Consider the following 54,974-nt stretch of genomic DNA (forward strand, 5'->3'; position numbering starts at 1 on the left):
CGCTGCTCACCCCGAAGGGCACCCGCTACCTCGACGAGCCGGACTTCCCCGACGAGTACCGCGACGCCGCGCTGGGCCAGGCCGACGCCCTGGGCCCGCGGGTCAGCCGACCGGCGGGGCGGTGGGCGGCTTCGGGGCGGCGGCCGGCTCGGCCTGGCCGCTCGGGGTGTCCTGCTCGCCGAAGGACTCCCGGACCAGGCGGTTCGCCTCCTCCTGGCTGATCCCGGAGGCCACTAGCAGGTCGCTGGCCGTGGTGCGTACCTGCGCGATCACCACGCTGCCGGAGAAGCCCACCCCCTCGCCGTACGCCCGGCCGGCCTCGCTGACCGCGCGCAGCGCCCGCTCCCGTGCCTTCTCCGGCTCCTCGCCGACGGCGAACTCGTGCTTGAGCAGGCGTACCGACTCGGCGAGGTGGGCCGCCGCATCCGGCATCGGCTCCGGCACGGGCTCCTCGTCCTCGATCATGGTGACCGCGCGCCGGATCAGCGTGCCGGCGTTGCGCATCGCCCGGTCGATCGGGTCGGCGGCCTCGGCGTAGTGGGTGAGTTCGTCCCGCCGGTGCCACCGGGCCGGCGAGAGGACGGCGGTCTCCTTCGCCCCCTCGATCGCTTCCGTGAAGGTGGACAGCTCCTCCTGGTTGTTGCGCAGCCGGTCCAGGGCCCGTTGGGCCTTGTCCCGGTCCCGTTCGCGGAGGGCGTCGGCGGTGTCGTCGAGCTGGGCGGCGAGCAGGTCCAGCGCCGGCCGGGCGGCCCGGTTGATCACCCGGAGCGGATTGAGCGGCAGCAGGACCGAGGTGACCAGCAACGCGATCCCGCCGCCGACGAACGCGTCGACGAACCGGGGGATCTCCAGGTTCGCGGTCTTCGGGCTCAGCGTGACGATCAGCACGGCCGTGGCCGCCGCCTGGATGACGATGGACACGCTGGCGCCGGCGAAGATGGTCAGCACGATCGACCCGGTCACCACGAGGCCGAGCTGCCACGCCCCGGTGCCGACCAGGTAGATGAGGAAGTCGCCCACGGCGACCCCGATCGCCACCCCTAGGATCAGCTCCACCGTGCGGCGGAGCCGCTGGCCGACCGAGGCGGCGAGGGTGCCGACCGCGGAGATCGGCGCGAACACCGGCTCCGGGTTGCCCAGCAGATTGTGCGCCGCCCACCAGGACAGGCCGGCGGCGAGGCCGGCCTGCACGGCCAGGCCCCACGCCATCCGCACCCGGTGCAGCCGGTCGTGCAGGGTCGCCCTGCCGCGGTGCCGCAGCTTCTCCATCGCGTCGGCGATGCGGGCCGCGTCGATGTCCGTTCCGCCGTCGCGGCGGATGGCGCGCCGCACCAGCGAGAGTCGACGGTCCCGGGCCACGGCCATGGCGGGGACTACCCGTACCGGGGCGGGTGAATCCTCCGTGTCGGCGGCGGTGCGGCAGACTCGGCCGCATGGCCGACCTTCTCGACCGGTGGCGGGCGGCGGCCCGGGACGCCGGGGCGACCGACGCGGCGGAGCGGGACCGGGCCGGGGCGGAGCTGCTGGCGCGCTGGCGGGAACCGCACCGGCATTACCACACGGTCGCCCACCTGACCGTCGTCCTCGACGTGGTCGACGCGCACGCGCCGTCCGCCGCGCGGCCGGACCTGGTGCGCCTCGCGGCCTGGTGCCACGACGCGATCTACGATCCGCGCGCCGAGGGCGACGCCAACGAGCGGGACAGCGCGGCGCTCGCCGACGCCCTGCTCACCCGGTCGGGGCTGCCGGCCGACGCCGTGGCCGAGGTCCGCCGGCTGGTCCTGCTCACCGCCGGGCACGCCGTCGACCCGGGCGACGCCGACGGCGCGCTGCTCTGCGACGCCGACCTCGCCGTCCTGGCCGCGTCACCCGCGGCGTACGACCACTACGCCGCCGCGATCCGCCGGGAGTACGCGCACGTGCCCGACCCGGCCTTCCGGGCCGGCCGCGCCCGGGTGCTCGCCGGGCTGCTCGCCCTGCCGGCCCTGTTCCGGCTGCCGCCGCTGGCCACCCGCTGGGAAGCCCGGGCCCGCGCCAACCTCACCCGCGAACTGGCCACCCTCCACTGACTCCCGGCCCCCACCCGCTGTCCCTGCCCTCGGCTTCCGCGATCCTGCAGTTTCGGCCCTGTCGAAAGCCGTGGGTCACCGCGTGGGGAGGGCCGGAACCGCAAGATCGCCGGAGGGGCGGGCGGCGGGGGTGCGGGGGCCGGTCAGGTGCTTCGGTCGGCGCAGGCCGGCCTGCCGGAGCAGGCGCACGAGTTCCCGGCTCGGCACCACCCGGGCGCCCAGCCAGACCGCCGCGGCGAACCGCTCGGCGGGAATGTCGTAGTGGTCCCGGTCGAAACCCCGGCGGGGCACCCCCAGCGCCTCGGCGAAGGCGTGCACCTCGGCGTGGGAGACGTCGCTGATCAGGTGGGACCAGAGCCGCCCCCGCGACGGCCAGGCGGGCCGGTCCAGGTAGAGCATGCCGGCCAAGGTACCCGGTGCGCGGGCCGGTTGTCGGTCGCGCGCGGCCGACCGTAGCCTCGGCGGCATGGCCGGACCCCCTCTCCTCGACGACCTGCGGGCGGCGCTCGGCGACGACGCCGTGCTGACCGACCCGGACCTGCTCCGGATGCACGAACGGGACGAGGCGGACCTCTGCGCCGCCGGCACGCCCCTGGTGGTCGTCCGTCCCCGCGACACCGCCCAGGTCTCCGCCGTGCTGCGGGCGGCCGCCCGGCACGGCGTGCCGGTGGTGCCGCAGGGGGCGCGGACCGGGCTGGCCGGCGCGGCCAACGCGGTCGACGGCGCGGTGGTCCTCAGCACGGTCGCGATGGACGCCATCCTGGAGATCGACCCGGTGAGCCGGATCGCCGTGGTGCAGCCCGGCGTGGTCAACGCGACGCTCGCCGCCGCGGTGGCGAAGCAGGGGCTGTGGTACCCGCCCGACCCCGGCTCGTGGGAGTCCTCCACCATCGGCGGCAACGTCGCCACCAACGCGGGCGGAATGTGCTGCGTCAAGTACGGCGTCACCACCGAGTACGTCCTCGGCCTGGAGGTGGTGCTCGCCTCCGGCGAGGTGCTGCGCACCGGCCGCCGCACGGCCAAGGGTGTCGCCGGGTACGACCTCACCCGGCTCTTCGTCGGCTCCGAGGGCACCCTGGGGGTGATCACCGAGGTGACCGTCTCGCTGCGTCCCGCCCCGGCGGAGTCGCTGACCATGGTGGCGGTCTTCCCGTCCACCGCCGCGGCCGGCGCGGCCGTCGCCGAGATCGCCGCCCGGGGCCTCTCCCCCAGCCTGCTGGAGCTGCTGGACCAGACCCACCTGCGGGCGATCGAGGCGTACCGGCCGATGGGCCTGCGGACGGACGCGCAGGCGCTGCTGCTGGCCGCCGCCGACACCGGCGCCCGGGCGGCCGACGACCTGGCCGGGCTGGCCGCGGTCTGCGAGGCGGCCGGCGCCGACGAGGTCTACGCGGCCACCGACGCCGTGGAGGCGGCCGCCCTGTTGCAGGCCCGCCGGCTCGCGCACCCGGCCATGGAGAAGTTCGCCGCGGACGCCTACCCGGGCGGCAACGGCGGTCTGGTCATCGACGACGTGGCGGTGCCCCGGGGCGCGCTGGCGGCGCTGCTGGACGGGGTGGCCCGGATCGCGGCGGAGTGCGACGTGCCGATCGGCGTCGTCGGTCACGCCGGCGACGGCAACATGCACCCGAACATCGTGGTGGACCGGGCCGACCCGGCGAGCCTGGAACGCGGCCGGCGCGCCTTCGACGAGATCATGCGACTCGGCCTGGAGCTGGGCGGCACCTGCACCGGCGAGCACGGCGTGGGTCTGCTCAAGCGGGACTGGCTGGCCCGCGAGATCGGCCCGGTGGGCGTCGCCGTGCACCAGGCGATCAAGGCCGCGCTCGACCCGACCGGCCTGCTCAACCCCGGCAAGGTCCTCTGACCGGCCCCGGCCGGGGGCGCCGGCGGGGCGACGCGCGGCGGGAGCCGCGGGGGCGGCGGGGCGACGCGCGGCGGGAGCCGCGGGGGCGGCGGGGCGACGCGCGGCGGGAGCCGCAGGGGCGGCGGGGCGCCGCGGTCGGCCGCCGAAAGGTAGGGGCTGGAGGGATCAGTCAGCGGGACGACGACGGCAGTTCGACGGGATCGTCGTCCGAGCCGCGGTCGGCCGCGAAGCCCCGGACGTCGGGCGCGCCGAGCCGGGCGGCGTCCGCCGTGGCGTCGTCGGGCATCAGCTGGGACTGGCGTTCCGCCTCCACCCTGGCCCGGTAGTGCTCCACCTCGCGGGCCCGGGTGGCCTCGTCCCAACCGAGCACCGCGCCCATCAGCTCGGCGGCGTGCCCGGCCGACTCCAGGCCGCGGTGCGCGGTCTCGAAGGAGATCCGGGTCCGCCGGGTGAGCACGTCCTCCAGGTGCAGCGCCCCCTCCGCCCGGGCCGCGTACGTCACCTCGGCCGCGAGGTATTCCGGGGCACCGGCCAGCGGGGAGGCGAGCAGCGGGTCGGCGTAGACCAGCGCGAGCAGGTCCAGGCTGAGGGTGCCGTAGCGCTCCAGCAGGTGCTCGACCACCCCGACCGGCATCCCGTGCCGGCGGGCCAGGTCCGCCCGGCCCCGCCACATCGCCGGGTAGCCGTCCGCGCCCAGCAGCGGCAGGTCGGCGGTACGCGAGGGGCGTACGGCGCCGAGCCGGTGGGCGGCCCGGTCGACCACGTCCGAGGCCATCACCCGGTACGTCGTGTACTTGCCGCCGGCGACCAGCAGCAGCCCGAGCATCGGCTCGAAGACGGCGTGCTCGCGGGACAGTTTCGAGGTGGAGTCGGCCTCGCCGGCCAGCAGCGGCCGCAGCCCGGCGTAGACGCCCTCGATGTCGGCCGTGGTGAGCGGCCGGTCCAGCACGGTGTTGACCTGCTCCAGCAAATATTCGATGTCCCGGGCGGAGGCGGCCGGGTGGGACCGGTCGAGCCGCCAGTCGGTGTCGGTGGTGCCGATGATCCAGTGCCCGCCCCACGGGATGACGAAGAGCACGCTGGTCGCCGTACGCAGGATCAGCCCCGCCTCGCCGGTGATCGCCGAGCGGGGCACCACCAGGTGCACGCCCTTGGAGGCCCGGACGCGGATGCCGGGGCGCAGCCCGACGTCGTTCAGCATCCGGGACATGTCGTCGCTCCACACGCCGGTGGCGGCGATGACGGTGCGGGCGCGCACCTCGAACTCGGCGTCCGGGGAGCCGGCCGGCGCCTCCAGGTCGCGGACCCGGACGCCGGTGACCTCGCGGGCCTGCCGGATCAGCCCGACCGCCCGGGCGCTGGGCACCACGGTCGCGCCGAGGCTGGCCGCGGTGCGGGCCAGGGTCACCACCAGCCGGGCGTCGTCGACCTGCCCGTCGTAGTAGCGGATCGCGCCGGCCAGCGCGTCGGGTCGCAGGCTGGGGAAGACCCGGCGGGCGCCCTCGCGGGTCAGGTGGCGGTGCAGCGGCATGCCCCGGCCGCCGCCGAAGATCCCGGCGAAGGCGTCGTACGCCGCCACTCCGGCGCCGTAGTAGGAGCGGCGGAACAGCCGGCCGGGCAGGTCGCGCGCGCCGCGCCCGCCGGGCAGCGGGACCAGGATGGGCACCGGCCGCACCAGGTGCGGGGCGAGCCGGGTGGCGAGCAGGCCGCGCTCGGTGAGCGCCTCGTGCACCAGGTGGAACTCGAGCTGCTCCAGGTAGCGCAGGCCGCCGTGGATCAGCTTGCTGGAGCGGCTGGAGGTGCCGGCGGCGTAGTCGCGCGCCTCCACCAGGGCCACCTTCAGCCCCCGCGAGGCCGCGTCGAGGGCGGCGCCCGCCCCGGTCACCCCACCGCCGATGACCAGCACGTCGAAGCGTTCGGCCCGCAGGCGGCGCAGGTCGGTGGCCCGGCGCTCAGGGGAGAGCTGGCTGGCCTCGGTTCGGGACACGTTGGGGTCGCGCACCCGTCCACGGTAACCGTCACGGCCACACCGGCGGCACACACCGTCCGCGCCGTACTGTCTGAGGAATGGAGATCGGCCCCCCGTTCCCCGCTGGTCAGCCCGCCCCGCTCCCGCCGGCCGCGCCGGCCCGGTCGAGTCCGTGGCCCGTGGTGGCGGCGGTGGTCGCCGGCTGCTGGACGGTCGGGGTCGTGGTGGTCAGCCAGCTCGGCGGGTGGCTGGCCGACCAGATCGTGCTGGCCTCCGGGCTGCACCGCGTGGTGTGGCTCTGGCCGGCGACGGTGCTGTTCACCGTGCTGCTGGTCGGCGCGCCCGCGCTTCCGCTCGCCCTGCTGCCCCGCTCGGCGGCGGTCCGCGCCACCGGCCGGGCCTGGCTGGCCGCGGCACTCGTGTTCGGCGCGCTGGGGCTGCTCCGGGCGCTCCCGCCGGTGCACCACGAGGCGTACCTCGCGGCGCTCGCCGCCACGGCCGCCCTGGCCACCCTCGTCCTGCGGGCGCTCGCCCGCCGCGCCGCCGCCCCGCGCCGGCCCTCCGCCCCGACCGCCACCCTGCTCGGGGTGGCCGGCGGGCTGGCGCTGCTGCTGCCGTGGGTCTGGCTGGGGGCGCTCGGCGGGCTGCTGGAGACGGTGCTCGCCGGGCTCGCCGCCGCCGCCCTGGGCGTGCTGGCCGGGGCGCTGCTGGACGACGCCTTCTGGTCCCGCTTCGCCGTCGGCGAGCCGCCCCGGCCGGCCCGGCTGGTGCTGGTCGGCGGGCTGGTCGCCGGAGTCGCGCTGCTCGTCCTCGCCGCCGGGGTCGGGCAGTCCGGGGCCCAACTGCCCCTGCTGCTGACCCTGCCGCCGGCCGGCTTCGCGCTGGCCGCCCTGCACGCGGCGGCCCGCCGCCCGGCCGCCGCCACCCCGGCCGCGCCGCCGGGCACGGTGCCGGCCGCCCCGTCGGGCACCGCCCCGGCTGGCCCGTCGGACACCAGCGGAAGTGAGCCGGGCGGAAGTGAGCCGGGCGGGCGGGCCGGGGTCCGCGCCGCCACCCGCTGGCTGGTCGGGCTCGCCGTCTTCGGCCCGCTGGCCTTCACCGATCCCGAGGAGATCACCCTCGTCCTGGCCAACACCCGCGACGTGCCGTTCTGGGTGGCGGCCGCCGCCGGCGCCGGACTCGCCGTCGCGGCCGTGCTCGCCGTGGCGTACGGCGTGCTGCTGGCCCGGCCCCGCGGCCGGCGGCCGAGCCGGCGGGTGGCCGGGGTGACCGCCGCGGCGTTGCTGGTCGCGGTCGGCGCGGTGGCCGTCGGCGCGGGCCAGCCCGGCCTGCACGGCGAGCGGCTGTTCGTGGTGCTGCGCGAGCAGGCCGACCTGGGCGGGGTGCCGGCGACGGCCGGGCGGGCCGGCCGGGACGCGCGGGCCGGCGAGGTCTACCGGCGGCTGGTCGACACCGCCGAGCGGACCCAGGCCGACCTGCGCCGGGACCTGCGCCGGCTGCGGCTGGACCACACCTCCTACTACCTGATCAACGCCGTCGAGGTGGACGGCGGGCCGGCGGTGCGGGCCTGGCTGTCCCGCCGGCCGGAGGTGGCCCGGGTGCTGGTCAGCCAGCGGGTGCGGCCGCTGCCCGCGCCGGCCGGCCGCAGTCGGGGCACCGCGCCCGCGCCGGCCGGCCCGGAGTGGAACGTCCGGATGCTCGGCGCGGACCGCGTGTGGTCGCAGCTCGGGGTGGACGGCTCCGGGATCGTGGTGGGCAGCTCCGACTCCGGGGTGGACGGCGGGCACCCGGCGCTGGCCGCCGGCTTCCGGGGCGGCGACGACTCCTGGTACGACCCGTGGGACGGCACCCGCTCCCCGACCGACCAGGGCGGGCACGGCACGCACACCGTGGGCAGCGCGGTGGGCCGAGGGGGGATCGGGGTGGCCCCGGGCGCGCAGTGGGTGGGCTGCGTCAACCTGGACCGCAACCTGGGCAATCCCGGGTACTACCTGGACTGCCTCCAGTTCATGCTGGCGCCCTTCCCGCCCGGCGGGAACCCGTTCACGGACGGGCGCCCGGCGCGCGCCCCGGAGATCCTCACCAACTCGTGGGGCTGCCCGCCGATCGAGGGCTGCGACCCGCGCGCACTCCGGCCGGCCACCGCCGCCCTGGAGGCCGCCGGCATCCTGGTCGTCGCCGCCGCCGGCAACACCGGCCCGTACTGCGGCTCGATCGACGACCCGCCCGCGCCGTACGCGGACGTGCTGACCGTCGGCGCGGTGGACCAGCGGCGCCAGGTCACCGACTTCTCGTCCCGCGGACCGGTGCCGGGGGCGGCGAAGCCGGACCTGGTCGCCCCCGGCGAGGAGGTGCTGTCGGCGATGCCCGGCGGCGGGTACGCCACCATGAGCGGCACCTCGATGGCGACCCCGCAGGTGGCCGGCGTCGTGGCGCTGATGTGGTCGGCCAACCCGGCGCTGGTGGGCGACCTGCCGCGCACCCGGCAGATCCTGCGGGACACGGCGACCCCGGCCGAGGCGACGTACGCCTCCCGGACGGAGACCTGCGGCGGCGACGCGAACATCACCGGCGCCGGCCTGGTCGACGCGTACGCGGCGGTGCGGGCGGCCCGCGGGTGAGCGGCCCTTGCCCTCCCCCGCACCCCGTGCTCTAGGGTCGGCGACCATGGATGCGGAGATCGTCGAGCTGACCGCCGACCGGGCGCCCGTGGTGGAGCTGTGCCGCCGGGCACTGGACCTGCCCGAGGACGCCGCCGAGGCGCCGGCCCTCGTGGCCGCGCTCTGGGCCCGGGCGGCCGCCGACCGGCCGGTCGTCGCGCTGGGCGCGTACCGGGGGGCGGAGCTGGTCGGGGTGCTGGTCTGCTCCCTGTCGGGGCGGGACGCCGGGCTCGGGCACGTGGACCTCGTGGCGGTGCACCCCGACCACCGGCGCCGGGGCGTCGGGCGGGCGCTGCTGTCGTCCGCCGAGCGGACCCTGGCCGGTCTCGGCGCGGCCGAGGTGCTGCTGGCGGGGAACCCGCCGTACTACGCCTGGCCCGGGATCGACGTGCGCTACACCCCGGCGGTCTGCGCCGCGCTGGCGCTCGGCTACCGGCAGGACCGGACGGCGTGGAACATGACCGCCGACCTGTCGTACGACGACTCCCCCGCGTTGCGCTCCACGGAGGCGGCGGAGGCACGGCTGGCCGGCCGGGGTGTCTCGGTCCGCCGCGCCGAGCCGGCCGACCTGCCGGCGCTGGCGGAGTTCGCCCGCGCCACGTTCGGCGGCGCCTGGGACGCGGAGCTGGCCGGCTCGGTGGGCCGGGAAGGGGCGGGCTGCCACCTGGCCGAGCGCGACGGCGAGGTGCTCGGCTTCGCCGCGTACGGGTCGTCCCGGCCGAGCTGGTTCGGGCCGATGGGCACCGCCCCGGCGGCGGAGGGCTCGGGGATCGGCGGGGTGCTGCTGCGCCGCTGCCTGCGCGACCAGCGGGCGGCGGGCGTGACGGCGGCGCAGATCGGCTGGGTGGGGCCGGTGCCGTTCTACTCGGGCAGCGCGGGCGCCCGGATCGAGCGGGTCTTCTTCCTGTACCGCAGGACGCTCGGGGAGTGACGGAAGGGGGCGAAGGGGATATAGACGTCGATAACCCCATTCGCCCCCATCTTTGATCGACGCCCCCTACCGTTTCGGTAGAGGAGGCAGCCATGACCACGGACGACGAACGCCCCGGCCCGTTGCCGTTCGACCGGCTCGACTACGGCGACGCCGAGCAGCAGGCGGAGATGAGCGGTGCCGACGAGCCGACCGACGAGCCGGTGACGCTGGTCGACGAGCCGGTCCAGATCCCGCAGCCGTACGGCCGGGCGCAGAAGAGACGCAACCAACGACCACTGCCGACCTGACGGCGGAAGGGGCGGACCGCTGACGCGGCCCGCCCCTTCCGGCGTACGTGGAACTGGACTCAGAAGTCCATGTCCCCGCCACCCGGACCAGCCGGCGCGGCCGGGGTCTTCTCCGGCTTGTCCGCCACGACGGCCTCGGTGGTGAGGAAGAGCGCCGCGATCGACGAGGCGTTCTGCAGCGCCGAACGGGTCACCTTGGCCGGGTCGATGATGCCCGCGGCCAGCAGGTCGACGTACTCGCCGTTGGCGGCGTTGAGGCCGTGACCCGGCTCGATGTTGCGGACGTGCTCGACGACCACGCCGCCCTCGAGGCCGGCGTTGACGGCGATCTGCCGCAGCGGGGCGTCCAGCGCGATCTTGACGATCTGCGCGCCGGTCGCCTCGTCGCCGGTCAGGTCCAGCTTGTCGAAGGCGGTCTTGCCGGCCTGCACCAGCGCGACGCCACCACCCGGGACGATGCCCTCCTCGACGGCGGCCTTCGCGTTGCGGACGGCGTCCTCGATGCGGTGCTTGCGCTCCTTCAGCTCGACCTCGGTGGCCGCGCCGACCTTGATCACCGCGACGCCGCCGGCCAGCTTGGCCAGCCGCTCCTGCAGCTTCTCGCGGTCGTAGTCGGAGTCGCTCTTGTCGATCTCGGCCCGGATCTGGTTGACCCGGCCCTGGATCTGCTCGGCGTCGCCGGCACCGTCGACGATGGTGGTCTCGTCCTTGGTCACCACGACCTTGCGGGCGCGGCCCAGCATGTCGAGGCCGACGGCGTCCAGCTTGAGGCCGACCTCCTCGCTGATGACCTGGCCACCGGTGAGGATGGCGATGTCGGCCAGCATGGCCTTGCGGCGGTCACCGAAGCCCGGCGCCTTGACGGCGACCGACTTGAAGGTGCCCCGGACCTTGTTGACGACCAGGGTGGCCAGGGCCTCGCCCTCGATGTCCTCGGCGATGATCAGCAGCGGCTTGCCCGACTGCATGACCTTCTCGAGGATCGGGAGCAGGTCCTTGACCGACGAGATCTTGCTGTTGACGATCAGGAGGTAGGGGTCGTCGAAGACGGCCTCCATGCGCTCCGGGTCGGTCATGAAGTAGGCCGAGATGTAGCCCTTGTCGAAGCGCATACCCTCGGTGAGCTCCAGCTCCAGGCCGAAGGTGTTGCTCTCCTCGACGGTGATGACGCCTTCCTTGCCGACCTTGTCCATCGCCTCGGCGATGATCTCGCCGACGGTGCTGTCACCGGCGGAGATGGAGGCGGTGGAGGCGATCTGCTCCTTGGTCTCGACGTCCTTGGCGAGCTTGGACAGCTCCTCCGAGACGCTGGCCACGGCGGCCTCGATGCCCCGCTTCAGGGCCATCGGGTTGGCACCGGCGGCCACGTTGCGCAGACCCTCGCGGACGAGGGCCTGGGCCAGGACGGTCGCCGTCGTCGTGCCGTCACCGGCGACGTCGTCGGTCTTCTTGGCGACCTCCTTGACCAGCTCGGCGCCGATCTTCTCGTAGGGGTCCTCGAGCTCGATCTCCTTGGCGATGCTCACACCATCGTTGGTGATGGTGGGGGCACCCCACTTCTTTTCGAGCACGACGTTGCGGCCCTTGGGGCCGAGGGTCACCTTCACGGCGTCGGCGAGCTGGTTCATGCCCCGCTCGAGGCCCCGGCGCGCCTCTTCGTCGAACGCGATCATCTTGGCCATACGGCGTTGTCCTCCTGGACACTCACGGGCCACCCGGAGGTTGTGTCCCGGATGGGCCGCCTGGTGTACGCACCTTGGGGACGTCGCCACCTGGCGACGACGACGTCTCCTCGGCCGGGCCGGATAGCCCGCGACGACCGGCCATGTGCCGCACCGGCGTGTGGACGCCCGTGCGGCCGTGGCCCTACCGCCCCGACCATTGGCACTCACGGTATGCGAGTGCCAATGACTTGTTTAGCACTCTCCCCTGCCGAGTGCAAGCACGCCCGCCCCGCTCAGCCGAGTTCACCGGCCAGCCGCGCGCTGTCCACCGGCCCCTCGTGGGCGCGCTGCTCGGCGTACGTGACGACCAGGCCGACCAGCTGGGCGAGGTGGGTGGGCAGGCCCAGCACGCCGCCGAGCACCGCCACCGCGATCGCGCCCACCGCCGTGCCGGGCGACTCCAGCGGGGTGACGCCGAACGGCAGCGAGCCGATGCCCTCCACCAGGCCGGCCGCCCCGCCCCCGACGATCACCGCCGCCGCGACGAGCGCCACCCGGCCGAGCAGCAGGCCCAGCCGGTCGTGGAACATCCGGTACGAGCGGCCGATCGGGTGCTGCCGCTCGAAGAGGTAGACCGGGCCGGCCATGCCCAGCGCGAAGGCGAAGTAGATGCCGGGGATGACGCAGAAGCAGACCCCGAGCCCGATGATCACGCTCATCAACAGGGTCCAGCCCCAGAGGCCCGGCGCCCGGCGCAGGCCGTAGCCCAGCGCGGCGCCGACGGTCACCGGCTGGCCGGCCGCCTGCCGGGCGACCACCCAGGTGCCGGCGGCCCAGCCGAGACTCTGCACCAGGCCGAAGACCAGGGCGCCGCCGATCAGCACGGCCATCATGGTGCCGAGGTCGGCCAGGAAGGTGTCGGGCAGCGCGGCCGGGTCGTCGGCCATCGACTCGTCCCACCGGGCCGACGGGTCGACCACCAGCGCGAGCACCGACAGCACCACGGCCGGCAGCACCTGGGTGAGCAGCAGGATCGGCAGCAGCGGCTTCCAGCCCCGGCGCACCGCGCCGACGCACCGGGCGAACCAGCCGTTCACGCCTCCGCCGGGCGGGGTGACCAGCGGGTCGGCGGGGTCGAGGCCGTGGCCGGGCGGGTACCACCCGTGGACCGGCTGCCCCGGGTACGCGACCGGCGCGCCCGGATACCACGGCTGCCCGCCGTACGGGCCGGAGCCGGCCGGGAACCCGCCGGTGGGCGGGAAGACCCACCCCTGCGGCTGCGGCGCGCTCGCGTCGCCGGCCGTGGCGGGGTCGGGATCCCCCGGCGGGGGCGTGGCCTGGGGCGGCTGGTCGGACATGAACCCTCCTCAGCGACGGCTGAACCGGTTCACGATCTTCCCTGCCTGGCGCCCGCACCGCAGTCCGGGGTGCCACGCCACGGACCAGATGGGGCACGCCATGCCTCGCAGGCGGCCGAGCCGGATGCGAGGCATGGTCCTACAGAGGCGGGGTGGCCCTACGGACGGGGCAGCTCGACAGCGCCCACCACACGCCACCACCCCACCCGCCGAACCCACGTGTTCGAAGCGGGTCACCCGCCCGGTCCGTGGCGGACGGGGGTCAGGCGATGACGCGTACGCGCTCGGCCTGGGGCCCCTTCTGGCCCTGGGCGATCTCGAACTCCACCCGCTGGCCGTCGTCCAGCGCCTTGTAGCCGTCCATCTCGATCGCGGAGAAGTGGACGAAGACGTCCTGCCCGCCGTCGACGGCGATGAAGCCGTAGCCCTTTTCGGCGTTGAACCACTTAACGGTGCCCTGTGCCACGGTCCACTTCCTCACTCTGCACGGCGTTCCACAACCCCGGAGACCGGCGGACCGGCACCGGAGGACCACCGAACCGGCGGTCGGGGGAGGCCGCTGCATTCGGTGACCGAAATCGCACGCTACACGAGGCGTGACGACGGCGCACGACCCCAAATCGGGCATATTCCGATCGAGGGGCATCGTCATCCGTCGCTGTGGTAGGCATTCGGCATGACGAGGACGCCGGACGGGCCGGGGCGGGGGTCGGCGGGCACCCGGCACGCGGAGATCCGGCGGGTCCGGCCCCGGGACGCCGCCCGGATGCGGGCGCTGCGGCTGGAGATGCTCGCCGACGCGCCGCTGGCCTTCCTGGAGACCCTCGCCAACGCGGCGGCCCGGCCGCACGCCGACTACGCGGCCCGGATCGCGTACGTGTCGGCCGGCGCGGACACCGCGCAGTTCGTCGCGGACCCGGGCGGCCGGCTGGTCGGGCACGCCGGGGGCACGGTGACCCCGGAGGAGCCCGGGCTGACCGTCGTCTACGCCGTCTACGTCACCCCGTCCTGGCGCGGCACCGGCCTGCTCGGCGAGCTGGTCGAGGCGGTGGCCGCCTGGTCCCGGCAGTGCGGCCGGCCCGAGCTGATGCTGGAGGTGGTGGTCGGCAACGACCGGGCCTACCGCGCCTACCGGCGGCTGGGTTTCGTCGACACCGGCGTGCGCGTGCCGCACCCCACCGTGCCGGCGCTCACCGAACTCCAGATGCGCCGCGCCGCCTGACACGGCTGGGTTTCCGGGGCGGGCCGCCCCGGAAACCCCGACCGCGACTCAGGCGTGCCGACGGGACTGCACGATGCGGAACCGGTTGGCCACGTAGGCGCCGTCGGTGAGCGCGGAGTTGGCCGCCGCGTTCGCGCCGCTGCCGTGGAAGTCGGAAAAGGCCGCCGACTGGTTCACGAAGACCCCGCCGGTCAGGTTGCAGGACAGGTGCACCCCGACCTCGATCGCCGCCGCCTCAGCCGCGTCGAGGACCGCCTCGTCGGTGGAGTAGACCGCCGCGGTGAGCGCGCCCTTCTCGCCGACCGTCGACCGCAGGATCTCCAGGCTGTGCGCCGTCGAGTCCGTCGCGACGGCGAACGAGATCGGCCCGAACCACTCCTTCGAGTAGGTCGCCGTGTCGCCGGCCGCCAGCTTGACCAGCGTCGGGGTGCGGACCACCGCGCCGGGGAAGGCCGGGTGCTCGACCGTACGCGACTCCAGCACCGTCTCGCCGACCTTGGTGACCTCGTCGAGGCGCTCCAGCACCCCGTCGTTGACGATCGCGCCGGTGAGCTCCACCCCGCGCGCCGGGTCGGCGGTGAGCTTGCCGATCGCGGCGGCGATCCCGCCGGCCACCTCGTCGAAGCTCTTGTGCCCCTGGTCGGTGGCGATCCCCTCGGCGGGGATGAGGATGTTCTGCGAGGTGGTGCACATCTGGCCGCTGTAGAGGGTCAGCGTGAAGCCGAGGTTGCGGCACATCCCGGCGAAGTCGTCGGTGGAGTCGACCACCACCGTGTTCAGGCCGGCCTTCTCGGTGTAGACCGCCGCCTGCCGGGCGTTGGCCTCCAGCCAGTCGCCGTACTCGGTGGAACCCGTGAAGTCGACGATCTTCACGGCCGGGTGCAGGGCCAGCGTGGAGGCGAGCTTCTCGCCGGGGGCCTCGGGGGCGAGCAGCACCAGGTTCGGGTCGAAGCCGGCCTCGGCGAGCACCTCCCGGGCGTACCGGACGGTGATGGCCAGCGGCAGCACGGCGCGCGGGTGCGGCTTGACCACCACCGGGTTGCCGGTGACCAGCGAGGCGAACAGCCCCGGGTACGAGTTCCAGGTCGGGAAGGTGTTGCAGCCGATCACCAGCGCCACACCGCGGGGCACCACATGGAAGGTCTTGGTCATCCGCAGCGGGTCGCCCTTGCCGGCGGCCTTCTCCCAGCCCGCCGTCCCCGGGTGCCGGGTCATCTCCGCGTACGCGTAGGCGACCGCCTCCAGCGCGCGGTCCAGCGCGTGCGCGCCGCCGGCCTGGAAGGCCATCACGAACGCCTGGCCGCTGGTGAACTGCACCGCGTTGGCCAGCTCGAAGATGTGCTTGTGCAGCCGGTCGAGGATCTCCAGGCAGACGCCCACCCGGGTCTGCGGGCCGGCGTCGCGCCAGCTCGGCAGGGCGGTGGAGGCGGCGGCGACCAGCTCGTCGGCCCCGGCGTGCGGGTAGCGGACGCCCAGCTCGACGCCGAACGGGCTGGTCTCGGTGGCGACCCGGTCGCCGGTGCCCGGCTGGTCGAGGGGGAAGTCGCCGCCGAGGTACGCCTCGAAGGCGGCCTTGCCGTCGGCGGCGGCGGTCTCGCCGTAGACCCGTGGGCTGGGCGACTCGGGGTAGGCGGACCAGTACCCGCGCTCCGTGATCGCGGTCAGCGCACGGGTCAGGGTGTCGGCGTGCCTGTCGTACAGGGGGTGCGGGGTCTCCGTCATGCCCGCCATCATGCAACAGGAAGCCCCAGGATCAGTAGGGCCGTGTCACAACTCAGATCGTGAGCTGCCAGTCGGTCCAGCCGTCGACCCGGCGGAAGCCGAGCTGCTCGTTGATCGTGATCATGTAGCTGTTCTCGGCCGCGTTGAAGGTGTCGATCGCGCGCACCGCCGGCTCGTGGGCGAGCAGGTGCCGCAGATTCTCGATCTTGACGAGCAGACCGAGCCGGTGCCCCCGGTGAGCGGGGTCGACGATGGTGATCTGCTGGAACGCGTGCCAGTCGGCGGAGGGGCCCACGTCGAGCAGGGTCCAGGCGGCCACCCGGCCGGACGCCTCGTGGCGCACCGCCGTGTGGTAGCGCCGCCGCCCCCGCGCCTCCAGCGCCCGCTCGATGCCGCGGACCCGTTCGACGTCGATCCGCTCGGGCTCCCACTCCACGTCGCCGAGGGGCGCGTCGGCCATCAGCCGGCCGTCGAGGTAGGCGATGTCGGCGACGTGCTCGTCGGGGGTGCTCCCCTGCCAGCGGAGGACGCGGTAGCCGTCGGCCCGGGTGCGGGCGTCGGCCAGCGCGGCGTCCAGCCCGTCGTGGTCGAGCCGGGTGGTGTCGAGCCGGCTGCGGATCTCGGCCAGCGCCGGCTGCGCGCCGGTCGACGCGGCGAAGGCGGCGCCGGCCTCGGGCCGGGGCGGGCCGCCGGGCAGCGCGGCGACCGCCATCCCCAGCACCCGCTTGCGGCCCCGCTCGCGCAGCAGCCGTACGGCGTGCTCGTGCAGCGCCCGGCCCACCCCGCGACGCCGGTGGGCCGGGTCCACGATCAGGTCGGCGGTGGCGTTCTCGGTGTTGTCGAGCTGCGGCAGGTCCAGCGCGAGGTAGCCGGCCGGCACGCCGTCGAGCCGGGCCAGCGCCCAGATCGCGGCGTTGCCGGGCATCGGGTGCCGGATCGCGGCCTCGAAGCGCCGCCGGCAGAAGGGCGGGAAGTCCGGCAGGTCGACGTCGTTGGCCGCCGCCCCGATCCGGTAGGCCGCATCGATCGCGGCCTGGTCGGCGGCGTCGATCGGCGCGATCGTGATGCTCATGCCCCGAGGGTGGCCCGGAAACGACGATCGGGCCAGCGATTTAACCGCTGGCCCGATCGGACGCTGGTCGGGAGGGACACTCGCACAACGCCTCCGGCGTTGGGTCGCAAGAACTCAAAGTCTCCGGCGAGACGCCCTCCCGCACGAAGCATCTTGCGCCGCCCGGTTCCTGCCGTCAAGTCCTTGTCGGCGCGTTTTCCGCACTCACAGCGAAAAGCCAGTTACCCGGCGGATCGACCCGATCCCCCGTCCGGGTGAGTCGCCCCTCCCCCGTTCCTCCCGACCGCCCCCGCGATCTTGCGCTTCGCGCCCCTGACCTGCCCGGAACCCCGGATGGACCGGGCGGCGCCCACGGTGGCCGTCGGACACGTCACCGGGGGCGCCGGCCTGTCCCGTGACGACAACGGGCGGCCGGCGCCCCGTGGTGCCGGCCGCCCGTTCGCCGCGTCAGCCCGCCTTGCTGAACTCGATCGAGATCGACTCGACCGCCTTCTTGCGGGTCATCGACCGCTCCAGGCCCATCGCCTCCAGCGCGTCGTTGACGCTGTCCACGTACGCCGTCAGGCTCGGCGTGGCGGCGTAGTAGGTGCCGGTCGTGGTCTGGGTGGACGCGCACGTCGTGTCGGTGATCCCACACGCCATCGTGTAGTGCGTGGCGCTGGTCCACTGGGTGGTGGCGCCCTGCACGTACAGGCGGGTGTTCACCCGGCACGCCGCGAACAGGTACGGGTTGCGGACCGTGGTGGTGAACGTCGCGGTGTCGGTGCCGGGCCAGTAGCTCACGGTCGACTCCGCCACGCAGCCGCCGTCGAAGCTGCTCGACGACTTGCTGACGGTGTACTTGTCCAGCGTCCCGGCCGCCGCCGGCGTGGCGCCGAGGGCCACCACACCGAGGGAGGCGGCCAGCATGGTGAAGGCGGTCACGGCCGCCCGGGTGACGCGGGCCGGTGCTGCGTTCATGGGAACCCCTCTCGTGCCGGCCGGGTGGTCGCGGCCGATCGCAATTCGTCGCCTATGTGACAGGCGGCGGTGGACCCCGGGAGCTTCCGGGTACCGCCACCTGGAGATTCTTCGGCCGGGTCGGGAGGGCTGTCCAAGACGCGACAAAGATGGGCCATAGGACGGACCTATGAGTGCTGGTAGATCTTCTGATCATCGATGCCCGCGGGGGGCGGGCAAGGGGGATCGTCATGGTGGAACTACGTCAACTCCGGTACTTCCTCGCCGTCGCCGAGGAGCGGTCCTTCACCCGCGCCGCCGCGCTGCTGCACGTCAGTCAGCCGACGCTGAGCCAGCAGATCCGCGCCCTGGAGCGGTCGGTGCGCGCGCCGCTGTTCCACCGGGAGCCGGCGGGCGTCCGACTCACCGAGGCCGGATCCGCGCTGCTCGAACCGGCCCGGCGGGCCGTGGTCGAGGTCGCCGACGGCGTACGGGCGGCCCGGGACACCGTCGGCACCGGCGACGGCACGCTACGCGTCGGCTTCAGCACCGGCGGGGCCGGCGACCTCCTCGCGTCGATCCTGCCCGCCTGGCAGCGGGCCGCCCCCGAGGTACGGCTGGTCCTGCGCGAACTGACCGTGGGCGGGCTGTACACCGCCCTGCTGGAGGACCAGATCGACGTGGCGCTCACCCGGCTGCCGCTGGACCCCGAACGGCACGACTGGACGGTGCTGTTCGCCGAGCCCCGCGTCCTCGCGCTGAACGCCCGGAATCCCCTGGCCGACGCCGGGGCGGCGGTGTCGCTGGCGGACGTGCTCACGCTGGCCATGCCCCGGATCGAGGACGTGCCGACGATCCGCGACTACTGGCTGCTCAACGACTACCGCGACGGCTGCCCGCCGCAGCAACGCGGGGTGACGGTCACCTCGCCGGCGGAGATGGCGTACCTGATCCTCCAGGACCCGTCGGTGGTGGCCGTGGGCCCCCGCACGGCACGCGGGCTCTCGCCCCTCGCGGAGCTGCGCTTCGTGGAGCTGTCCGAGGTCGCCCCGGTGCCCTTCGTCGCGGCTGCCCGACGGCACGACCGCCGTGCGGCCGTGCTCGCCTTCCGTCAGGTCGCGGCGACGGTCGCGCGCCGCCTGCACGGCGTGTCCACGCCGGCCGGTGGCAGACCGGACCGGCTGGCCGACGTCGAGGCGAGGCGCGCGACCGGCGCCGGGGCGGGCCGGGCCGGCGGCTGAGCCGCGAGCGGTCACCGGCCTCGGAGCTCAGCCGAGGAGGCCGGCGTCGCGGGCGGCGCGCAGCGAGGGCCTGATGCGGTGGGTGGGGCCGGCCTGGGCGGCGATCGCGTCGAGGGTCTTGAGCCCCTCGCCGGTGTTGAAGACGACGGTCTCCGCGGTCGGGTCGAGCCGGCCGGACTCGACCAGCTTGCGCAGCACCGCCACCGTCACCCCGCCGGCGGTCTCGGCGAACACGCCGGTGGTGCGGGCCAGCAGCCGGATGCCGGCGCGGATCTCGTCGTCGTCGACGTACTCCATCCAGCCCCCGGTGCGGCGCACCGCCTCCAACGCGTAGAGGCCGGCGGCCGGGTCGCCGATGTTCAGCGACTTGGCGATGCCCGTCGGCTTGACCGGGGTGATCGTGTCGGTGTCGGCGTGCAGGGCGGCGGCGATCGGGTTGCAGCCGGCCGACTGGGCGCCGAAGACCTTCCAGCCGGCGGCCGGCGCCTCGACCAGCCCGATCTCGACCAGTTCGGCGAACGCCTTGTCGATCTTGGTCAGCAGCTCCCCGGAGGCCATCGGGATGACCACCTGGGCCGGGATCCGCCAGCCGAGCTGCTCGGCCACCTCGTAGCCGAGCGTCTTCGACCCCTCGGCGTAGTAGGGGCGGACGTTGACGTTGACGAACGCGGTGTCCTCGAACTCGTCCGTCTCCACCAGCTCGCCGCAGAGCCGGTTCACGTCGTCGTACGAGCCGTCGACGGCGACCAGCTCGCCGCCGTAGACGGCGGTCGTGACGACCTTGCCCTGCTCCAGGTCGCCGGGGATGAAGACCACCGACGGCGCCCCGGCCCGGGCGGCGTGCGCGGCGACCGAGTTGGCCAGGTTGCCGGTGGAGGCGCAGGCGTAGCGGCTGAAGCCGAGCGCCCGGGCGGCGGTCAGCGCGACCGAGACCACCCGGTCCTTGAACGAGTGGGTCGGGTTGCCGCTGTCGTCCTTGACCCAGAGCGGGGCGGTGATGCCCAGCTCGGCCGCGAGGTGCGGGGCGGCGACCAGCGGGGTGAAGCCCGGGTCGAGGGTGACCCTGGTCGCCGGGTCCTGGCCGGCGGGCAGCAGCGCGGCGTACCGCCAGATGTTCTGCGGGCCGGCCTCGATCTGCTCCCGGGTGACCGTCGCCAGCGCGGCGGCGTCGTAGTCGACCTCCAGCGGACCGAAACACTCGTAGCAGGCGTGCTGGGCGGCGAGCGGGTAGCGGGCCGAACAGGCGCGGCAGACCAGGGCGCGGGCGGGGCTGGCGGTGGTGTCGATGCCGGAGACGGCGAACGTCGACGTCATGTCGAGGGTCCTCTCATCTTTCCCCGCATCGCACCCTGCGGCGGGGACGGAATTGGCACCTGCCCCGCCGGTCGCTCTGCGGTGAGCGCGCGGGGTGGTTGCCGGGGCGTCGTCGGGCCGTATCCCTCAGCCCCTCTGGATGAGGTATGCAGTTGTACCTGCGAGTTTAAGCACCGACGCCGCCCGGATCGACGACAGATCCCAGGATGTGAGCGATCCCGCAGTCGCCGCCGAGCCGCGGGGGCGGCCTCTCCTCGACGGTACGGATTCACCCTGCCAGCTCGCCGCCGTCGCGCAGCGGGAGCAACGCGTCCGGGCTCCCACGAAGCGACGGCGCGCCCATGGCGCGCTCCCGTTACGGTGCAGGCACATCGACGGAAAGGAACGCGCGAATGCGTCGCAAGCTCGTCCCGGTGGTGGCGCTCTCCATGGCCTGCCTGCTGGCGCTGACCACCGCCTGCTCCACGGGCAACCGGAAGAAGCGGGACCGGTCCGCCGACCGGCCCGCCGGCACCGGCGCGAAGCGGGACGACGTCGACGCCCGGACGACCCCGACCCCCCGCCGCACCGGCGACCAGGTCACCTGCCTCGAACTGCGCAACACCCGGATCGGCAGCAGCCGGGTCCGCTACCGCGGGTACGCCGCCCCGATCCGCCTCACCGCCGGTCGCTGGGCCGACCGGGACGGCACGACGGTGGAGTTACAGCGGCCGTGCGCCATCGGCGACCTCGACGGCGACGGTGCGGGCGACGCGATCGGCGTGGTCATGCTCGACGGCGGCGGCACCGGCCGCTTCTTCACCCTCGCCGCCTGGCGCAACGTCGGGGGCGAACCGGACTACCAGGCCCAGGTCGACCTCGGCGACCGTACGCCGGTGGAGAGCGTCAGCGTGCGCGACGGCAGGGCGACGGTGGTCTACCTGACCCGGCCCGCGGACGGCCCGATGGCCGAGCTGAGCATCCGGCGTACCGCCGTCTACCAGCTCAGGGGAACGACGCTGGCCGAGCTGAGCCACACCGACGCCCGGGTTGCCGACACGTCCGACGACGGGGACACGTCGACTACCCGCAAGCGCAGGCCCCGTTCCCGCTGACGTCCCGCCGGTGGTCGTACCGAGCCCAAGCCCGCGCCGGCCGATCCGCCGGCGCGGGCTCCGGCCGTGACGAGCATGCCGGCTCAGCGTGGGACCGGTCGGTGGGCCGGTGGCCTCGGTAGCCGTACGGATCCGGTGGCCCGGCAACCCTGCTGACTCACCTCGCCGAGGCAGCCCCACCCCGAGGCCGGGACGCGCTCGAAGTACTGGACGGGCTGCGAGGGGATGGCCTCGGTGGTGAGCGTGCCGGTGCCGCTCGGGATGCGTTGCTCATGGGAACCGGTCGTGTCGGTGTAGGAGGCGACGATGTGCCACTCGCAGGTGTGGGTGGACACCTCCGGCTGGATACGGAAGGCCATGTTCGACTGACCGTTGCCCAGCTCGACGACGTTGCGGCGGAAGTACAGCTGGCCCTCCTGCGGCTCGCCCTCGTCCAGGACGTACGGGCCGTGCGGCTTGTCCGTCGGCCCACCGGTCAGGTCCCACAGCAGGCCCTGCCGGGACTCCGCACCCGCCGGGGGGACGGTGACGACGGTCTTCGCCGTGGGTACGTGGCACGAGTCCTTGACGGCGGTCATGTTGTTGATCGTGAGTCCGGCGGCGCGATCGCTGTTCAGGTTCAGGTCGAACGTCTGGGCAACGCCGCGATTCTCGTTGCCGTCCTCAAACGGCGCCACATAGGACGCGTGCTCGACCATCCGGCCGCCGAGCGGCTTCATGAACTCCCACACCTCTGACGCGTCGCCGTTCAGGGCGGTGAGGGTGGCCTGTTCGCCTTCGGTCAGCGACCGGTCGAGCAGCACGGTGAAGGCCTCGGGCAGGTCCCGGTCGTAGTCGATGGGAGTGACGGTGGACACGAACGCGGGTTGCTCACGGTCCACCGCCTTCTGCGCCTGCTTGTCCGAGCGGGCCCGCTCGGTGGCCGTCGACCGGTCCAGGAGAAAGTTGGCCTGGTAGGCGAACAGCATGCCGACCACGACGATGACGGCGGCGGCGGTCGCGTACACCGCACGCTGCTTCGGCGGAAGCCCGCGAAACCCGGGCAGTCGCTGATCCGCCAGCACGGCCCAGGCTCCCGGCCTGGGCGACTGCCCAGCCGACTGCTCCGGTGGCGGGGCGGGCGGGGACGTGGACGACGGTTCGGCCGGCGACACGGGCGGGGACACGGGCGACGGCTCGCCTGGCGGGGCGGGCGGGGACGTGGACGACGACTCGCCTGGCGGTGCGGGCGGGGACGCGGACGACGGCTCGGCTGGCGGCTCGGGCTGCGGCACGGCGGGCGGAGTGGCCATACCCGATTCTCACTCACAGGCGCCACACCCTTACGATGCGACAGGACTCCGCCGGGCGGGTGTCCGAGCCCGGCGGGCGCCGGCCGGTGCGATGATCAGGCGATGGCAGTCCCCGCGCGCCGATCCGCACCGCGTTCGCCCGGTGGAGTTCCAGGTCCGGCACGGACGGTTGGGGTCGCAATCGTCGGCCTCGCCCTGCTCGGCGCCTGCTCCCCCGCGACCGAACCGTCGTCGGTCGATCCGGCGCCGCCGCCGATGCCAAGGGCCATGCCGACAGGGGCGCCGACCACGGCGCCGACGGCGACCGAGGCCGCGACCGAGTGCCCGGCATCCGGCGTACGGATCACGTCGCCGGGCAGCAGCGCCGCGATGGGTCTGCGCGCGCTCGGCCTGCGACTGGTCAACTGCGGCACGAGGCCCTACCCGCTCGACGGCTACCCGGTGCTGCGCCTGTTCGACGGCGACGGCAATCCGATACCGGTCCGGGTGGTCGAGGGGGCCAAGGAGATCACGTCGGGCTTCGACGACCCGCCCCGGCCGCTGACCCTGCGCCCCGGCGAGCAGGCTGGCGCCGCCGTGCTCTGGCGCAACCTGGTCACCGACCCGACCGTCGTCGCCACCGACGGCGAGCGCCTGGAGGTCGCGCCCGCCGCCGGCCGGGCCGCGCAGTTCGTCGGCCTGGACGGGCCGATCGATCTCGGCAACACGGGCCGGATCGGAGTCAGCGCCTGGAAGAAGGCGACCGACCCGGCACCGACGCCGACCCGGCCGCTGCCGGACACCTCGGACCCGGGCGGCCCGGAGTCGAGCAGCCCGGTGCCGCCGCTGCTCTGAGCCGCCCGAGCGTCAGCTGGTGACGTCCTTGCGGGTGAAGCGCCAGAAGGCGAGGCCCCAGAACAGCGTCGTGTAGCTGATCGCCGAGATGGCGCCGCGTACCACGTCGTCGGTCTGCACCGGCGTCGACAGCAGTCCCAGCCAGGCGGTGGCGTAGTGGGTCGGCAGGAACGCGCGCAGCGCGCCGAGCGCGGTGATCTGGTCGAGGATGCTGGAGAGGATCCACAGCAGCACCGCGCCGCCGACCGCGCCGAGCGCGGCGTCCGTGACCACCGACAGCAGGAACGCCAGGCCGGCCACGACCAGGAGTACGACGGCCAGGTAGCCGAGCACGCCCAGCAGCCGCAACAGCCCCTCCCCCGGTTCGAGCTGGGCGGCGACGGTGCTGCGCAGCGGCTCCCACCCGTAGCGCAGCGTGCCGATCAGCAGGGCCGTGCCGGCGAGCAGCGCCAGCGCCAACGCCGAGTAGACGAGCGCGACCAGCAGCTTCACCGCCAGCAGCCGGGCCCGGGGCACCGGCACCGCGAGCAGGTAGCGCAGGCTGCCCCAGCTCGCCTCGCTGGCCACCGTGTCCCCGAAGAACAGCGCCACCACCACGACCAGCAGGAACGACGCCGACACGAAGATGGTGAACAGGGTGAAGTTCAGCCCGCCCGAGGTGGCGAACTCGACCAGGCTGCCGAACTCCCCGCGCCCGTTGTCGTCGTCGTCGCCCGTGTCGAACTGGAAGGCGATCAGGATGATCAGCGGCAGCAGCACCATGAACCCGAGCGCGAGCTGCGTACGCCGCCGGGATGCCTGCCGCCGGAACTCGGCGCCGAACGGCAGGGTGGCCGACGGCCGGTAACCCGCCGCCGCGCCCACCGTGGGTGACGTCCCCGCCATCATCGGTCCCCGCTTCCCCGAGAGTTCTCACCGACCAGGGCGAGGAACGCGTCCTCCAGGCGGCGCCGCGGCACCACCCGGTCCACCCCGATGCCGGCCCGGACCAGCTCGGCGACCACCTCGCTGCGGGCGGTCCCGTTGGTGTCCACCACGAGCTGGCCCTCGCCGTCGGGAAGTACCCGCACCCCGTGCAGGCCGTCCAGCACCGCCCGGGCGGCCGCCGGGTCGGTCACCTCGAAGAGCACGCTCGGCGACTCGCCGACGATCTCCTCGACCGGGCCGGAGGCGACGATCCGGCCCTTGTTCACCACCACCGCGTGCGTGCAGGTCTGCTCCACCTCGGCCAACAGGTGGCTGGAGACCAGCACCGCCCGGCCGTCGGTGGCGTAGCGCTGCAACACCCGGCGCATCTCCGCGATCTGCGGCGGGTCGAGCCCGTCGGTCGGCTCGTCCAGCACCAGCAGCTCGGGCAGGCCCAGCATCGCCTGCGCGATGGCGAGGCGCTGCTTCATGCCGTGGCTGTAGTTCTTGATCCTGCGATGCACGGAGTCGCCCAGGCCGGCGATCTCCAGGGCCTCGTCGAAGTGCGCGTCCTCGGCCGGCCGCCCGGTGGCCCGCCAGTACGCCCTCAGGTTCTCCAGGCCGGACAGGTGCGGCAGGAAGCCCGGCCCCTCGACCAGCGCGCCGATCCGGGACAGCACCGGCGAGCCGGGCACCAGCCGGTGCCCGAAGACGTAGATCTCGCCGGCCGTGGGCTGGGTCAGCCCCATCAGCACCCGCAGCGTGGTGGTCTTGCCGGCGCCGTTGGGGCCGAGCAGGCCGACGACCTGGCCGGGATGCACCTCGAAGTCCACGTTGGAAACGGCGACGAAGCCGTCCGCGTACTCCTTGCGGAGCTGCCGCACGGCGAGCGGGACGCCCGCGTACGCCGGGTGGACGGAGCTGTCCTGGCGGCGGTGCCGGCGGCGGGCCACGGTCACGACCGCGACGAGCCCGACCGCGATCGCGGCGACCAGCCCGACCAGCACCCACCGCCACACCGTGGCGGCGGTGGGGATCGGTTCGCCGGCGACGGTCGGCAGGCCGACCGCGCCGCCGGCCGCGACGGTGTGGACGGTGGGCTCGACCGGGGTGGCGTACGCCTGGTCGGAGGTCGCCACCACGACGCGCAGCCGATGTCCCGCCTCGACGCGACGGACGATCGCCGGCAGCGTGACGGTGACCGGCTGCGCCGCCTCGATCTCGCGCGGCAGGCCGGTGAGCCGGACCGGGGCGACCAGGCCGTTGGGCAGGGTGGCCGCGCCGTTGGGGTCGACGTCGTAGAGCTTGACGAAGAGCACCGCCTCGCCGGTCGGTGACGCCGCCCGGATGTCCACGGTCGGCGCGCCCACCACGTCCACCGCCTCGGTCAGCGGCTCCGACTCGAACCGGGCGTGCTGGCCGGGGATGTCCCCGGCGACGCCGCCGAGCAGGGACGACAACTCGCCGGCGAAGGGCACCGAGGAGATGGCGGCGGGGTTGCCGGCCGGCGGATTGGCGACCGGCTGGGCCGGGCCGGCCACCGGGACGTCGCGGCGGGCCGTGCCGGCGACGCCCGGGTAGTCGGCGGTGCGGTAGCCGGTGGCCACCAGGCCCCGGTCAAGGGCGTCGAAGCCGGCGATGCGGGACCAGGTGAAGTCGTCCCCCGGGGCCTCGCCCTCACCCTTGACGTAGTGGTCGAGCCACTGCACGGTCAGGAACTTCACCCGGTCCGAGTCGGTCCGCGGGCCCTCGCCGCCGTCGTGTCCGCCGGTGAACCAGGCCACCCGGACGGGCGTGCCGGCGGCGGCGATGCCGCGCGCGTTGGCGTCCGCCTCGCCGAGCGGGAAGAGGGTGTCGGCCGCGCCCTGCACCAGCAGGGTCGGCGCCTTGATGCGGTCCAGCACGCCGGCCGGGCTGGACCGGCGCAGCAGGTCCACGGCGGCCTGGTCGGCCCGGCCGGTGGTGGCGATCCGCAGGTACGCGGCGCAGATGTCGGCGGCGAACCGGCCGCACGCCGGGTCGGCGGCCCTGGCCGGGGCGGGTCCGGGGCCGGTGCCCGGGCCGGCGCCGGGCCCCGGGCTGGGCGGGCCGGCGGAGGCGGGCGCCCCCTCGGGCTGCGCGGCGCTGGCCCCGGAGAGCCCGGCCGGCCCGGAGCCGACGTTGCCGCCGCCGCCGAAGAAGAGGCCGGCCCAGCCGGACTTGAACACGCCCTCGGTGGGCTGCTTGCCCGTGCTCTCGGGCAGGAAGGAACGGGACAGGTCGTGCCAGGTGATCGTCGGGACGATCGCGTCGACGCGCTGGTCCTGCGCGGCGAGCAGCAGCGCCAGGCCGCCGCCGTACGAGCCGCCGACGACGCCGACCCTCGGGTCACCGTCGCCGTCGGTGCGGATCTCGGGGCGGTCGGCGAGCCAGTCCAGCAGCCGCTGGGCGTCGCGTACCTCGTAGTCGGGGTGGTCCAGGTGGATCTGCCCGCCGCTGCGGCCGAAGCCCCGCGCGGTCCAGGTGAGCACCGCGTACCCGCGCCCGGCGAACTCCTCGGCGTCGGCGCGTACGGACTCCTTGGTGCCGCCGAACCCGTGCGCCAGCAGCACCGCCGGCACCCTGTCGGCCGCCGAGGCGTCCTCGGGCAGGTAGAGCGTGGTGTCCAGGTCGACGTGCTCGTCCCCCGTCGGCCCGGAGGCGACGTTCACGATCGCCGCCTCGGTGCGCACGGCCGGCTCCCGCGGCACCACCGCCCAGGTCACGGCGGCGGCGAGCAGCACGACGGCCGCCGCCGCGGCGACCGCGCGCCGGCGGGTGGGCAGGGCACGCCGGATCCACGCGGCCGACGACGGCGATCTCATGCGGCACACGGTACGGCCCGAACCCTGAGCGTTGGCTGAGATCCTCCGTACGGCCGTCCGGTTGGTCCGATCGGCGGCCGGACCGGTGCGACCGCCGCAGGTCTCCGACCCTCCCGGCAAGACGAGTTCGGATCACGTGAATTCCGATCTTCGGCGGGAAATCCCCTCCGATCCATCCATGCCACTCTCCTGAACGGCACCCAGCGTGGCCGGTGACGGACGAACGGTCACCTGGCGCCTCTTGACGGAAAGCTGACCGTTCGACGACCGGACCGCCCCTCGCTGGTCGGTTAATTTCCGGTCCGGTGCACGGGACTCCACGGTCGACACCCGATCGGGCCACCCGGCGCGGAAGACCTGGGTTGGCCGGCGGTTCGACCCGTTTCACCCGAAGGGGGCGGTCGTGATGAGAGGTGGACTGGACGAGACACTGGCCCGGTTGGCCCGGCGCGAGGAGGCGCTGCGCCGGCGGGCCGCCGACCAGGGCGGGGCGGCGGACGGGGAGGCCGCCGCACCGCCGGCAGCGCCGGACGGGGTGGCCCGGGCCTGCGCCCGGGTCCGCACGTCGCACTCGGAGCCGCTCGCCGACGGTCGGGGCGAGGCCCGCAACGCCGGGCCCGGCTGGGGCGACGCCCGGCGGGCCGGCGAGCCCCGCGACCCGGTGGCGGAGGTCGCCGACGCCGTCCGCCGGGTGGTGGTGGGGCACCCCGGCATGGCCGTCACCATTCGGGTCGAGCACGACCGGAAGGCGTACCCGCTGCGGATCGCCTGGACCGGCACGGGCGTGACGGTCGGCGCGGAGAAGCCTGCCGTACCGCCGACAGCGGCGGGGCCGGCGGCGGCGGGGCCGACAGCGGCGGGGCCGGCGTTGGGCAGGACGCCGCCGGCCTGGACGCCCGGCCGGGAGGGGCTGGGCGCCGACCCGGCGGCGCGGCTGACCGAGCTGCTCCGCAACGACCCGTCCCTGCTCGACGACGGTTCCGGCGGTTAGACAGCGCGTCGTGCGGGAGCACGACGCAGGGCTGCCCGCCTCGGAGCGCGACGGGTGCCGGATGACATCGGGAGCTAGGGTCGGGCGGTGGCGGAACCCGACCTGACCCTGACCGCGAGCCTGCGGCCGGCCGCGCTGGACGCCCGACGGGGCATCGTCCGGCTGCACCCGGAGGTGCTCACCGCGCTGGCGCTGCGCCCGGGCGACCCGGTGCGCCTGGCCGGCCGGCGGGTGACCGCCGGGATCGTCGCGGCCGACCCGGCCGCGAGCACCGCCCTGCTCCACGCCGACGACCTGATGCTGGGCAACCTCGGCGTCCGCGACGGCGGCCAGGTGACGGTGAGCCCGCTCCCGGTCACCGCGGCCCGCCGCGTGGTCCTCGCCGGGCCGGCGCCGGTCGCCGCCGTGGTCTCCCCCGAGATGCTCCGGCTGGCCCTGCTCGGCAAGGTGGTGACAACCGGGGACGACGTGTCGCTGCTGCCGCAGGACGTCCTGCCCGACGCCTCGGTACGCAGCCTGGTGGAGGCCGCCCGTCGCAGCCTCTCCAACAGCGTCGGCTACGCCTGGACCAGCACCCTGCTCACGGTGGTCGCCGCCGAGCCCGGCACCGGCTCCCTGGTCACCATGGACACCGTCGTCAGCTGGGAACACGGCCCGGCGACCCACGGCTCCGCCGGCACGGCGGGCTCGCCGGTCGCCCGGGCCACCGGCGCGGCGGGCGAATTCGGTCAGGCCGCCGGCGCGGCAGGCCCCGGCCGGGCCGCCGGACCCGGCAGCGGACCGGGGGGCGGGCCGGCGCACGTCGGCGCGGCCGACCTGGGCACCGGTGGCCCCGCCGCCCGGCGTGGACCGGTGACCGCGGACGTCACGAGCCGTGCCGGCGCGGGCGACGGCGCCACGAAGGCGGACGAGGAGGCCGTGCCCTCGGTGGACGAGCTGCCCGGGCTGCGGTCCCAGGCCGAGGAGCTGACCGAGCTGCTCGACCTCGGCTTCCACCACCGCGAGGTGCTCGGCCGGCTGGGCACCACCGTCTCGCTGGGCGTACTGGTCGCCGGGCCGGCCGGCTCCGGCAAGGCGGCGCTGGTGCGCGCCGTGGCCGCCCGGGTCGGGGCCCGGGTCTGCCCGCTCTGGGCGCCCGAGTTGGCCGCGCTGACCAACCAGGCCGCCGCCGACCGGCTGCGCGCGGCCGCGGCCGAGACGCAGGCCGGCGGGCCGGCGGTGCTGCTGGTCACCGACGTGGAGGCGCTCGCCCCGGCCGACGGACCGGGGCCCGTGGCCACCGTGTTCCGCCAGGTGATCGCCGAGACCGTCCGGGCCGGCGCGGCAGTGGTCTGCACCACCGGCCGGCCCGAGGCCGTCGACCCGGCGCTGCGCGCCCCGGACCTGCTCTCGCTGCGGATCAGCGTCCCGCTGCCGGACCCGGCGCTGCGCCGGGACCAGTTGACCGTGCTGACCCGGCAGGTCCCGCTCGCCGAGGACGTGCGGCTCGACGAGGTCGCCGGGCGTACCCCCGGCTTCGTCGCCGCCGACCTGGCCGCGCTGGTGCGCGAGGCCGGGGTGCGCGCCGCGCTGCGGCAGAAGTCGGCCGAGACGCCGACGGTGGCGATGACCGACTTCACCGCCGCCCTGGAGGTGGTCCGGCCGACCACCATGGCGGCGTCCACCCTGGAGCTGGCCTCGGTGACCCTCGACGACGTGGGCGACCTGACGGAGGTCAAGGAGACGCTGACCGAGTCGGTGCTCTGGCCGCTGACCTACCCGGACACCTTCGCCCGGCTCGGCGTGCAGCCGCCACGCGGGGTGCTCCTCTACGGCCCCCCGGGCTGCGGCAAGACCTACCTGGTCACCGCGCTGGCCGGGTCAGGCCGGGCGAACGTGCTCTCGGTCAAGGGCGCGGAGCTGCTGTCGAAGTGGGTGGGCGAGAGCGAGCGCGCCGTCCGCGAGCTGTTCCGCCGGGCCCGCGAGGCCGCGCCCACGCTGGTCTTCCTCGACGAGGTGGACGCGCTCGCGCCGGTGCGCGGCCAGGCCAGCGACGGCGGTACGACCGACCGCGTGGTCGCCGCGCTGCTCACCGAGCTGGACGGGGTGGAGGCGCTGCGCAACGTGGTGGTGGTCGGCGCGACGAACCGGCCCGACCTGGTGGACCCGGCGCTGCTGCGACCCGGGCGGCTGGAACGGCTGGTCTACGTGCCGCCGCCGGACGGGCCGGCGCGGGCGGAGATCCTGCGCGCCGCGTCGCGGAACGTGCCGCTGGCGCCGGAGGTGGACCTGGCAGCGCTGGGCGCGGAGCTGGACGGCTTCTCGGCGGCGGACTGCGCCGCACTGGTACGGGAGGCGGCGCTGGCGGCCATGCGGGAGTCACTGACCGCCTCCACGGTCACCGCCGCGCACGTGGCGACGGCCCGCTCCCGGGTCCGCCCGTCCCTGGACCCGACCCAGGTCGCCTGGCTCGCGGCGTACGCGGAGAAGCGCGCCGGCTGACCCTCCCGTCAGGCCCGCTCGGTGACCTGGGCGACGAACACGCGCCAGGCTGTCGGGGTGAACGCCAGCGTTCCGCCCTCGCGGTCCTTCGTGTCGCGTACCAGGACGACGCCCGGGAGGTTGTCGGCGACCTCGACGCAGTCACCGCCGTTCGAGCTGCTACGGGTGCTCTTGCGCCATTGGGCGCCGCTCAGGTCAGCCATGATCTTGCCTTCAGGAAGTCGATGGTCTGGCGGCGAGGGAGTGCCACCGAGCGCAGCGTATCCCAGACGGACCAAAGGGCGGCGGTGTCGTTTGTCAACCGCCCGGCGGCCTGGTCGTCGAGATACGCCACGTCGCCATCGTCGGTCGTGGCGATGACGAACGGCCCCGCCTGTCCGGCGTGTATGCCCGCGTCGAGGGGCAGCACATGCAGGAGAACGTTGGGTCGCTGCGCCATCGCGACCAGGTGGTCCAGTTGTGGCCGCATAAGGTCGGGGTCCCCACGCCGTAGTGCGAACTCATCTATGACCGCGATGAAGAGTGGCGGTTTGCGCCGGTCAAGGACCGCCGCTTGTCGGCGTAACCGTGTCTCGACGTAGTCGCCGACCTCATCCGGCCCGAGCAGCCCGCTACTAAGGACCGCCGAGGCGTACTCAGGCGTCTGCAACAGACCGGGAATCACCGCCACTTGAAACGCGCGCAGAGCGGTCGCTTGAAGCTCTGTCTCAACCCAGGGCCGCAGCCACGCGGGCTCACGCCGTTTGAAAACGTCCGGCCAAAGGTCCTCTACCTCCCGCCCCAGGGCGGCGGCGGCAGCAGCACGGTGGCGCGGATGTGGGGTCCGCCCCGGTGTGATCCACCGGGCGATCGTCTTCGGATCGACGCCCACCTGCTCGGCGAGGCTTTCCGCTGTCTCGCCTCTGTCAGCCATCGCTGCTCGTAGGGCCTGGTTCATGCGGGCCTCCCGACGGACGTCCTCAACGTCTTCAGAACTTATATCTACGGAGTGTGGCCGTCCAGATTCAGGGAGCGAGGGTGATCCCCATAGGACGGCACGGCCGGTGGTGGAGACCGAACCCGGCGGCTGTGCCAGTCGGGGGCCGCCTCGGCGGCAGGGCGGGGCGGCCCCTTCCAGACTCAGCAAGGAGGTCCCTATGCCACTTCGGTTCTGGCGCTGCAAGCCCGCGCCGACGTCGTCCCCTCTTCCGCGTCGGGTTCCACCCAACGAGCGTCCAAACTGGGCGACGGCTCCGACCACGGTCTTCCCGACCAACGACCCCGGTCGCGCCGGGAACCTGACCCGCGCCCAACAGCGGCGCGCGAACGGGGGCCAGCGGTGAGCCTGGTTGTCGGTCACGTCATCCGAGTCCCAGAGGACTCCTATCGCTTCGGCACCGGCCCGCTGACGCTGCACATCTCCGAGGTCATCAGTCGCGGAGAGTTCGAGGGTGCGACATGGGCCGAGCTGAAAGGCCGCGAGGTCCGCGAGGACGGATCGCTCGCCGTCCGCGAGCGGTACGCCTTCGTCCGCGTCGACCGCGTCCAGCCCGTGGAGGTGCGGTCGCTGTGACCCGCCGCCCCGAACACCTTCCGTCCCGCCCCACCTGGCGGTGCACCGCCTGCGGCATCGCCTGGCCCTGCTCGCCCGCGAAGCTGCGCCTCCTCGCCGAGTACCGGCAGGATCGCACCGCCCTGCTGGTCTACCTGGCGACCTTGCAGGCCGAGGCCGCGGGACAGCTCGCCGGTCCGGACAGCGGCACGCCGTCGGACAGGCTGGCCGAGCGCTTCACCGGCTGGGCCCGCCCCCGGTGACCGGCCCTCCGACCCGTCCGCCTCCTTCCCTGGTGGGAGCCCGACCGGGGCGGGCGGTGTCAGTCGGTGGGCAGCAGGGGGCCGAGCGGGCCCAGGTCGAGGTTGAGGTCCTCGGCGGCCAGGCCGAAGTACTCGCGCAGGCCCGTCATCTGCTCCTCCAGCGCCATCAGCGTCGTGCCGATCCGCTCGACCTGCTCCTCGGTGAGGTCGCCGAGGTCGACGCGGCGCAGCGCCTGCCGCTCCATGAGCTGCCGCAGCAGCTCGATCACGGTGAGCACGAGGCTGGCCAGCCCCCGCTCGACGGAGTCCCGGTCGACCGCGAGCCGGCGGTCCAGCGGGGTCACCCGGGGCGGCTGCCACCGGGTGTCGCCCAGCGCGGCGGCCAGTTCGGCGGCCTCGTCCCGGCGGGTCCCGGCACCTGAGGCGGTGATGCCGCCGCCCCGGGTGTTCCCCGCGCCGCCCGGGGCGTTCGGGCCGCCGTCCGGGGCGGTCATGCCAGTGCCCCCGGCGACCCGGCAGTCCCCTCCACCGCGGCGTCCCGCAGCTCGGGCGGGGCGAGCGCGCCGACGGAGGCGACCAGGGCGCGCAGGGAGATCCGGACCAGGTCGACGTCGGCGATGGCGATGGTGATGTCGCCGCTGATCACCACGCCGGTGGCGAGGACCCGGTCCAGCAGGTCCACCAGCGCCACCGGCCGGTAGGCCAGCGGGTCGTCGGCGCTGCTCGGCGCGAGCGAGGTGGTCACCACGCCGGCCCCCGGGCGGTCGGCGCGGCGGCGCGGCGGGCGGTCAGCACGCCGGCTCCCGCACGGTCAGCGCCGGCTCGGGCGGTCGCTCCTCGGCGAAGGAGTACGGCGGCCACGGCCCGGTCAGCTCCAACCGGATCTCCGGGTGCCGCCCGGCGAGCGTGTCGACCAGCCGGCTGAAGGCGGCGAGCGCCTCCTGCCCGACCAGGTACGCCCCGTTGAGCACCATGGCGGTGGGCGCGCCGGAGAGCCGGCGGTCCTGCGGCGGGTGCCGCCGGGCGGCCACCGCGTGCCCGGCGAGGGCCGCGTGCACGGCGGCGGCGGCGTCGGCGGCGATCCGCTGCCCCTCCTCCCGGGCGGTGAGCTGGGCCCGGCGCCGCCGCAGGTACGCCGCCCCGGCCCCGCCCGACCCCTCGGGCTCCGCCGCCCGGGGCGTGGCGCCGGGCACGACGTAGCCCTTGACGCCCCACTCGTCCCGGCCGGCGAGCCGGTCGAGCAGGGCGGTCAGCTCGGCCCGGCGGGCGGCGAGCTGGCCCGCCACCCGGGCGTCGTCGTGGTGCACGGTGGCCAGCCGGGCGGGCACCACCGCGCCGGCCCGGGACAGCGCGGCCACCACCGCGTGGTGCGCCCGGGCGGCGCGCTCCAGCCAGGCCAGGTCCTCCAGGTTGCGGCGCAGCGCCTCCTCGCCGTACTCGGTCAGCGGCGCGGTGCTGACCACGGCGACCAGCCCGGCGGCCGGCACCGCGCGTACCGGCGCGCCGTCCATCCCGGCGGTCACGGCGAGCAGGGCCGGGTCCACCTCCCGCGTCACGCCGTGCAGCCACACCCCGGCGTCCAGGTGTGCCGCCGGGCCGGCGGACGCGAGGTCAGCCGTCGATCTCATCCCACTCCTCCCTCCGGGCGGCCCGCCGGGCGACCCGGGGGCGGCGCTCCGCCTCCACCTGCTCCGGGTCCCGCGGGCCGGGCTCGACCGGCGGCCTCGCCCGCGAGCTGAGCCACGGGTCGTGTTCCCACCAGTCGATGCCGATCTGCCGTGCCGTGTCGACGGAGGCGATGACCAGCCGGAGCTTGAGCGTCAGCAGCTCGATGTCGAGCAGGCTGACCCGGATGTCGCCGGCGATCACGATGCCCCGGTCGAGCACCCGTTCCAGGATGTCGCCGAGGTTGGCCGGCTCGTGCCCGGCTGGCAGGACCTGGCCGGAGTTCTGCACCACCGGTGGCGGTTGCACGGTCATCTCAGCCCACCTCGCCCTTCCCGCGCTGGTAGCGCCGCACCCGCCGGTAGCCGAGCAGGCCGCCCTCCAGGTCCAGTTCCACCTCGTAGAGGCCGAGCAGGTCGGTGGAGGCGGGGATCCGGCGGTCCTCGATCACCTCCACCCCGACCAGCCAGCCGTCCCGCACCGACTTCAGCGAGGTGGTCCCCACCGGGTCCCGGCCGGTCAGCTCGACGATCTGCCGCATCCCCTCTCGGGCGGCCTCGGCGGCCGAGATCGGTTCGAGGTACTCCTCCTCGTCGTCGTACCGGTCGTCGTCGTACCGGTCGTCCGGCTCGTTCCTACGTGCCCGGCCGCCGTCGCCGCGGATCCGGTCCGCCATGCCGCTCACCTCCCTCGCCGCCGTCGCGCGGCACCCGCCGCGCCCGTTCCGCGCCGGCCCGCCGGCGGGGGCGGGCGGCGCCGGTCAGCCGCTCCAGCACCTGCTGCTGCCCCCGGTCCCGCTCCGCGGCGGTGATCTCCCCGGCGGCCTCCGCCGCGTCCAGCGCCTCCAGCTCGCGCCGGACGTCGACCGGGTTGCGCTGCCGCGACTCCGCCTCCCGGGCGATCACCTTGACCACGGCGGTCACCCCCCGCACCGGCGCGTACGGCAGGGTCAGCAGCGTCCAGAGAATGTCCACCGGTCACTCCACCAACTGGTGGGCGCTGACGAAGTCGTACGGGGCGAGCGGGCCGAGCAGGCGCGTGCGGAGCAGCTCCCGGCGCTGCTCGGCGTACTCCTCGACGGCCGCGACGAACTCGTCCTCCCGGTCCCACTCGACCAGGAAGGCGGCGTTCGCCGCGTCCAACTCGTTGCTCGGCGGTCGCGGCGCGCTCGCCACGACGAGCGGGCCGAGAGCGTCGACGAGCTGCCGGTTCTCCGCCTCGCGGCGCAGCTCCACCGCCTGGCTGATGATCTCGCCGAGCCGGATCCGCTGCGGCCGGGTGGCCGCCTCCGGCTGCCCGCGCACCTGGTCGCCCAGCTCGGCCGCGGCCGGGTTTTCCGCCAGGATCTCCGCGATCAGCTCCGGCTCGTGGTAGCGGCCGTGCACGACGTACTGGATCCGCCCCTCGAACTCGTCGAGGGCCGCGGCGAACCGTTCGTGGTGCGCCTCCAGCAGGTCGGCCACCGCGTCGGGGCCGGTGACGACCGTGCCGAAACGCACCGGCAGCACCGGGGCCACGGCCGCCGTGCCGTCCACGAGTTCCTGGTACGCGGTCAGGTCCGCCGGCCGGCCGATCGGCTCGGTCAGGCTCACCTCGCTGACCAGCGCGGCCAGCTCGCCGTGCCGGATCGCGGCCACCGCCCCGGGCGGGTCGCCGATGCCGGCGGCGTCCGGGGTCGGCTCCACGTCGGAGGGCACGATGCCGTAGATGAACAGTCCGGTCTCCTCGGCCATCTCAACGCTCCTCGTCCCGGCGCCGCCGGGGCCGGTCGAGGTCGCGATCCCGGTCGCGATCCCCGTCGAGGTCGCGATCACGATCCCGGTCGTCGGAGCCGAGTTCGCCGACGGCGTCCCGGACCGCACCGCCGATCGCGCCGACGGTCTTGCCGATCCCGGACGCCGCCTTGCGGGCGCCGACCGCCCCGGAAGCACCCTCGACCAGGTCGGGCAGCCCCTTCTGGCCCTTCGGCGTGATGTCGAACCGGTCGACCGCCTCGGCGAAGCGCAGGTACGTCTCCACGCTGGCGATGACGATCCGGGCGTTGATCTCCAGCAACTGGATGCCGACCACGGCGACCGACACCTGCGCGTCGATCACCACGCCCTTGTCCAGCACCGTCTCGACGACGTCGGCCAGGCTGGAACCCGCTCCGCCGCGCTCCAGCGCGCCGCCGGCGTGATCCTCACTCGTTACGATCGTCACTCCCGCTCCTCCCGTCGACGGCGGACCACGGGCCGGCGGGGCGCCTCCGGGGCGCGTCGCGGTCGGGGCTCCTCGCGGGGCCGGGGCTCCTCGCGCGGCTGCGGGCGGCGGGCCCGCTCCGGGGTGCGGCGACGCGGCGGCGGCTGCTCCTCCTCCGGCTCCTCCTCGTACTCGTCGTAGTCGCCCTCGTCGTACTCGTCCTCGTACTCCTCCTCGGCCGGACGGCGCCGCAGCGGCGGCCGACGACGGCCACGCTCGGCGGGCCGGCGCTCCGCGCGCGGCTCCTCCGCGGCCTCCTCGGCCTGCTCCTGCCGGTCGCGCTCCTCCTGCTCCTCGCGCAGGGCGGTCTCGTGGTCCCTGACCACCTGCCCGTCCTCGATCTCGCCCCGCCAGCCCTGCACCGAGTCCGGATCGAGGACGGTCTGCGTCATCACGTGCCGGACGAAGTGCTTCAGCTCCAGCCGGACGCGGCGGCCCTGCGCGCGCCACAGGTTGCCGGTGTGCTCGAAGAGCCCCTGCGGGTGGTACTCCAGCACGACCAGGATCCGGGTCAGGTCGGGCGACAGCTCGTGGAAGCTGACCGTGCCGTCGACCGAGCCCTTCTCGCCCTTCGAGCGCCAGTGGATCAGCTTGTCGGGGATCTGCCGGACGATGGTCGACTCCCAGGTGCGGTGCGACCAGAAGACCTGCGCCTTCCAGGTCAGCTTCTCGTCCGCCTCGGTGTCGACGTTCTCGACCTTCCTCATGAAGCTCGGGAAGTCGCCGAACCGGGTCCACTGGTCGTACGCGACCCGGACGGGCACGCCGACCTCGATCGCCTCCACGATGTTGGTGACCTTGAGCTTCTTCCCGCCGCCCTTGCCGCCCTTGCCGCTCCGGCTGAGAGCCGACATCACCTTCTCCTTACCGCCGGCCAGCCCGGCATGGACCAACGCCTTCACCGGCGACCCGCCCTCGGCGAGCTTCTGCGCACCCGTCGCGGCGGCGATCAGGCCAGGACCGCCGCCCTGCTTCGCGTAGTCGCTGAGGCGTCCGGTCGCGCCGGTGATCCGCTCCGTCACCACCTGCACGGCACGTTCGCCGATGGCGCTCGCCAGGTTCCGCGCCTCGCCGGCGAGCTGGCCCCGGACCTTGTCGCCGAGGCCGCCGGGGTTCGTGGTGTCCGCCATGGTCACCGCCCCCGCTGGTCGGCGTCGGTGTCCCGGTCCGGCCGGTCGTCCGACCCGTCGTCGGGCGCGGCGGCGCCGCCCTTGCGGCGCAGCGCGTCGGCCGAGCCGCGCAGCTTGCCGCTGAGCGCGTCGATGCCGCTGCCGGCCGCGGCGGTCGCGGCCGCCTTGGAGGCGGCGGCGAGCGGGCCGCCGAGGCGGCCGAGGTTCGCCAGTTGGGGGGACGACTGCAACAGGTTGCCGCCCGCCTTCAGCAGCCCGCCCGGCTCCCGGCTGGCGCGGCCGGCCGCGACCGCGGCGGCCAGGGTGAGGGCGGTACGCAACTTGCGTCGACGGCCGAGCAGGTAGCCGAAGCCCACCGCGAGCCCGATTCGTGCTCCGCTGTTCATCAGTTCTCCTTCGCTCCCCGGAGCGGCAGACACCTGACGGCAGCGGTCGAAAATGGCCGCCGGGGATCAGCACGTGCCGGACCGCAATCAGGTGTCCCGTTCAATCGGACCCGGCGGGCAGTACCCGGTGGCCTATCGGCGAAACATTTCCGCCTTTTCCCGGAACCATTTCCGGAGCCCACGGCACGGCCCTCGCCAATCGCGCAAATCGGGCAGTCGGACCGCTACGAGCAGCGAGAACCTCAGAAAGGAAAGACCTGACGAATGGTCGTCACAAAGCGGGCGGCGTCGAATCGAGGCATATCTCGGCGTGCACTTTGCCGTTACCCTCGCGCAATTTTGCCCCGCACTTGGAGAGCACCGACAACGCCCCGTGATTGTCGACGGTGGTCTCCGCGACCACGAGCCGCATTCCGGCCGCCGCCGCCTCGTTCAACAGCTCACGCAAAGCGGCCGGCCCGATGCCCTGGCCCCGGGCGGACCGGCCGAGCCACATCCCGGTCTCGACGGCGCCCGGCTCGTCGCGGCGGCTCATCCGGATCATGCCGACCACCTCGCCGCCGACGAGGATCGCGTACATCTGGGTCCCGGTGGGGCCGCTCAGGCCGGCGAAGCTCGCCCGGTGGAACTCGCGGAACGCCTCCCGGCGGGCGTGCGACCAACCCGCCGGAGCCTCCACCGGCGGCATCACGTCGCCGGGCTCCGCCTCGGCAGCCGCTACGGAGAGCAACGGCTCCAGGTTCCGCTCGTCCACCGGCTCCAACCGGACCGTTCCCGCCACGTGCCGCAGTCTGCCGGCCCCACCGGCCCAAGTCCACCCCATCGGACTCCGACTGGCGGTCCGGCGGAAGGTACCGGCCGGTCGGACCGCATCGTGTTCCGCCTCACGCTCCGCTGTCGGCGGCACCCACCGGCGCCCCGGCCGGCCGTCCCGCGCGGGTCACGGGGCGTCGGTGTCGAACTCGCAGAGCACCACGGAGGCGTCGTCGGCCGGCTTGTGCCGGCGCAGCCGGTCCGGGTGGTCGCGCTCCGCCGCGCGTACCCGGTCCACCAGCGCGCCCGGGCCGTCGGCGCTCACCACGTCCAGCAGCCCCGCCCAGTCGAGGAGACCGAACTGCTCCACCACGGCCGACGCGCCGTCGCTGAGCAGCGCCGCCCGGCGTACGGCACCCGGCCCGCGCAGCGGCAGCGTCCCGGTCACCGCGTGGAACGCCGCGTCCGGGTCGGCGGCCGCCACCCAGTAGCCGTGGGTCCGGTTCATCCGCTTTCGCTGCACGGCGACCGCCTGCCGGAACCGGGTGGCCCGGTCGGCCGGACCGGTCGGCGCCGCCGCCGTGGCCCGCAACTCCGCCATCGCGGCGTCCAGCCGGTCGTCGGTGACCACGCTCACCCGGCCGCCGGCCTCCAGCACCAGCGGGCTGTCGCAGAGCACCAGGTAGTCGAGGTGGTCGCCGCCGTCGCGCAGCAGGCAGACCGTGCTCGACGGGGTGCCCGGGTGGTCCAGGTCGCACTCGTCGCCGTGGTCGGACCGGACGGCCAGGATCGCCGCCGCCAGGTTGCTCATCAGCGTCGCCGTCGGGCGGATCGCCTCGGCCAGCCCCAGCCGGGCCGCGAGGTGCCGGACGTACCAGGACGGCCCGTGCACGCAGCCGGTGTCGAAGCCCTCCGGCACGGTGGCGCCGTCCAGGACGCCGACCAGCGGCCCGAACCGGAAGACCAGGTCCTCGTTGACCGGCCGGCCGGGTGGCGGCGCGGACGCGGAGCGTACCCGCATCGTCCGCGCCGCCCCGACCACCCGGGTCGCCTCAGCGGCGACGGAGGTCGTCGGCGGCCGCATGCGCCTGCCCCTGCATCTGGTGGGCGGCCGACCGGCCCTGCTCCCGTACGGCCGACGCACCCCCGACGGCCGTGGAGCCCACCGCCTGCGCCGCACGCTGCGCCGGCTCGCGCATGTTGTCGCGCATGTTGTCGCGCATCTGGTGGCCGACCTGGCTCGCCTGCTGGCGCAACTGCCCGGAGTGCTCGGTCACCTTGCCCCTGGCCTGCCCGGCCAACTGCCGTTCGGGCCGGCTGGGCGGAATCAGCGACGAGACCAGCAGCCCGGCGCCGAAGGCGATCAGGCCGGCGGCGAGGGGGTTGCCCTGCGCCTGCTGGCGGGACTGCTGCCCCAGCGAACGGGCGTCGTCCCGCACCGACATGGCCGCGTGCGACATCTGCTCGCGGGACTGCTCCCCGAACGCCCGCGCCGACTCGGTCGCGTGCGACATGCGCTGACCTGCGCCGTGCCCGTCCGACTGCACGCCCATCACCTTCTCCCTGGCCCGGGTGAGCGCGCCACGGGCCTGCCCGACGCGCTCACCGGCGACCCGCCGCGGGTTGACCTTGTCGGCCAGCGCGTCGACGTCGCTGCTCAGTTCGTTCCGGGTGTTCTCGATCTCCGACCGGATCCGGTCCGGATCGTTGGACATGATCTGCTCCCTCCCGGCTGGTTCACCGGCCTCGCACCGCGTTCGGCATCTCCCGTGCGGTCTGTCTCGTCCTGGGCAGCACCGAGCGGAGCTGCGCCATCTTCTTCCGCGCGTTGACGAGCAGGCCACCGGCGACCGCGGCCCAGATGACGGCCACGATCAGCGCGGCCCAGCCCTGGTCCATCACGTTCGACAGTCCCCACCACAGCGCGTACGACACGAACAGCACCGTCAGGAAGCCGGCCAGTGCGGCACCGCCGAACATCCCGGCGGCCTTGCCCGCCCGGGTCGCCTCCTCGCGCAGCTCGGCCTTGGCCAGTTCGATCTCCTTGCGGACCAGCGTGGAGACGTCCCGGGTCACGTCGCCGAGCAGGTCGCCGACCGACGCCTGGGTCCGCTCCTTCTCCGGGGCGCTCACGGCGCCACCCCGCCCGGGATGTCCGGCCCCGGCCGGCCGGGCGGCGAGGCGTTGCGCACCCGGGCCATCCCGGTGTACGCCTCCTCGCGCGGGTACGCCTCGCTACGCGGGTACGCCTCCTCGGCCGTGTACGGCGCCTCGACCGCCCGCTCGTACGGCTGCGGCCCGCCGGTCCCGGGCTCGGCGCCCGGCATCGGCGTCGACGGCTGACCGGCGCCCCGCGCCCCGTCGCCGGAGGCGGTGAGGTTCCGGGTGAGCCGCCCGACGAGCACCCCGGCCACGGCCGCGCCGGCCAGGAAGGTCCCCGGGTGCCGGCGCGCGTACGACCGCACCTCGTCGACCACCGCCCCGGGCTCGCGTTCGTCGAGCCAGCCGGCCGCCTGCTGGGCGGCGTCCGCCGCGCGGCGGACCATCTGGGCGGCCATCCCGGAGTCCTCGCTCCGCTCCGCCATCGAGCCGAGTTCGCGCCCGATGCCACGCAGCCCGTCGGCGGCCCGCCGCTGCTGCGCCTGGGCCTGGTCGCGCAACTGCGTACCGGCCTCACCGGTCAGGTTCCGCGCCTGCCGCCGGGCCTCGGAGACGACCTGTCCGCCCTGTTCCGCGGCCGCGTGCGCGACCTGCCCGCCGGCCTGGGCCGCGTGGTGCCCGACCCGGGATGCCTGCTGCCGGGCCTGCTGCCCGGTGCCGGTCGCACCGTCCGGTGGCCGGCTCGGGTTGATTCCCGTCATCGCCCGCTCCCTCCGTCGGCCCCGGGCCGCAGGGTCACGACCCGGAACGTGAACCAGCCGCGGGACGCGGCGGGTTCGTCAGCCGCCTACCCACACGGCTCGTCGGCATTCCGTCCCGCCGGTCTGGGCAGGAGGGGAAACCGGACCGGACGCCCGACCCGGACGGAACCGGCCACGCGGCGGGACAGGGGTCAGCGGCGGCGGTTGCGGGCCCGGGAGGAGCGCAGCCGGCGCAGCCGGCCGACCAGCACCGGCTCGGCGGCCAGCGCGGCCGGGTTGTCCAGCAGCGCGTTCAGCAACTGGTAGTAGCGGGTGGCGGAGAGGCCGAAGGTGTCCCGGATGGCCTGTTCCTTGGCGCCGGCGTGCCGCCACCACTGCTGCTCGAAGGCGAGGATGCCCCGCTCCCGCTCCGTGAGCCCGCCGGCCGGCCGGTCGTCCGCCGGGGCGTCGGTCTCCCCGGGCGGCGTCCCGGCCGCACCCGCGCCCGGCCCGGCCGCCGTGCGGGGCTGCGGCACGGCCGGAACTCCGGGGTCGGAGCCCGACCGGGGCTGGGGGACGAGGGTGCCCGCGTCGTGCGCCTCGCCCGTCGCGTCCGCCCGGTCCGCCGTGGACGGCTCGGTGGCGGCCGGGGCGGCGTCGGCGGGCTGCATGGCGCTCCTCATGGGCAGGCCGGCGGCACACCACGACGCCGACCGGGGGGGACCCCAGCCTAACCAGGGCCCACCCGGTTCGCATCGGACGACAGTGCCGCAACGTGACCGGGCCGGTTCGCCCCGTGTCCGCCGGGCGTCCGCCTGTCACGGCCCTGGGCGGTGCGACCGGGGCCGGGGAGAGCCGCCGGTCGCACCGTCCGGGTCAGGAGATGTCCCGTCGGCGCATCGCCCAGAGCGCCGCGCCGAGGATCACCGTCAACCCGACCGCCAGCAACACCGAGGAGTGCTGCCAGGTGATGTCCAGGGTCTCCGGCTTGCACTCGCCGAAGTAGGTGGCCTGGCAGGCGTTCCAGTCCTCCAGCGTCACCTTCTTCTCCATCCACGCCAGCGCGTAGGTGGGCAGCAGCCACGCCTCGGCGAACTGCACCCCGGCCATCTGCAGCAGGATGCCGAGGCCGAACTGCCCGACGACCATCAGGGCGACCACCCCGCCCAGCGCCATCGCGGTGTGCCGCCCCAGCGACGCGAGCGCGAAGCCGACCGTCGCGGTGACCAGGGCGAGCACCACCCCGCGCAGCCCGGTGAGGGCGAAGGACTGCCAGGCGCCGGAGGTCATCTTCTCCGTGCTGCCGCGAAAGACAGCGACCAGCCAGAAGCTGCCGAACCAGAGCGCCGTCGTGGGCACCGCCAGGGCGAGCAGACCGGTGAGCAGCGCCGCCAGCTTGGTCAGCAGTACGGTCAGCCGCTTCGGCCGCCACAGCAGCAGGTTCATCATGCCGCCGGTGTTCCACTCCGCCCCGACGAAGGAGGCGCCGACCACGAACCCGACCAGCGCGAGGATCGCCGCGAGCGGCACCAGGGTGAAGCCGAAGTTCTCCCGGAAGTCGAAGGTGGAGGGCAGGAACCACCGCGACTCGATCGCCTCGCGCGGCGGCGGCTGGATCATCGCGCAGTCATCGGGGAACCGGCCGGCCTCGCTGGTCCCGGCGGACTTCGCCCGCTCGCACTCGGCGCGGTACTGCTCGCTGTGGCGCAGGTCCTGCTGCCACTGCTGCTCGGCGGCGTGCTCGGCCTTCGCCAGCGCGGCGGCATCGATCTTCTCGTTGGTGAGGAAGACCCCGACCACCACGGCCGCGAGCACCAGCAGGCCCAGCAGGCTCATCCAGCGGGTGAAACGCCGCTTGGCCAGCCGGCGCAGCTCCGTACGGTAGAGGCTCACGCGCCCCACCCTCCTCCGGCGGTGCCGGGCTGCCCCGCCCCGCCGACCTTCGTGGACTGGTCGACCTGCCGGTGCTGGCCGGGTACCGGCGCGGTGGCGGTCAACTCGAGGAAGACGCTCTCCAGGTCGACGGCGACCGGGGCGAGCTCACTGACGTAGAGGCCCTGCTCGGCGAGGAGCCGGGTGACCGTGGCCGGCTTGTCGACGCCGGCGAGCATCAGGTGGTCGGGCTGGCCGTTCACCCGGATCCCCGCGCGGGTCAGCGCCTCGGCGGCGAGCGGCAGTTCGGTGACCGCCTCCAGCCGCACCCGGACGGCGCCGGACGAGTGCTGGGCGAGCACCTCCCCGACCGGGCCGAAGGCCACCCGCCGGCCCAGCGAGATGATGGTGACCGAGTCGCAGATCAGCTGGATCTCGCCGAGGATGTGGCTGGACAGCACCACGGTCATCCCCGACTCGGCGAGGGTACGCATCAGCGTGCGCATCTCCCGGATGCCGCCCGGGTCCAGCCCGTTGGCCGGCTCGTCGAGGATCAGCAGCTTCGGGTTCTTCAGCAGGGCCGAGGCGACGGCGAGCCGCTGCTTCATGCCCAGCGAGTACGTCTTGACCCGCTCGCCGGCGCGGTCGCGCAGCCCGACCAGCTCCAGCACCTCGTCGATCCGTTGCCGCGGCACGTCGCCCGCGCCGGCGAGCAGGGACAGCGTGTCCCGCGCCGAGAAGTGCGGGAAGAACTGCGGGCTCTCCACGATGGCGCCGACCTGACCCGCGACGGCGGGCAGGGCCTCGGGCACCTCGTGGCCCAGGATGGCCATCCGGCCGCCGTCGGGCCGGATCAGACCGAGCAGCGTACGCAGCGTGGTGGTCTTGCCCGACCCGTTGGGGCCGAGGAAGCCGTGCACCTGCCCCACCTCGACCCGCATGTCGAAGCCGTCGAGCGCGTTGCGGGTGCCGCGCCGACGACTCTTGTACGTCTTGCGGAGACCTTCGATCTCCAGGACAGCTGGCAAGCTGCACCTCCCCCGATGGGCGTATGACACGCGACACCATACGCGGTATGCAGCCGAGTGCAATACCCGGTATGCATCGCCACGCCGATCGGGTGAAAGGAAGGGCCCCTTCCTATACACCAGACGTTAGGAAGGTGCCCTTCCTTTCACCTCAGGCGCAGATGACGGTGACGCCGGCGGCGCGGAAGGCCGCGACCACGTCCGGGTTGGCGCCGGAGTCGGTGACCAGCGTCTCCACCCGGTCCACCGGGCAGATCCGGGCGAAGGCGTGACCGCCCAGCTTGGACGAGTCCGCGATGATCACCACCCGCTTGGCCCGGGCCACCATCAGGTTGTTCATCGCCGCCTCACCCTCGTGGTGGGCGGCGGCGCCGAGCTGGGGGTCGATCGCGTCGACGCCGAGCAGGGCGACGTCGAGGGTGACCTCGCGCAGCAGCGCCCCGCCCAGCGGGCCGACCAGCTCGAACGACTTGGGGCGGACCACGCCGCCGGCCACCACGACCTTCATCCGGGAGCGGACGAGCAGCTCGTTCGCGATGTTCAGCGCGTTGGTGACCACGGTGAGCTGGGCGCCGTCGGCGCTGGTGTTCAGGTCGGGCCGCACGGCGAGGGCCCGCGCGACCTCCGTGCTGGTGGTGCCGCCGTTGAGGCCCACCACGGTGCCCGGCGAGACCAGCGCCGCCGCGGCGGTGCCGATCCGCTGCTTCTCGGCCGAGTGCTTGGCGGTCTTGTAGCGCAGCGGCAGGTCGTACGAGACGCCGTTGGCGACCGCGCCACCCCGGGTCCGGGTGATCATCTGCTGCTGGGCGAGCTGATCGAAGTCACGTCGGATGGTGGCCTGGGAGACGTCCAGCCGCTCGGCGGCCTCCTCGACGCTGACCCGGCCGCTGTCGGTCAGCATTTCGAGCAGGGCGTTCCATCTGGCGTAGCGGTCCACCCCGGGGCCTCCAGTTACTGCGCGGTCGGTGATTGATTGCGTGCACAGTAGTGCGCGAAACTACGAGGGCGCAAAACCATGTCCTGCTCGATGACGGGGCTGGTTGCCACGGCCAGCCGAGTTCGCGCAGAATAACGCGCGAAAGACGGCTTTAACGAGCCGTATTGCGCAACGCCTCCCTGCGTAGGAGTTCTCATGTCGTACGTCGACGCGGAGATCGCGAGCCAGCCCGACTGCTGGCGGGAGGCGGCGCGGGTCGCCGCCACCGCGGCCGACCACCTCCCCTGCCGGGGCGAGCGGGTCGCCGTCGTGGGCTGCGGCACCTCGTGGTTCATGGCGATGGCGTACGCGGCCCGCCGCGAGCAGGCCGGCCAGGGCGAGACCGACGCCTTCCAGGCCTCCGAGTTCCCCGCCGGGCGGCGCTACGACCGGCTCGTCGCGATCACCCGCTCCGGCACCACCACCGAGGTCACCGAGCTGCTCGCCGCGCTGCGCGGGCGGGTGCCGACGACCGTCCTGGTCGGCGACCCCGCCTCCCCCGCCGCCTCGCTGGCCGACGCGGCGGTGCCGATGCCGTTCGCCGACGAGCGCTCCGTGGTGCAGACCCGCTTCGCGACCACCGCGCTAGCCCTGCTCCGCGCCCACCTCGGCGACAACATCACCGCGCTCGCCGCCGACGCGGAGGTGGCGGTACGCGCCCCGCTGCCGATCGAGCCGACCCGGATCGAGCAGGCAACCTTCCTCGGTCGGGGGTGGACGGTCGGGCTGGCCCAGGAGGCGGCGCTGAAGTGCCGCGAGGCGGCCACCTTCTGGGCCGAGGCGTACCCGGCCATGGACTACCGGCACGGCCCGATCTCGATCGCCGCTCCCGGCCGGCTGGTCTGGGCGTTCGGCGAGCTGCCCGACGGGCTGCCCGAGGACGTGGCGGCGACCGGCGCGGCGTTCGTGCACAGCCGCACCCACGGCTGCCGTACGGTGCTCGGCAGCTGGGCCGCCGGCCGTACGCCGGTCGACCCGATGGCCGACCTGATCCTGGCGCAGCGCTTCGCCGTCGCGCTCGCCACCAGCCGGGGCCTCGACCCCGACGCGCCCCGGCACCTGAGCCGGTCCGTGGTCCTCGCATGAGCGCAGGCGACGTCGTCGTCGCGCTGGACGTCGGCGGGACCGGGATGAAGTGCGCCCTGGTCCGGCCGGACGGCGCCGTGCTGCACGCCGAGCGGCACCCCACCGACGCCGGGCGCGGCCCGGACGCCGTGGTCGACACCATCCTGGCGGTCGCCGAGGGGCTGGCCGGCAAGGCCCGCGCCGACGGGCTCACCCCGGTCGCGCTCGGCGTCGCCGTGCCCGGCGTGATCGACGAGGCGCGCGGGGTCGCGGTCTGGTCCGCGAACGTGGGCTTCCGGGACGTACCGCTGCGGGACCTGGCACGGGCTCGACTCGGACTGCCGACGGCGCTCGGCCACGACGTGCGCGCCGGCGGCCTGGCCGAGGCGCGGCTCGGCGCCGGCCGCGACTCCGCGCACGTCCTCTTCGTCGCGATCGGCACCGGGATCGCCGCGGCGCACGTGGTCGACGGCACGGCCGTCACCGGCGCGCACGGCGCCGCCGGGGAGATCGGCCACGTCCAGGTACGCGCCGGCGGGCCGGCCTGCGGCTGCGGCCGTCCCGGCTGCCTGGAGGCGGTGGCGTCGGCGGCCGCGATCGGCCGGCGCTACACCGCCCTGGCCGGCGTCCCGGCGACCGCCGCCGACGTGGCCGACCGGGCGGCGGCCGGCGAGCCGCTGGCGGCGGACGTCTGGCGGGAGGCCGTCGACGCGCTCGCCGACGGCCTCGCCACCGGCCAGGCCCTCTTCGACGTGGAGACCGTCGTGCTCGGTGGCGGCCTGGCGCAGGCCGGCGCGCTGCTGCTCGACCCGCTGCGGGCCGCGCTGCACGAGCGGATGACGTTCCACCGGGAGCCGCGCCTGGTCGCGGCGGCCCTCGGCGACGAGGCCGGCTGCCTCGGCGCCGCCCTGCTCGCCCTCGACAGTCTGGAGAAGTGATGGCCACGCGGGTGAACGGCAAGGTGGTGACCCCGACCGGCGTGATCCGGCAGGGCTGCGTGGAGCTGGACGGGAGCCGGATCACGGCGGTGGCCGAGTACCCGTCCGTACGCGACGGGCACTGGATCGTGCCCGGCTTCGTCGACATGCACACGCACGGCGGCGGCGGACACACCTTCACCACCGGCGACGCCGAGCAGGCCCGGCAGGCCGCCGACTTCCACCTGCGGCACGGCACGACGACCCTGCTGGCCAGCCTGGTCAGCTCGCCGTTCGAGCTGATGCGCGCGGCCACCGCGGCCTTCGCGCCGCTGGTCGCCGAGGGGGTGCTGGCCGGCATCCACTTCGAGGGGCCGTACCTCTCCTCGGCCCGCTGCGGCGCGCAGAACCCCGAGTTCCTCCGCGACCCGTCCACCGACGAGCTGGCAGAGCTGATCGAGCTGGGCGACGGCGCCGTCCGGATGGTCACCCTCGCTCCCGAGCGGGACGGCGCGCTGGAGGCGGTCAAGCTGCTCGTCGCGCACCGGGTGGTCGCCGCGGTCGGCCACACCGACGCCACGTACGACGAGACCCGCGCCGCCGTCGCGGCGGGCGCGAGCGTCGGCACCCACCTGTTCAACGGGATGCGGCCGGTGCACCACCGCGAGCCCGGCCCGGTGGTGGCCCTGCTCGACGCCCCGAACGTGGTCTGCGAGCTGGTCGCCGACGGCGTCCACCTGCACGACGGGATGCTGACCTTCGCCACCTCGACGGCGGGCCCGGAGCGGGCCGCCCTGATCACCGACGCCATGGCCGCCGCCGGCATGCCCGACGGCGACTATGAGCTGGGCGGCCAGGCCGTCACGGTGGCGGGCGGGGTGGCCCGGCTGGCCCGCGACGGCGCGATCGCGGGCAGCACCCTGACCATGGACGAGGCGCTACGGCACGCGGTGGCGGCCGGCGTCCCGATCGCGGACGCCGTGCGGATGGCGGCCACCACGCCGGCCCGCGCGATCGGACTCGGCGACCGGCTGGGCGCGCTCCAGGTCGGGCTCCGGGCCGACCTGGTGGTGCTCGACGACGACCTGAACGTGGTCCGGGTGATGCGCGGCGGCTCCTGGGTGGAGTGACCGCCCGGCGCCGGGCCGGCCCGGCGCCCGACGGCCACGTCCGGTTCCGCCGGCGGGTCAGCCGGCGGTGGGGACCTCGACGCCGAGCACAGCCTGCTCGTCGGGACGGTGCACGAGCACGTCGGAGAGGTACGAGTGCACGGCCGGGGCCATGCCGACGTCCCGGCCGGCCTGCTCCGAGAGCAGCCACTTGTGCTCGATGATCTGGGCGAAGAGCTCCTGCGGCTCCAGCTTGCGGCGCAGGTGCGCCGGGACCGCCCGGACCACCGGCTCGAAGACCTCGGTCAGCCAGCGGTGCGCGGCCTGCTGCTCGTCGGTGAGGTCGCTCTCGGCCCGGTAGGCGTCCAGGTCGTTGAGCAGCCGCCGGGCCTGGTTCTCCTCGGCGTCCAGGCCGGTCAGGCGGAGCAGCCGCCGCGTGTGGTACCCGGCGTCGACCACCTTCGGCCGGACCAGGTAGCGCCCGTTGTCGATGGTCGACATGGCCACCTCGGCGACGTCGAAGCCCAGCTCGTTGAGGCGGCGGATCCGCCCCTCGATGTCGTGCCGGGCCTCCCGCTCGACCTGCTGCTCGTAGGTGATCTCGTGCCACAGCCGCTCGTAGCGCTGCACGACCTCCTCGCAGACCACCTCGGGGTCGATCGATTCGTGCAGCAGCCCGGCGGCCTGGAGGTCGAGCGCCTCGCCGAAGATGTTGACCCGGGCGATCTCCAGGTCCTCGCCGCGCTGGCCGTTGGAGAGCGAGTGGTGCAGCGCCCCGGTCTCCGCGTCCACCAGGTAGGCGGCGAACGCGCCGGCGTCCCGGCGGAACAGGGTGTTCGACAGCGAGCAGTCGCCCCAGAAGAAGCCGGTGAGGTGCATCCGCACGATCAGGGCCGCCAGCGCGTCGAGCAGCCGCCCCATCGTCTCCGGGCGCAGGGTGTGCGAGAAGAGCGCCCGGTAGGGCAGCGAGAACTGCAGGTGCCGGGTGATCAGCACCGGGTCGAGCGGCTCGCCGTCGTCGGTCTGCCGGTCGGCGACGATCGCCACCGCCTCCACCGAGGGGAAGTCGATCCGCTCCAGGGCGCGCAGCAGGTCGTACTCGCGCTCCGCGACGCGCTCGCCGGTCTCCTTGACGGCGTAGACGTAGCCGCCGAGCCGGACGAACCGGACGATGTGCCGGGAGATGCCCTGGGGCAGCGCCACCAGGTGCTGCGCAGGCCACTGCTCCAGCGGGGTCGACCAGGGAAGGTCGAGCAGCGCCGGGTCGACGAGGGCCGAGGTGATCCGCACGGCCCCAAGTCTGACGGTCGTCCGGGCCGAGCGCCTCCCTTCGTGGCTCGGCACACAGCCGCCCCCGGCCGCGCCGGCCGGCCGCCATGCCGGGCCGGTAGCGTGGTCCGGGTGCGGGAGACCACGACGGTACGGCCCAGAGCACAGCTGAGGCCGGTCCGGCCGGCCGGCTGGTGGTTCGACGCGCTCCTGCTCGCCGCCCTGGTCGGGCTGACCGTGGCGCTCACCGCCGAACGGTTCTTCGGGATCGACCGCGCGGTCGCCGACTGGTCGGAGGCGCACCGGCCCACCGCCGCCCGCGTGACGGCGGTGGTCCTCAACTACCTCGGTCAGGGCACCCCGTTGACGCTGATCGCACTCGGTCTCGGGGTGCTCCTCGCGGTCCGGCTGAGATCGTTGCGCCCGGTGCTGCCGCCGGTGCTCGCCTTCGTCCTCAGCTATCTCACGATCGGCCCGCTGAAGGTGTGGACCGCCCGGCCCGCCCCCAGCGCGAGCGTCAAGGAGCCGTTCCTTCCGCCCGAGCAGACCCTCCCGCTGTTCCAGGACGAACTGCCGCTGCGGTTCGCCCAGTCCTACCCCTCCGGCCACGTCGCGAACGCGATCCTCTGGTACGGCGTCATCGCGTTGCTGCTCGCCCCGCTGCTGCGCACCTACGGCCGGACGGTGCCGCCCCGGCTGGTCACCGTGGTCCGGGTGGTGCCGCCGGTCGTGGTGCTGTGCACCACCACCTACCTGGGCTGGCACTGGCTGACCGACTCGGTGGCCGGGCTGCTGCTCGGGCTCGTCCTCGACCGGGTGCTGCACCGGGTGCCCTGGGACGACCTGCCGTTGCCCGGAGCGCCGCGCGACTGGGACCGGCCGTTCATCTCGACCCCCTAAGGTGCCCGCTGTGGATCAACTGGCTCGCCGGCTGGGCGTACCCGATGCGGTGGTCATCGGCCTGGGCTCGATGCTCGGGGCGGGCGTCTTCGTGGTCTTCGCGCCCGCCGCGGCGGCGGCCGGCGGGGCGGGCCTGCTGGCGGCGCTGGTGCTGGCCGGCTTCGTCGCCTTCTGCAACGCGACCAGCTCGGCCCGGCTCGCGGCCCGCCACCCCGAGTCCGGCGGCACCTACGTGTACGGCCGGGAACGGCTCGGCCCGTTCGCGGGTTTCCTGGCCGGCTGGGGCTTCGTGGTCGGCAAGACGGCTAGCTGCGCGGCGATGGCGCTGACCATCGGGGCGTACCTCTGGCCGGGGCAGGCCCGGCTCGTCGCGGTCGGCGCGGTGCTGGCGGTGACCGCCGTGAACCTGCGCGGCATCGGCAAGACCGCGACCGCGACGAAGGTGCTGGTCGGCGTGGTGCTGGCGGTGTTGGCCCTGGTCGCGGTGGCCGGGGCGGTCGGCGGCGACGTCTCGCTGGCCCGGCTCGGCGACCTCGACACTTCCGGGCGGGGCGTGCTCACCGCCGCCGGGCTGCTCTTCTTCGCCTTCGCCGGGTACGCGCGGGTCGCCACCCTCGGCGAGGAGGTACGCGACCCGGAGCGGACCATCCCCCGGGCGGTGCCGCTGGCGCTGGGCGTGGTGCTGGCGATCTACCTGGTGCTGGCGGTGGTCGCCGTCGGCGTGCTCGGGGCCGACCGGCTGGCCGCGTCCGCCGCGCCCCTGGCCGACGTGGTGACGGCCGCCGGGCTGCCCGGCCTCGCCTGGCTGGTCCGGGCCGGGGCGACCGTGGCGGTGACCGGCGTGCTGCTGTCCCTGCTCGCCGGGGTCGGGCGCACCGCCCTGGCGATGGCCCGCCGCCGCGACCTGCCCGGGGCCCTCGCCGCCGTCCACCCGGTGCACCGGGTGCCGCACCGTGCCGAACTGGCCGTCGCCGCCGTGGTGGTGCTGGTCGTGGCGCTCGGCGACGTCCGGGACGCCATCGGCTTCTCCAGTTGCACCGTGCTGGTCTACTACGCGATCACCAACGCGGCCGCGCTGACCCTGGGGCGCGACCCGGGGCGGCGGCTCCCGGTGCGGGCGCTCGCCGTGCTGGGGCTGGCCGGCTGCCTGCTGCTCGCCGTCAACCTGCCGCTGTCCAGCGTCCTCGCCGGCTTCGCCGTGCTCGCCGTCGGCGCCGCCTGGTACGCCCTGCGCCCCCGCCGCGCCTGACCCGCCGAGCCCCGGAACGCCGGACCGTCGGAACGGACGGTCACTCCTCCGGCTGCCGGGGCGCCGGCGCGGCGGGATCCTCCGGCGGGGGTGGCGCCGCCTCGCGGAGCAGGGCGTTCAGGCCGGCCCGGCGGGCCACCACCGTCAGCCGGTCCCCCGCGACGATCACCAGGCGCGGGTCGGGCGCCCAGTCGAGGCGCTGACCGGCCCGGGCGTGCGCGAGCAGGCGTACGCTCTCGGCCCGCCCGACCGCGGCGAGCGGCCGCCCGTCCAGCGACGATCCGGCGGCGACGGAGACCTCGGTGACCAGCAGCGCGTGCCGGCCGACGGGGATGGTGGCGATCACCGCGCGGTCCAACAGCGCGGCGGCGAACGACGGCGCGGCGAGGTACGACACGCTGCGCGAGACGCCGATGCCGAACGCCTGCTGGACGCGCTCGGCGAAGTGGCCGTCGAAGAGACGCAGCACCACCTGGAGTTCGGGGTTGACCGCCCGGCCGTTCAGCGCCGCCTGAAGGTTCGTCTCGTCGTCGGTGGAGACCACCACCAGCGCCTGGCAGGTGCCCACGGACGCCGCCTGGAGGGTCTCCTCCAGCGCGGCGTCGCCCACGATCAGCGGCACGCCGAGCCGGCGGGCCAACGCCGCACCGCGCGGCTCGGGCAGCTTGTCGATCGCCACCACCTCGACGCCGAAGTCGCAGAGCTGGGCCATCACCCGGGTGCCGACGTTGCCCAGCCCGACCACGACCACGTGCCCGGACCGCTCCGGCTGGATCCGGCCGGAGTGCAACGCCAGCCGGGCGTTGACGATCCCGTCCACCACCACGGCGGTGATCAGCGGGATCAGCGCCAGCCCGGCGAGGTTGAGCACCACTTGCATGACCTGCTGGGCGACCGGCTTGTTCGGATCCGGGTCCTGCCCGCTCAGCGTCGTCACGAGCGTGAGGTAGAGCGAGTCGCCCCAGTTGGCGTGCGTGGCGCTGCCGTTGAGCCAGCCGAGCACCCCGATCACCGCCAGCAGCGTGATCACCGCGATGCCGATCTTGCGGGTGGCGAAGCTGCGTACCGCGCGGAGCAGCACGGTCAGCGGGCGGCGACGCCGCCGGGCCCGCACCAGCCGGCGCGCGGCCAGCTCGGTGCCGGGCGGCGCCCCCGTCGCCTCGGCGAGCACCACGTCCGCGACGGACTCCTCGGCGGGCAGCACCCGGACCTGCTGCGGGTCGTGGGTGTCGGCCACCCCGCAGACCACGTCGCCGGGGCGTACGTCGTCGCGGCGGGCCACGTAGAGGGTGCGCCCGCCGTGCCGGAAGTGGGTCGGGGCGACCTCGCCGAGCGCGGCGGCCACGAAGGCGGGGGCGGCCATCGACGAGTCGGAGAGCACCGCCGAGTCGGGGAAGATCTGCCGCACCCCGTTGGCGAGCCCGGTGTTGAACATCCGCACCACCAGCCGCAGCCGGGGCTCGACCTCCTGGGCGCAGAGCGCGGCGTGCATGTTGCCGACGTCGTCCTGGTGCAGCAGGGCCAGCCCGTCGGCGCCGGCCAGCCCGGCCCGCTGGAAGGTGACCTCGTCCAGCCGGTCGGCCCGGACCACCTCGACGCCCTGGAGGTCCCGCCCGTCCGGCTCGTCGGAGCGCGGTCGTTCCGGCACCACCAGGGTGATCCGGACGCGGCCCGTCGCCTGCAACTCGGTGGCGAGCAGCGCCCGCACCACCCAGTAGGCGAGGGCGTCCCGCCCGCAGACCACGTAGTGCGCCCGCGCGTCCCCGTTGACCCGGAGCCGACGCCCCGCCCGCCGCGCACGATCCAGCAGGGGCTCCGCCATGCGCCGCATCGTAGTCAGCCGGTCGCGCCCCGCGCAGCCCCACGATCATGAATGCTGGTCGTCGGGCATGTCCCGCCGTTCCCGCCCGGCCGGTCCACCAGGTAGACCAGGACGTCGGACAGATTTCGCAGCCCCTCGGCGGGTAGACCAGCGGCATGCAGACGTTCCTGCCGTACCCGGACTTCCTGGCCAGCGCCCGGACGCTGGACCAGAAGCGGCTGGGCAAGCAGCGCGTGGAGACCATCCAGGTGCTGCGCGGGCTGACCCGCCCCACGTACGGCTGGCGCAACCACCCAGCGGTGAAGATGTGGGCCGGGTACGAGGAGGCCCTCACCCGGTACGGGCTGGACGTGTGCGCGGTCTGGTGCGAGCCCGGCCGGGCCGACACCTGCGCGACCACGATGACCACCGACCTCGCCGCCGCCTGCGGGCTGACCCGCGTCCGCACCCAGGCGGAGCTGGCCGAGGCCGGCGAGCTGCCGCCCTGGCTGGGCCGCGACGACCTGCACCTGAGCCACCGCTCGTCGCTGCTGCGCAAGGACCCCGGACACTACGGCCCGATCTTCGGCGACGACGTCCCGCCCGACCTGGAGTACGTCTGGCCGGCCTCCGACCGCGAACGGCGCTGCCTCCCGCCGCGGTGAGGCGCTGCCTCTCGCCGCAGTGAAGGGTAGGGCACCTCGTCAGACGCCTGCGGTGCAGGAAAGGGGCGTTCCGCCCGTCCGCACGGGGCAGACTGGAGGGTCCCCGGGGGCGGGAAGGTGCACATGGCGCTGTCGCAAGTGGTCGGTCGACTCATCGGCGTACGCCAGCACGAGGTGGACCCGGGCGGCGGTGGCGCCCCCCGCGTGCCGCGCCCGATCGAGGTGGTGGTGGTCGGTGGCGGGATCGCCGGCATGTCGGCGGCGGTGGTGCTGGCCGAGCGCGGCGTGGCGGTGACCGTGCTGGAGGCCGCGCCGACCCTCGGCGGCCGGCTCGGGGCCTGGCGGGAGACGCTGGCCGACGGCACACGACAGACGAACGAGCACGGCTTCCACGCGTTCTTCCGGCAGTACTACAACTGGCGGTCGATCCTGCGCCGCGCCGACCCGGGGCTCGGCTTCCTCCGGCCGGTCCCCGGCTACCCGGTCCTGAGCGCCCGCTGGCCGGCCGAGGAGTTCGGCCGGTTGCCGCCCGCTTCTCCGGCGAACCTGCTGGCC

55 protein-coding genes, 2 pseudogenes and 1 riboswitch (1 of these 58 running past the window's edge) are annotated in these 54,974 nt (G+C 74.7%); of the genes and pseudogenes, 21 read left to right on the plus strand and 36 right to left on the minus strand.

The annotated features are described in order from the left end of the window. Positions 1-92 (plus strand): annotated as a pseudogene (locus tag ABZ793_RS27280) (potassium transporter TrkA); the annotation flags it as partial. Between the two features lie 10 nt (positions 93-102). Here the strand turns inward: ABZ793_RS27280 and ABZ793_RS27285 are convergent. Then, on the minus strand, positions 103-1,359 hold the full coding sequence (locus ABZ793_RS27285) for an FUSC family protein (RefSeq protein ID WP_357462116.1): 1,257 nt from the start codon (positions 1,357-1,359) through the stop codon (positions 103-105). A gap of 74 nt (positions 1,360-1,433) precedes the next feature. Here ABZ793_RS27285 and ABZ793_RS27290 point away from each other — a divergent pair, with 74 nt between their 5' ends. Then, complete coding sequence (locus tag ABZ793_RS27290; protein ID WP_357462062.1) at positions 1,434-2,069, plus strand: metal-dependent phosphohydrolase; 636 nt, start codon at positions 1,434-1,436, stop codon at positions 2,067-2,069. 75 nt (positions 2,070-2,144) lie between these two features. On the opposite strand, the gene ABZ793_RS27295 is transcribed toward ABZ793_RS27290, so the two are convergent. Continuing rightward, positions 2,145-2,468 carry a DUF4031 domain-containing protein gene (locus ABZ793_RS27295; RefSeq protein ID WP_357462063.1) on the minus strand — a complete coding sequence of 108 codons (324 nt, stop codon included), beginning with the start codon at positions 2,466-2,468 and terminating at the stop codon, positions 2,145-2,147. A gap of 67 nt (positions 2,469-2,535) precedes the next feature. On the opposite strand from ABZ793_RS27295, the gene ABZ793_RS27300 reads away from it, so the two are divergent. Continuing rightward, entirely contained in the window at positions 2,536-3,936 is a 1,401-nt protein-coding gene (locus ABZ793_RS27300; RefSeq protein ID WP_357462064.1) for an FAD-linked oxidase C-terminal domain-containing protein, read from the plus strand. Between the two features lie 169 nt (positions 3,937-4,105). Here ABZ793_RS27300 and ABZ793_RS27305 read toward each other — a convergent pair whose 3' ends face one another. Beyond that, positions 4,106-5,923 (minus strand): glycerol-3-phosphate dehydrogenase/oxidase, encoded by a 1,818-nt coding sequence (locus tag ABZ793_RS27305; RefSeq protein ID WP_357462117.1) that lies wholly within the window; start codon positions 5,921-5,923, stop codon positions 4,106-4,108. A gap of 80 nt (positions 5,924-6,003) precedes the next feature. Between ABZ793_RS27305 and ABZ793_RS27310 the strand changes: the two genes are divergently transcribed. The 3 genes from ABZ793_RS27310 (at position 6,004) to ABZ793_RS27320 (ending at position 9,786) form a co-directional block, all read left to right on the plus strand. Continuing rightward, on the plus strand, positions 6,004-8,526 hold the full coding sequence (locus ABZ793_RS27310; RefSeq protein ID WP_357462065.1) for a S8 family serine peptidase: 2,523 nt from the start codon (positions 6,004-6,006) through the stop codon (positions 8,524-8,526). A gap of 46 nt (positions 8,527-8,572) precedes the next feature. Next, positions 8,573-9,496, plus strand: coding sequence for a GNAT family N-acetyltransferase (locus tag ABZ793_RS27315; RefSeq protein WP_357462066.1), 924 nt, complete (start codon positions 8,573-8,575; stop codon positions 9,494-9,496). Between the two features lie 92 nt (positions 9,497-9,588). Beyond that, positions 9,589-9,786, plus strand: coding sequence for a hypothetical protein (locus ABZ793_RS27320; protein ID WP_350706884.1), 198 nt, complete (start codon positions 9,589-9,591; stop codon positions 9,784-9,786). 59 nt (positions 9,787-9,845) lie between these two features. On the opposite strand, the gene groL is transcribed toward ABZ793_RS27320, so the two are convergent. From groL to ABZ793_RS27335, 3 genes are all read right to left on the minus strand, one after another. Then, positions 9,846-11,468 carry a chaperonin GroEL gene (gene groL, locus ABZ793_RS27325; protein WP_357462067.1) on the minus strand — a complete coding sequence of 541 codons (1,623 nt, stop codon included), beginning with the start codon at positions 11,466-11,468 and terminating at the stop codon, positions 9,846-9,848. Positions 11,469-11,743: 275 nt separating this feature from the next. Next, positions 11,744-12,808: a hypothetical protein gene (locus ABZ793_RS27330; protein WP_357462068.1), complete on the minus strand. Its 1,065-nt coding sequence runs from the start codon at positions 12,806-12,808 to the stop codon at positions 11,744-11,746. A gap of 262 nt (positions 12,809-13,070) precedes the next feature. Beyond that, positions 13,071-13,274, minus strand: coding sequence for a cold-shock protein (locus ABZ793_RS27335; RefSeq protein ID WP_013288855.1), 204 nt, complete (start codon positions 13,272-13,274; stop codon positions 13,071-13,073). A 210-nt stretch (positions 13,275-13,484) separates the two neighbouring features. Between ABZ793_RS27335 and ABZ793_RS27340 the strand changes: the two genes are divergently transcribed. Further along, positions 13,485-14,030, plus strand: a complete 546-nt coding sequence (locus tag ABZ793_RS27340; RefSeq protein WP_357462069.1) for a GNAT family N-acetyltransferase — start codon at positions 13,485-13,487, stop codon at positions 14,028-14,030. A gap of 48 nt (positions 14,031-14,078) precedes the next feature. On the opposite strand, the gene paaN is transcribed toward ABZ793_RS27340, so the two are convergent. From paaN to ABZ793_RS27355, 3 genes are all read right to left on the minus strand, one after another. Continuing rightward, positions 14,079-15,752, minus strand: coding sequence for a phenylacetic acid degradation protein PaaN (paaN, locus tag ABZ793_RS27345; protein WP_357462070.1), 1,674 nt, complete (start codon positions 15,750-15,752; stop codon positions 14,079-14,081). A 52-nt stretch (positions 15,753-15,804) separates the two neighbouring features. Next, positions 15,805-16,824: a GNAT family N-acetyltransferase gene (locus tag ABZ793_RS27350; protein ID WP_357462071.1), complete on the minus strand. Its 1,020-nt coding sequence runs from the start codon at positions 16,822-16,824 to the stop codon at positions 15,805-15,807. 447 nt (positions 16,825-17,271) lie between these two features. Further along, the gene (locus ABZ793_RS27355) at positions 17,272-17,784 is read right to left on the minus strand and encodes a hypothetical protein (protein ID WP_350706872.1); all 513 of its coding nucleotides are present in this window, start codon (positions 17,782-17,784) and stop codon (positions 17,272-17,274) included. A 230-nt stretch (positions 17,785-18,014) separates the two neighbouring features. Between ABZ793_RS27355 and ABZ793_RS27360 the strand changes: the two genes are divergently transcribed. Continuing rightward, positions 18,015-19,004, plus strand: a complete 990-nt coding sequence (locus tag ABZ793_RS27360; RefSeq protein ID WP_357462072.1) for a LysR family transcriptional regulator — start codon at positions 18,015-18,017, stop codon at positions 19,002-19,004. A gap of 27 nt (positions 19,005-19,031) precedes the next feature. Here the strand turns inward: ABZ793_RS27360 and thrC are convergent, their stop codons facing one another. After that, positions 19,032-20,318: a threonine synthase gene (thrC, locus tag ABZ793_RS27365; RefSeq protein ID WP_357462073.1), complete on the minus strand. Its 1,287-nt coding sequence runs from the start codon at positions 20,316-20,318 to the stop codon at positions 19,032-19,034. Positions 20,319-20,328: 10 nt separating this feature from the next. Next, positions 20,329-20,464, minus strand: a riboswitch (SAM riboswitch). 246 nt (positions 20,465-20,710) lie between these two features. Here thrC and ABZ793_RS27370 point away from each other — a divergent pair. Continuing rightward, a complete protein-coding gene (locus ABZ793_RS27370) occupies positions 20,711-21,412 on the plus strand; it encodes a hypothetical protein (protein ID WP_357462074.1) in 702 nt (233 codons plus the stop codon). Between the two features lie 83 nt (positions 21,413-21,495). On the opposite strand, the gene ABZ793_RS27375 is transcribed toward ABZ793_RS27370, so the two are convergent. Then, the gene (locus tag ABZ793_RS27375) at positions 21,496-22,419 is read right to left on the minus strand and encodes a hypothetical protein (protein ID WP_357462075.1); all 924 of its coding nucleotides are present in this window, start codon (positions 22,417-22,419) and stop codon (positions 21,496-21,498) included. A 552-nt stretch (positions 22,420-22,971) separates the two neighbouring features. Here ABZ793_RS27375 and ABZ793_RS27380 point away from each other — a divergent pair. Next, positions 22,972-23,538, plus strand: coding sequence for a DUF4232 domain-containing protein (locus ABZ793_RS27380; protein WP_357462076.1), 567 nt, complete (start codon positions 22,972-22,974; stop codon positions 23,536-23,538). A 12-nt stretch (positions 23,539-23,550) separates the two neighbouring features. Here ABZ793_RS27380 and ABZ793_RS27385 read toward each other — a convergent pair whose 3' ends face one another. Together ABZ793_RS27385 and ABZ793_RS27390 are read right to left on the minus strand one after the other, a co-directional pair. Next, positions 23,551-24,426 (minus strand): ABC transporter permease subunit, encoded by an 876-nt coding sequence (locus tag ABZ793_RS27385; protein WP_357462077.1) that lies wholly within the window; start codon positions 24,424-24,426, stop codon positions 23,551-23,553. Further along, positions 24,423-27,287, minus strand: a complete 2,865-nt coding sequence (locus ABZ793_RS27390; protein WP_357462078.1) for an alpha/beta fold hydrolase — start codon at positions 27,285-27,287, stop codon at positions 24,423-24,425. Before ABZ793_RS27390 ends, ABZ793_RS27385 begins: the two co-directional genes overlap by 4 nt. A gap of 406 nt (positions 27,288-27,693) precedes the next feature. On the opposite strand from ABZ793_RS27390, the gene ABZ793_RS27395 reads away from it, so the two are divergent. Further along, positions 27,694-28,278: a hypothetical protein gene (locus tag ABZ793_RS27395; protein ID WP_357462118.1), complete on the plus strand. Its 585-nt coding sequence runs from the start codon at positions 27,694-27,696 to the stop codon at positions 28,276-28,278. Between the two features lie 87 nt (positions 28,279-28,365). After that, a complete protein-coding gene (locus ABZ793_RS27400; protein WP_357462079.1) occupies positions 28,366-30,759 on the plus strand; it encodes an AAA family ATPase in 2,394 nt (797 codons plus the stop codon). Between the two features lie 8 nt (positions 30,760-30,767). On the opposite strand, the gene ABZ793_RS27405 is transcribed toward ABZ793_RS27400, so the two are convergent. Both ABZ793_RS27405 and ABZ793_RS27410 read right to left on the minus strand, forming a co-directional pair. Then, the gene (locus tag ABZ793_RS27405; RefSeq protein ID WP_357462080.1) at positions 30,768-30,962 is read right to left on the minus strand and encodes a DUF397 domain-containing protein; all 195 of its coding nucleotides are present in this window, start codon (positions 30,960-30,962) and stop codon (positions 30,768-30,770) included. Then, complete coding sequence (locus ABZ793_RS27410; protein ID WP_357462081.1) at positions 30,950-31,696, minus strand: DUF5753 domain-containing protein; 747 nt, start codon at positions 31,694-31,696, stop codon at positions 30,950-30,952. Before ABZ793_RS27410 ends, ABZ793_RS27405 begins: the two co-directional genes overlap by 13 nt. 381 nt (positions 31,697-32,077) lie before the next feature. Here ABZ793_RS27410 and ABZ793_RS27415 point away from each other — a divergent pair, with 381 nt between their 5' ends. Both ABZ793_RS27415 and ABZ793_RS27420 read left to right on the plus strand, forming a co-directional pair. Next, on the plus strand, positions 32,078-32,311 hold the full coding sequence (locus ABZ793_RS27415; RefSeq protein WP_357462082.1) for a hypothetical protein: 234 nt from the start codon (positions 32,078-32,080) through the stop codon (positions 32,309-32,311). Continuing rightward, complete coding sequence (locus ABZ793_RS27420) at positions 32,308-32,553, plus strand: flavin reductase (RefSeq protein ID WP_357462083.1); 246 nt, start codon at positions 32,308-32,310, stop codon at positions 32,551-32,553. Before ABZ793_RS27415 ends, ABZ793_RS27420 begins: the two co-directional genes overlap by 4 nt. 59 nt (positions 32,554-32,612) lie before the next feature. Here the strand turns inward: ABZ793_RS27420 and ABZ793_RS27425 are convergent, their stop codons facing one another. The 19 genes and pseudogenes from ABZ793_RS27425 to ABZ793_RS27515 form a co-directional block, all read right to left on the minus strand. Continuing rightward, positions 32,613-33,047, minus strand: coding sequence for a gas vesicle protein K (locus tag ABZ793_RS27425; protein ID WP_357462084.1), 435 nt, complete (start codon positions 33,045-33,047; stop codon positions 32,613-32,615). Further along, on the minus strand, positions 33,044-33,301 hold the full coding sequence (locus ABZ793_RS27430) for a gas vesicle protein (protein ID WP_357462085.1): 258 nt from the start codon (positions 33,299-33,301) through the stop codon (positions 33,044-33,046). Before ABZ793_RS27430 ends, ABZ793_RS27425 begins: the two co-directional genes overlap by 4 nt. Positions 33,302-33,341: 40 nt before the next feature. Beyond that, on the minus strand, positions 33,342-34,181 hold the full coding sequence (locus ABZ793_RS27435) for a GvpL/GvpF family gas vesicle protein (protein WP_357462086.1): 840 nt from the start codon (positions 34,179-34,181) through the stop codon (positions 33,342-33,344). Further along, a complete protein-coding gene (gvpJ, locus tag ABZ793_RS27440) occupies positions 34,165-34,533 on the minus strand; it encodes a gas vesicle protein GvpJ (protein WP_357462087.1) in 369 nt (122 codons plus the stop codon). The genes ABZ793_RS27435 and gvpJ (ABZ793_RS27440) overlap by 17 nt, the downstream gene beginning before the upstream one ends. Before the next feature lies 1 nt (position 34,534). Beyond that, positions 34,535-34,894, minus strand: coding sequence for a gas vesicle protein (locus ABZ793_RS27445; RefSeq protein ID WP_357462088.1), 360 nt, complete (start codon positions 34,892-34,894; stop codon positions 34,535-34,537). Next, the gene (locus ABZ793_RS27450) at positions 34,854-35,192 is read right to left on the minus strand and encodes a gas vesicle protein GvpG (protein WP_357462089.1); all 339 of its coding nucleotides are present in this window, start codon (positions 35,190-35,192) and stop codon (positions 34,854-34,856) included. Before ABZ793_RS27450 ends, ABZ793_RS27445 begins: the two co-directional genes overlap by 41 nt. Positions 35,193-35,195: 3 nt before the next feature. Continuing rightward, positions 35,196-35,951, minus strand: coding sequence for a GvpL/GvpF family gas vesicle protein (locus ABZ793_RS27455; RefSeq protein ID WP_357462090.1), 756 nt, complete (start codon positions 35,949-35,951; stop codon positions 35,196-35,198). A 253-nt stretch (positions 35,952-36,204) separates the two neighbouring features. Next, positions 36,205-36,414: pseudogene (gvpJ, locus tag ABZ793_RS27460) on the minus strand (gas vesicle protein GvpJ); the annotation flags it as partial. Between the two features lie 2 nt (positions 36,415-36,416). Next, entirely contained in the window at positions 36,417-37,589 is a 1,173-nt protein-coding gene (locus ABZ793_RS27465; protein ID WP_357462091.1) for an SRPBCC family protein, read from the minus strand. Between the two features lie 2 nt (positions 37,590-37,591). Then, on the minus strand, positions 37,592-37,975 hold the full coding sequence (locus tag ABZ793_RS27470; protein ID WP_357462092.1) for a hypothetical protein: 384 nt from the start codon (positions 37,973-37,975) through the stop codon (positions 37,592-37,594). Positions 37,976-38,246: 271 nt separating this feature from the next. Beyond that, positions 38,247-38,756 carry a GNAT family N-acetyltransferase gene (locus ABZ793_RS27475; RefSeq protein ID WP_357462093.1) on the minus strand — a complete coding sequence of 170 codons (510 nt, stop codon included), beginning with the start codon at positions 38,754-38,756 and terminating at the stop codon, positions 38,247-38,249. A 159-nt stretch (positions 38,757-38,915) separates the two neighbouring features. After that, positions 38,916-39,812 carry a hypothetical protein gene (locus ABZ793_RS27480; protein WP_357462094.1) on the minus strand — a complete coding sequence of 299 codons (897 nt, stop codon included), beginning with the start codon at positions 39,810-39,812 and terminating at the stop codon, positions 38,916-38,918. Further along, positions 39,781-40,443 carry a DUF3618 domain-containing protein gene (locus tag ABZ793_RS27485; RefSeq protein ID WP_357462095.1) on the minus strand — a complete coding sequence of 221 codons (663 nt, stop codon included), beginning with the start codon at positions 40,441-40,443 and terminating at the stop codon, positions 39,781-39,783. The genes ABZ793_RS27480 and ABZ793_RS27485 overlap by 32 nt, the downstream gene beginning before the upstream one ends. 22 nt (positions 40,444-40,465) lie before the next feature. Further along, complete coding sequence (locus ABZ793_RS27490; protein WP_357462096.1) at positions 40,466-40,861, minus strand: phage holin family protein; 396 nt, start codon at positions 40,859-40,861, stop codon at positions 40,466-40,468. Continuing rightward, the gene (locus tag ABZ793_RS27495) at positions 40,858-41,589 is read right to left on the minus strand and encodes a hypothetical protein (RefSeq protein WP_357462097.1); all 732 of its coding nucleotides are present in this window, start codon (positions 41,587-41,589) and stop codon (positions 40,858-40,860) included. The genes ABZ793_RS27490 and ABZ793_RS27495 overlap by 4 nt, the downstream gene beginning before the upstream one ends. Positions 41,590-41,780: 191 nt before the next feature. Next, positions 41,781-42,239, minus strand: a complete 459-nt coding sequence (locus ABZ793_RS27500; protein WP_357462098.1) for a DUF3263 domain-containing protein — start codon at positions 42,237-42,239, stop codon at positions 41,781-41,783. A 205-nt stretch (positions 42,240-42,444) separates the two neighbouring features. Further along, positions 42,445-43,461, minus strand: a complete 1,017-nt coding sequence (locus tag ABZ793_RS27505; RefSeq protein ID WP_357462099.1) for an ABC transporter permease subunit — start codon at positions 43,459-43,461, stop codon at positions 42,445-42,447. Next, a complete protein-coding gene (locus ABZ793_RS27510; RefSeq protein WP_357462100.1) occupies positions 43,458-44,468 on the minus strand; it encodes an ATP-binding cassette domain-containing protein in 1,011 nt (336 codons plus the stop codon). The genes ABZ793_RS27505 and ABZ793_RS27510 overlap by 4 nt, the downstream gene beginning before the upstream one ends. A 151-nt stretch (positions 44,469-44,619) precedes the next feature. Next, positions 44,620-45,405 carry a DeoR/GlpR family DNA-binding transcription regulator gene (locus ABZ793_RS27515; protein WP_357462101.1) on the minus strand — a complete coding sequence of 262 codons (786 nt, stop codon included), beginning with the start codon at positions 45,403-45,405 and terminating at the stop codon, positions 44,620-44,622. Positions 45,406-45,600: 195 nt separating this feature from the next. On the opposite strand from ABZ793_RS27515, the gene ABZ793_RS27520 reads away from it, so the two are divergent. Genes ABZ793_RS27520 through nagA form a run of 3 tightly spaced genes read left to right on the plus strand, consistent with a single transcriptional unit; the run spans position 45,601 to position 48,556 of the window. After that, positions 45,601-46,530: an SIS domain-containing protein gene (locus tag ABZ793_RS27520; protein WP_357462102.1), complete on the plus strand. Its 930-nt coding sequence runs from the start codon at positions 45,601-45,603 to the stop codon at positions 46,528-46,530. Continuing rightward, a complete protein-coding gene (locus tag ABZ793_RS27525; RefSeq protein WP_357462103.1) occupies positions 46,527-47,447 on the plus strand; it encodes an ROK family protein in 921 nt (306 codons plus the stop codon). The genes ABZ793_RS27520 and ABZ793_RS27525 overlap by 4 nt, the downstream gene beginning before the upstream one ends. After that, positions 47,447-48,556 carry an N-acetylglucosamine-6-phosphate deacetylase gene (nagA, locus tag ABZ793_RS27530; RefSeq protein ID WP_357462104.1) on the plus strand — a complete coding sequence of 370 codons (1,110 nt, stop codon included), beginning with the start codon at positions 47,447-47,449 and terminating at the stop codon, positions 48,554-48,556. Before ABZ793_RS27525 ends, nagA begins: the two co-directional genes overlap by 1 nt. A gap of 57 nt (positions 48,557-48,613) precedes the next feature. Here nagA and ABZ793_RS27535 read toward each other — a convergent pair whose 3' ends face one another. Beyond that, positions 48,614-49,825 carry a DUF4032 domain-containing protein gene (locus ABZ793_RS27535; protein WP_350706813.1) on the minus strand — a complete coding sequence of 404 codons (1,212 nt, stop codon included), beginning with the start codon at positions 49,823-49,825 and terminating at the stop codon, positions 48,614-48,616. Positions 49,826-49,936: 111 nt separating this feature from the next. Between ABZ793_RS27535 and ABZ793_RS27540 the strand changes: the two genes are divergently transcribed. Beyond that, complete coding sequence (locus ABZ793_RS27540) at positions 49,937-50,704, plus strand: phosphatase PAP2 family protein (RefSeq protein WP_357462105.1); 768 nt, start codon at positions 49,937-49,939, stop codon at positions 50,702-50,704. Positions 50,705-50,714: 10 nt separating this feature from the next. Next, positions 50,715-51,953: an APC family permease gene (locus tag ABZ793_RS27545; RefSeq protein WP_357462106.1), complete on the plus strand. Its 1,239-nt coding sequence runs from the start codon at positions 50,715-50,717 to the stop codon at positions 51,951-51,953. A 40-nt stretch (positions 51,954-51,993) separates the two neighbouring features. Here ABZ793_RS27545 and ABZ793_RS27550 read toward each other — a convergent pair whose 3' ends face one another. Then, positions 51,994-53,784, minus strand: coding sequence for an NAD-binding protein (locus ABZ793_RS27550; RefSeq protein WP_357462107.1), 1,791 nt, complete (start codon positions 53,782-53,784; stop codon positions 51,994-51,996). A gap of 146 nt (positions 53,785-53,930) precedes the next feature. Here ABZ793_RS27550 and ABZ793_RS27555 point away from each other — a divergent pair, with 146 nt between their 5' ends. Then, positions 53,931-54,419, plus strand: a complete 489-nt coding sequence (locus ABZ793_RS27555; RefSeq protein ID WP_357462108.1) for an MSMEG_6728 family protein — start codon at positions 53,931-53,933, stop codon at positions 54,417-54,419. A 123-nt stretch (positions 54,420-54,542) separates the two neighbouring features. After that, positions 54,543-54,974 carry the 5' portion of an FAD-dependent oxidoreductase gene (locus ABZ793_RS27560; RefSeq protein WP_357462109.1) on the plus strand. It continues 1,101 nt past the right edge of the window, so the window shows 432 of its 1,533 coding nt (coding positions 1-432); its start codon is at positions 54,543-54,545; its stop codon lies off the right edge, out of view.

The sequence above is a fragment of the Micromonospora sp. NPDC047465 genome (genome assembly GCF_040643125.1).
In the GTDB taxonomy this organism is placed as follows: domain Bacteria; phylum Actinomycetota; class Actinomycetes; order Mycobacteriales; family Micromonosporaceae; genus Micromonospora.

What these genes read in the sequence shown, in the direction of transcription:
- ABZ793_RS27435 (WP_357462086.1), bottom strand. Translation starts at nt 34,181, where the DNA reads ATGAGATCGACGGCTGACCTCGCGTCCGCCGGCCCGGCGGCACACCTG.
- ABZ793_RS27330 (WP_357462068.1), bottom strand. Translation starts at nt 12,808, where the DNA reads ATGTCCGACCAGCCGCCCCAGGCCACGCCCCCGCCGGGGGATCCCGAC.
- ABZ793_RS27405 (WP_357462080.1), bottom strand. Translation starts at nt 30,962, where the DNA reads ATGGCTGACCTGAGCGGCGCCCAATGGCGCAAGAGCACCCGTAGCAGC.
- ABZ793_RS27525 (WP_357462103.1), top strand. Translation starts at nt 46,527, where the DNA reads ATGAGCGCAGGCGACGTCGTCGTCGCGCTGGACGTCGGCGGGACCGGG.
- ABZ793_RS27310 (WP_357462065.1), top strand. Translation starts at nt 6,004, where the DNA reads ATGGAGATCGGCCCCCCGTTCCCCGCTGGTCAGCCCGCCCCGCTCCCG.
- ABZ793_RS27355 (WP_350706872.1), bottom strand. Translation starts at nt 17,784, where the DNA reads ATGAACGCAGCACCGGCCCGCGTCACCCGGGCGGCCGTGACCGCCTTC.
- paaN (WP_357462070.1), bottom strand. Translation starts at nt 15,752, where the DNA reads ATGACGGAGACCCCGCACCCCCTGTACGACAGGCACGCCGACACCCTG.
- ABZ793_RS27320 (WP_350706884.1), top strand. Translation starts at nt 9,589, where the DNA reads ATGACCACGGACGACGAACGCCCCGGCCCGTTGCCGTTCGACCGGCTC.
- ABZ793_RS27520 (WP_357462102.1), top strand. Translation starts at nt 45,601, where the DNA reads ATGTCGTACGTCGACGCGGAGATCGCGAGCCAGCCCGACTGCTGGCGG.
- ABZ793_RS27410 (WP_357462081.1), bottom strand. Translation starts at nt 31,696, where the DNA reads ATGAACCAGGCCCTACGAGCAGCGATGGCTGACAGAGGCGAGACAGCG.
- ABZ793_RS27360 (WP_357462072.1), top strand. Translation starts at nt 18,015, where the DNA reads ATGGTGGAACTACGTCAACTCCGGTACTTCCTCGCCGTCGCCGAGGAG.
- ABZ793_RS27470 (WP_357462092.1), bottom strand. Translation starts at nt 37,975, where the DNA reads ATGAACAGCGGAGCACGAATCGGGCTCGCGGTGGGCTTCGGCTACCTG.
- ABZ793_RS27340 (WP_357462069.1), top strand. Translation starts at nt 13,485, where the DNA reads ATGACGAGGACGCCGGACGGGCCGGGGCGGGGGTCGGCGGGCACCCGG.
- ABZ793_RS27380 (WP_357462076.1), top strand. Translation starts at nt 22,972, where the DNA reads ATGCCGACAGGGGCGCCGACCACGGCGCCGACGGCGACCGAGGCCGCG.
- ABZ793_RS27315 (WP_357462066.1), top strand. Translation starts at nt 8,573, where the DNA reads ATGGATGCGGAGATCGTCGAGCTGACCGCCGACCGGGCGCCCGTGGTG.
- ABZ793_RS27370 (WP_357462074.1), top strand. Translation starts at nt 20,711, where the DNA reads ATGCGTCGCAAGCTCGTCCCGGTGGTGGCGCTCTCCATGGCCTGCCTG.
- gvpJ (WP_357462087.1), bottom strand. Translation starts at nt 34,533, where the DNA reads ATGACCGTGCAACCGCCACCGGTGGTGCAGAACTCCGGCCAGGTCCTG.
- ABZ793_RS27480 (WP_357462094.1), bottom strand. Translation starts at nt 39,812, where the DNA reads ATGCGGCCGCCGACGACCTCCGTCGCCGCTGAGGCGACCCGGGTGGTC.
- thrC (WP_357462073.1), bottom strand. Translation starts at nt 20,318, where the DNA reads ATGACGTCGACGTTCGCCGTCTCCGGCATCGACACCACCGCCAGCCCC.
- ABZ793_RS27300 (WP_357462064.1), top strand. Translation starts at nt 2,536, where the DNA reads ATGGCCGGACCCCCTCTCCTCGACGACCTGCGGGCGGCGCTCGGCGAC.
- ABZ793_RS27455 (WP_357462090.1), bottom strand. Translation starts at nt 35,951, where the DNA reads ATGGCCGAGGAGACCGGACTGTTCATCTACGGCATCGTGCCCTCCGAC.
- ABZ793_RS27555 (WP_357462108.1), top strand. Translation starts at nt 53,931, where the DNA reads ATGCAGACGTTCCTGCCGTACCCGGACTTCCTGGCCAGCGCCCGGACG.
- ABZ793_RS27465 (WP_357462091.1), bottom strand. Translation starts at nt 37,589, where the DNA reads ATGGCGGACACCACGAACCCCGGCGGCCTCGGCGACAAGGTCCGGGGC.
- ABZ793_RS27295 (WP_357462063.1), bottom strand. Translation starts at nt 2,468, where the DNA reads ATGCTCTACCTGGACCGGCCCGCCTGGCCGTCGCGGGGGCGGCTCTGG.
- ABZ793_RS27500 (WP_357462098.1), bottom strand. Translation starts at nt 42,239, where the DNA reads ATGCAGCCCGCCGACGCCGCCCCGGCCGCCACCGAGCCGTCCACGGCG.
- ABZ793_RS27350 (WP_357462071.1), bottom strand. Translation starts at nt 16,824, where the DNA reads ATGAGCATCACGATCGCGCCGATCGACGCCGCCGACCAGGCCGCGATC.
- ABZ793_RS27495 (WP_357462097.1), bottom strand. Translation starts at nt 41,589, where the DNA reads ATGACGGGAATCAACCCGAGCCGGCCACCGGACGGTGCGACCGGCACC.
- groL (WP_357462067.1), bottom strand. Translation starts at nt 11,468, where the DNA reads ATGGCCAAGATGATCGCGTTCGACGAAGAGGCGCGCCGGGGCCTCGAG.
- nagA (WP_357462104.1), top strand. Translation starts at nt 47,447, where the DNA reads ATGGCCACGCGGGTGAACGGCAAGGTGGTGACCCCGACCGGCGTGATC.
- ABZ793_RS27445 (WP_357462088.1), bottom strand. Translation starts at nt 34,894, where the DNA reads ATGGCGGACCGGATCCGCGGCGACGGCGGCCGGGCACGTAGGAACGAG.
- ABZ793_RS27425 (WP_357462084.1), bottom strand. Translation starts at nt 33,047, where the DNA reads ATGACCGCCCCGGACGGCGGCCCGAACGCCCCGGGCGGCGCGGGGAAC.
- ABZ793_RS27485 (WP_357462095.1), bottom strand. Translation starts at nt 40,443, where the DNA reads ATGTCCAACGATCCGGACCGGATCCGGTCGGAGATCGAGAACACCCGG.
- ABZ793_RS27550 (WP_357462107.1), bottom strand. Translation starts at nt 53,784, where the DNA reads ATGCGGCGCATGGCGGAGCCCCTGCTGGATCGTGCGCGGCGGGCGGGG.
- ABZ793_RS27290 (WP_357462062.1), top strand. Translation starts at nt 1,434, where the DNA reads ATGGCCGACCTTCTCGACCGGTGGCGGGCGGCGGCCCGGGACGCCGGG.
- ABZ793_RS27395 (WP_357462118.1), top strand. Translation starts at nt 27,694, where the DNA reads ATGAGAGGTGGACTGGACGAGACACTGGCCCGGTTGGCCCGGCGCGAG.
- ABZ793_RS27390 (WP_357462078.1), bottom strand. Translation starts at nt 27,287, where the DNA reads ATGAGATCGCCGTCGTCGGCCGCGTGGATCCGGCGTGCCCTGCCCACC.
- ABZ793_RS27385 (WP_357462077.1), bottom strand. Translation starts at nt 24,426, where the DNA reads ATGATGGCGGGGACGTCACCCACGGTGGGCGCGGCGGCGGGTTACCGG.